This window comes from Mycobacterium sp. SM1, assembly GCF_018361265.1.
Classification (GTDB): Bacteria; Actinomycetota; Actinomycetes; order Mycobacteriales; family Mycobacteriaceae; genus Mycobacterium.
Genome location: NZ_JAFLNH010000001.1, coordinates 805,056 through 862,726, shown reverse-complemented (window position 1 = coordinate 862,726; position 57,671 = coordinate 805,056). Strand labels below are relative to the sequence as shown.

At 65.2% G+C, this 57,671-nt stretch carries 49 protein-coding genes, 1 tRNA gene and 8 pseudogenes (1 of these 58 only partly in view); 32 read left to right on the top strand and 26 right to left on the bottom strand.

Annotation, left to right across the window (positions count from 1 at the left end):
* Positions 1–14: 14 nt before the first annotated feature.
* Both MSM1_RS03925 and MSM1_RS03920 read right to left on the bottom strand, forming a co-directional pair.
* Positions 15–854: a GSU2403 family nucleotidyltransferase fold protein gene (locus tag MSM1_RS03925; RefSeq protein ID WP_213441377.1), complete on the bottom strand. Its 840-nt coding sequence runs from the start codon at positions 852–854 to the stop codon at positions 15–17.
* Positions 847–1,935 carry a helix-turn-helix domain-containing protein gene (locus MSM1_RS03920; RefSeq protein ID WP_213440254.1) on the bottom strand — a complete coding sequence of 363 codons (1,089 nt, stop codon included), beginning with the start codon at positions 1,933–1,935 and terminating at the stop codon, positions 847–849. The genes MSM1_RS03925 and MSM1_RS03920 overlap by 8 nt, the downstream gene beginning before the upstream one ends.
* 266 nt (positions 1,936–2,201) lie before the next feature.
* On the opposite strand from MSM1_RS03920, the gene MSM1_RS03915 reads away from it, so the two are divergent.
* Positions 2,202–2,903 (top strand): serine protease, encoded by a 702-nt coding sequence (locus MSM1_RS03915; protein WP_213440252.1) that lies wholly within the window; start codon positions 2,202–2,204, stop codon positions 2,901–2,903.
* A 783-nt stretch (positions 2,904–3,686) separates the two neighbouring features.
* Here the strand turns inward: MSM1_RS03915 and MSM1_RS03910 are convergent.
* Positions 3,687–5,094 (bottom strand): annotated as a pseudogene (locus MSM1_RS03910) (IS1380 family transposase).
* A gap of 221 nt (positions 5,095–5,315) precedes the next feature.
* Positions 5,316–5,684: pseudogene (locus MSM1_RS21510) on the bottom strand (hypothetical protein); the annotation flags it as partial.
* 340 nt (positions 5,685–6,024) lie between these two features.
* Here MSM1_RS21510 and MSM1_RS03905 point away from each other — a divergent pair.
* Positions 6,025–6,089, top strand: a tRNA-Phe gene (locus MSM1_RS03905).
* Here MSM1_RS03905 and MSM1_RS03900 read toward each other — a convergent pair.
* Both MSM1_RS03900 and MSM1_RS03895 read right to left on the bottom strand, forming a co-directional pair.
* Positions 6,078–6,734: pseudogene (locus MSM1_RS03900) on the bottom strand (tyrosine-type recombinase/integrase); the annotation flags it as partial. The gene MSM1_RS03905 and the pseudogene MSM1_RS03900 overlap by 12 nt on opposite strands.
* A 27-nt stretch (positions 6,735–6,761) precedes the next feature.
* Positions 6,762–7,541: a GntR family transcriptional regulator gene (locus MSM1_RS03895; RefSeq protein WP_213440251.1), complete on the bottom strand. Its 780-nt coding sequence runs from the start codon at positions 7,539–7,541 to the stop codon at positions 6,762–6,764.
* Between the two features lie 93 nt (positions 7,542–7,634).
* Between MSM1_RS03895 and MSM1_RS03890 the strand changes: the two genes are divergently transcribed.
* From MSM1_RS03890 to MSM1_RS03870, 5 genes are all read left to right on the top strand, one after another.
* The gene (locus MSM1_RS03890; protein WP_213440250.1) at positions 7,635–8,078 is read left to right on the top strand and encodes an NUDIX hydrolase; all 444 of its coding nucleotides are present in this window, start codon (positions 7,635–7,637) and stop codon (positions 8,076–8,078) included.
* A 506-nt stretch (positions 8,079–8,584) separates the two neighbouring features.
* On the top strand, positions 8,585–8,776 hold the full coding sequence (locus tag MSM1_RS03885; protein WP_213440249.1) for a hypothetical protein: 192 nt from the start codon (positions 8,585–8,587) through the stop codon (positions 8,774–8,776).
* Positions 8,776–10,473 (top strand): hypothetical protein, encoded by a 1,698-nt coding sequence (locus tag MSM1_RS03880; RefSeq protein ID WP_213440248.1) that lies wholly within the window; start codon positions 8,776–8,778, stop codon positions 10,471–10,473. Before MSM1_RS03885 ends, MSM1_RS03880 begins: the two co-directional genes overlap by 1 nt.
* A complete protein-coding gene (locus tag MSM1_RS03875) occupies positions 10,433–11,848 on the top strand; it encodes an IS110 family transposase (protein ID WP_213440246.1) in 1,416 nt (471 codons plus the stop codon). The genes MSM1_RS03880 and MSM1_RS03875 overlap by 41 nt, the downstream gene beginning before the upstream one ends.
* Positions 11,849–11,936: 88 nt before the next feature.
* On the top strand, positions 11,937–12,638 hold the full coding sequence (locus MSM1_RS03870) for a hypothetical protein (RefSeq protein WP_213440244.1): 702 nt from the start codon (positions 11,937–11,939) through the stop codon (positions 12,636–12,638).
* A gap of 5 nt (positions 12,639–12,643) precedes the next feature.
* On the opposite strand, the gene MSM1_RS03865 is transcribed toward MSM1_RS03870, so the two are convergent.
* Positions 12,644–13,219, bottom strand: a complete 576-nt coding sequence (locus MSM1_RS03865; RefSeq protein ID WP_213440243.1) for a hypothetical protein — start codon at positions 13,217–13,219, stop codon at positions 12,644–12,646.
* 232 nt (positions 13,220–13,451) lie between these two features.
* Here MSM1_RS03865 and MSM1_RS03860 point away from each other — a divergent pair.
* Positions 13,452–14,892, top strand: a pseudogene (locus MSM1_RS03860) (IS1380 family transposase).
* 635 nt (positions 14,893–15,527) lie between these two features.
* Here the strand turns inward: MSM1_RS03860 and MSM1_RS03855 are convergent.
* Positions 15,528–16,607 (bottom strand): annotated as a pseudogene (locus tag MSM1_RS03855) (IS110 family transposase).
* A 126-nt stretch (positions 16,608–16,733) separates the two neighbouring features.
* Positions 16,734–16,895: pseudogene (locus MSM1_RS03850) on the bottom strand (serine protease); the annotation flags it as partial.
* Between the two features lie 285 nt (positions 16,896–17,180).
* Between MSM1_RS03850 and MSM1_RS03845 the strand changes: the two are divergent.
* The 4 genes and pseudogenes from MSM1_RS03845 (at position 17,181) to MSM1_RS03830 (ending at position 21,719) form a co-directional block, all read left to right on the top strand.
* Complete coding sequence (locus MSM1_RS03845) at positions 17,181–17,804, top strand: type IV toxin-antitoxin system AbiEi family antitoxin domain-containing protein (protein ID WP_213441375.1); 624 nt, start codon at positions 17,181–17,183, stop codon at positions 17,802–17,804.
* Positions 17,801–18,683 (top strand): annotated as a pseudogene (locus MSM1_RS03840) (nucleotidyl transferase AbiEii/AbiGii toxin family protein). Before MSM1_RS03845 ends, MSM1_RS03840 begins: the two are co-directional and overlap by 4 nt.
* A 349-nt stretch (positions 18,684–19,032) precedes the next feature.
* Entirely contained in the window at positions 19,033–20,916 is a 1,884-nt protein-coding gene (locus tag MSM1_RS03835) for a hypothetical protein (RefSeq protein WP_236054736.1), read from the top strand.
* A gap of 464 nt (positions 20,917–21,380) precedes the next feature.
* Entirely contained in the window at positions 21,381–21,719 is a 339-nt protein-coding gene (locus tag MSM1_RS03830; protein WP_374101653.1) for a hypothetical protein, read from the top strand.
* Between the two features lie 31 nt (positions 21,720–21,750).
* Here MSM1_RS03830 and MSM1_RS03825 read toward each other — a convergent pair whose 3' ends face one another.
* Entirely contained in the window at positions 21,751–22,164 is a 414-nt protein-coding gene (locus tag MSM1_RS03825) for a hypothetical protein (protein WP_213440239.1), read from the bottom strand.
* A 334-nt stretch (positions 22,165–22,498) separates the two neighbouring features.
* Between MSM1_RS03825 and MSM1_RS03820 the strand changes: the two genes are divergently transcribed.
* The gene (locus MSM1_RS03820) at positions 22,499–23,821 is read left to right on the top strand and encodes an ISL3 family transposase (RefSeq protein ID WP_213440237.1); all 1,323 of its coding nucleotides are present in this window, start codon (positions 22,499–22,501) and stop codon (positions 23,819–23,821) included.
* Between the two features lie 588 nt (positions 23,822–24,409).
* Positions 24,410–25,093, top strand: a complete 684-nt coding sequence (locus MSM1_RS03815) for a M15 family metallopeptidase (RefSeq protein WP_213441373.1) — start codon at positions 24,410–24,412, stop codon at positions 25,091–25,093.
* 288 nt (positions 25,094–25,381) lie between these two features.
* Here the strand turns inward: MSM1_RS03815 and MSM1_RS03810 are convergent, their stop codons facing one another.
* Complete coding sequence (locus MSM1_RS03810) at positions 25,382–26,929, bottom strand: amidase (RefSeq protein WP_213440236.1); 1,548 nt, start codon at positions 26,927–26,929, stop codon at positions 25,382–25,384.
* Positions 26,930–26,969: 40 nt separating this feature from the next.
* On the opposite strand from MSM1_RS03810, the pseudogene MSM1_RS21505 reads away from it, so the two are divergent.
* A pseudogene (locus tag MSM1_RS21505) lies at positions 26,970–27,056 on the top strand (methylmalonyl-CoA mutase); the annotation flags it as partial.
* Positions 27,057–27,202: 146 nt separating this feature from the next.
* Positions 27,203–28,252, top strand: coding sequence for a CaiB/BaiF CoA-transferase family protein (locus MSM1_RS03805; protein WP_213440235.1), 1,050 nt, complete (start codon positions 27,203–27,205; stop codon positions 28,250–28,252).
* A 45-nt stretch (positions 28,253–28,297) separates the two neighbouring features.
* Here MSM1_RS03805 and MSM1_RS03800 read toward each other — a convergent pair whose 3' ends face one another.
* The 6 genes from MSM1_RS03800 to MSM1_RS03775 form a co-directional block, all read right to left on the bottom strand.
* Entirely contained in the window at positions 28,298–29,659 is a 1,362-nt protein-coding gene (locus tag MSM1_RS03800) for a hypothetical protein (protein ID WP_213440234.1), read from the bottom strand.
* Positions 29,614–30,003 carry a hypothetical protein gene (locus tag MSM1_RS03795; protein ID WP_213440233.1) on the bottom strand — a complete coding sequence of 130 codons (390 nt, stop codon included), beginning with the start codon at positions 30,001–30,003 and terminating at the stop codon, positions 29,614–29,616. The genes MSM1_RS03800 and MSM1_RS03795 overlap by 46 nt, the downstream gene beginning before the upstream one ends.
* Positions 30,000–30,629 (bottom strand): IS607 family transposase, encoded by a 630-nt coding sequence (locus MSM1_RS03790; RefSeq protein WP_213440232.1) that lies wholly within the window; start codon positions 30,627–30,629, stop codon positions 30,000–30,002. Before MSM1_RS03790 ends, MSM1_RS03795 begins: the two co-directional genes overlap by 4 nt.
* A 1-nt stretch (position 30,630) precedes the next feature.
* Positions 30,631–31,002, bottom strand: coding sequence for a hypothetical protein (locus MSM1_RS03785; RefSeq protein WP_213440231.1), 372 nt, complete (start codon positions 31,000–31,002; stop codon positions 30,631–30,633).
* A 258-nt stretch (positions 31,003–31,260) separates the two neighbouring features.
* Positions 31,261–31,707: a TIGR03618 family F420-dependent PPOX class oxidoreductase gene (locus tag MSM1_RS03780; protein ID WP_213440230.1), complete on the bottom strand. Its 447-nt coding sequence runs from the start codon at positions 31,705–31,707 to the stop codon at positions 31,261–31,263.
* Between the two features lie 71 nt (positions 31,708–31,778).
* Positions 31,779–31,967, bottom strand: coding sequence for a hypothetical protein (locus MSM1_RS03775; protein WP_213440229.1), 189 nt, complete (start codon positions 31,965–31,967; stop codon positions 31,779–31,781).
* Positions 31,968–32,221: 254 nt separating this feature from the next.
* On the opposite strand from MSM1_RS03775, the gene pstS (MSM1_RS03770) reads away from it, so the two are divergent.
* Both pstS (MSM1_RS03770) and MSM1_RS22390 read left to right on the top strand, forming a co-directional pair.
* Positions 32,222–33,322: a phosphate ABC transporter substrate-binding protein PstS gene (gene pstS, locus MSM1_RS03770; protein WP_213441371.1), complete on the top strand. Its 1,101-nt coding sequence runs from the start codon at positions 32,222–32,224 to the stop codon at positions 33,320–33,322.
* 18 nt (positions 33,323–33,340) lie between these two features.
* Positions 33,341–35,272, top strand: a complete 1,932-nt coding sequence (locus MSM1_RS22390) for a serine/threonine-protein kinase PknD (protein ID WP_213440228.1) — start codon at positions 33,341–33,343, stop codon at positions 35,270–35,272.
* An 86-nt stretch (positions 35,273–35,358) separates the two neighbouring features.
* Here MSM1_RS22390 and pstA read toward each other — a convergent pair whose 3' ends face one another.
* From pstA to pstB, 4 genes are all read right to left on the bottom strand, one after another.
* Positions 35,359–36,264, bottom strand: coding sequence for a phosphate ABC transporter permease PstA (gene pstA / locus MSM1_RS03760; protein WP_213440227.1), 906 nt, complete (start codon positions 36,262–36,264; stop codon positions 35,359–35,361).
* Positions 36,265–36,266: 2 nt separating this feature from the next.
* Positions 36,267–37,328: a phosphate ABC transporter permease subunit PstC gene (gene pstC / locus MSM1_RS03755; protein ID WP_213440226.1), complete on the bottom strand. Its 1,062-nt coding sequence runs from the start codon at positions 37,326–37,328 to the stop codon at positions 36,267–36,269.
* Positions 37,329–37,342: 14 nt separating this feature from the next.
* A complete protein-coding gene (pstS, locus tag MSM1_RS03750) occupies positions 37,343–38,467 on the bottom strand; it encodes a phosphate ABC transporter substrate-binding protein PstS (protein WP_213441369.1) in 1,125 nt (374 codons plus the stop codon).
* 63 nt (positions 38,468–38,530) lie between these two features.
* Positions 38,531–39,337 (bottom strand): phosphate ABC transporter ATP-binding protein PstB, encoded by an 807-nt coding sequence (gene pstB / locus MSM1_RS03745; RefSeq protein WP_213440225.1) that lies wholly within the window; start codon positions 39,335–39,337, stop codon positions 38,531–38,533.
* Positions 39,338–39,657: 320 nt separating this feature from the next.
* On the opposite strand from pstB, the gene MSM1_RS03740 reads away from it, so the two are divergent.
* The 11 genes from MSM1_RS03740 (at position 39,658) to MSM1_RS03690 (ending at position 52,826) form a co-directional block, all read left to right on the top strand.
* Entirely contained in the window at positions 39,658–41,595 is a 1,938-nt protein-coding gene (locus MSM1_RS03740) for a serine/threonine-protein kinase PknD (protein WP_213440224.1), read from the top strand.
* Between the two features lie 68 nt (positions 41,596–41,663).
* Positions 41,664–42,809, top strand: coding sequence for a thiolase family protein (locus MSM1_RS03735; RefSeq protein WP_213440223.1), 1,146 nt, complete (start codon positions 41,664–41,666; stop codon positions 42,807–42,809).
* A 162-nt stretch (positions 42,810–42,971) separates the two neighbouring features.
* Positions 42,972–43,187: a hypothetical protein gene (locus tag MSM1_RS03730; RefSeq protein ID WP_213440222.1), complete on the top strand. Its 216-nt coding sequence runs from the start codon at positions 42,972–42,974 to the stop codon at positions 43,185–43,187.
* A gap of 185 nt (positions 43,188–43,372) precedes the next feature.
* Entirely contained in the window at positions 43,373–44,182 is an 810-nt protein-coding gene (locus MSM1_RS03725; RefSeq protein ID WP_213440221.1) for an ABC transporter permease, read from the top strand.
* Positions 44,183–44,186: 4 nt separating this feature from the next.
* Complete coding sequence (locus MSM1_RS03720) at positions 44,187–45,044, top strand: ABC transporter permease (protein ID WP_213440220.1); 858 nt, start codon at positions 44,187–44,189, stop codon at positions 45,042–45,044.
* A 133-nt stretch (positions 45,045–45,177) separates the two neighbouring features.
* On the top strand, positions 45,178–46,341 hold the full coding sequence (locus MSM1_RS03715) for an MCE family protein (protein ID WP_213441367.1): 1,164 nt from the start codon (positions 45,178–45,180) through the stop codon (positions 46,339–46,341).
* Positions 46,342–46,349: 8 nt separating this feature from the next.
* Complete coding sequence (locus tag MSM1_RS03710; RefSeq protein ID WP_213440219.1) at positions 46,350–47,366, top strand: MCE family protein; 1,017 nt, start codon at positions 46,350–46,352, stop codon at positions 47,364–47,366.
* Positions 47,366–48,484 carry an MCE family protein gene (locus MSM1_RS03705; RefSeq protein ID WP_213440218.1) on the top strand — a complete coding sequence of 373 codons (1,119 nt, stop codon included), beginning with the start codon at positions 47,366–47,368 and terminating at the stop codon, positions 48,482–48,484. Before MSM1_RS03710 ends, MSM1_RS03705 begins: the two co-directional genes overlap by 1 nt.
* Positions 48,481–49,887 (top strand): MCE family protein, encoded by a 1,407-nt coding sequence (locus tag MSM1_RS03700; protein WP_213440217.1) that lies wholly within the window; start codon positions 48,481–48,483, stop codon positions 49,885–49,887. The genes MSM1_RS03705 and MSM1_RS03700 overlap by 4 nt, the downstream gene beginning before the upstream one ends.
* An 8-nt stretch (positions 49,888–49,895) precedes the next feature.
* The gene (locus MSM1_RS03695) at positions 49,896–51,083 is read left to right on the top strand and encodes an MCE family protein (protein ID WP_374101688.1); all 1,188 of its coding nucleotides are present in this window, start codon (positions 49,896–49,898) and stop codon (positions 51,081–51,083) included.
* Positions 51,084–52,826, top strand: a complete 1,743-nt coding sequence (locus MSM1_RS03690) for an MCE family protein (RefSeq protein ID WP_213440215.1) — start codon at positions 51,084–51,086, stop codon at positions 52,824–52,826.
* Between the two features lie 57 nt (positions 52,827–52,883).
* Here MSM1_RS03690 and MSM1_RS03685 read toward each other — a convergent pair whose 3' ends face one another.
* The 3 genes from MSM1_RS03685 to MSM1_RS03675 form a co-directional block, all read right to left on the bottom strand.
* Complete coding sequence (locus MSM1_RS03685; protein WP_213441365.1) at positions 52,884–53,399, bottom strand: hypothetical protein; 516 nt, start codon at positions 53,397–53,399, stop codon at positions 52,884–52,886.
* A gap of 143 nt (positions 53,400–53,542) precedes the next feature.
* A complete protein-coding gene (locus MSM1_RS03680; protein ID WP_213440214.1) occupies positions 53,543–54,130 on the bottom strand; it encodes a hypothetical protein in 588 nt (195 codons plus the stop codon).
* Complete coding sequence (locus MSM1_RS03675; protein ID WP_236054734.1) at positions 54,127–54,930, bottom strand: hypothetical protein; 804 nt, start codon at positions 54,928–54,930, stop codon at positions 54,127–54,129. The genes MSM1_RS03680 and MSM1_RS03675 overlap by 4 nt, the downstream gene beginning before the upstream one ends.
* 227 nt (positions 54,931–55,157) lie before the next feature.
* Here MSM1_RS03675 and MSM1_RS03670 point away from each other — a divergent pair, with 227 nt between their 5' ends.
* On the top strand, positions 55,158–55,565 hold the full coding sequence (locus MSM1_RS03670) for a hypothetical protein (protein WP_307857272.1): 408 nt from the start codon (positions 55,158–55,160) through the stop codon (positions 55,563–55,565).
* Between the two features lie 18 nt (positions 55,566–55,583).
* On the opposite strand, the gene MSM1_RS03665 is transcribed toward MSM1_RS03670, so the two are convergent.
* Complete coding sequence (locus MSM1_RS03665; RefSeq protein ID WP_236055258.1) at positions 55,584–55,937, bottom strand: hypothetical protein; 354 nt, start codon at positions 55,935–55,937, stop codon at positions 55,584–55,586.
* A gap of 107 nt (positions 55,938–56,044) precedes the next feature.
* Here MSM1_RS03665 and MSM1_RS03660 point away from each other — a divergent pair, with 107 nt between their 5' ends.
* Positions 56,045–56,209 carry a hypothetical protein gene (locus tag MSM1_RS03660; protein ID WP_213440213.1) on the top strand — a complete coding sequence of 55 codons (165 nt, stop codon included), beginning with the start codon at positions 56,045–56,047 and terminating at the stop codon, positions 56,207–56,209.
* 132 nt (positions 56,210–56,341) lie between these two features.
* A complete protein-coding gene (locus MSM1_RS03655) occupies positions 56,342–56,944 on the top strand; it encodes a fatty-acid--CoA ligase (protein WP_236055255.1) in 603 nt (200 codons plus the stop codon).
* Between the two features lie 60 nt (positions 56,945–57,004).
* On the opposite strand, the gene MSM1_RS03650 is transcribed toward MSM1_RS03655, so the two are convergent.
* On the bottom strand, positions 57,005–57,671 hold the final stretch of the coding sequence (locus MSM1_RS03650) for an alpha-keto acid decarboxylase family protein (protein WP_213440212.1). It continues 1,016 nt past the right edge of the window; the window shows 667 of its 1,683 coding nt (coding positions 1,017–1,683); its start codon lies off the right edge, out of view; it ends in the stop codon at positions 57,005–57,007.

Below are 57,671 nucleotides of genomic sequence, written 5' to 3'. Positions count from 1 at the left end.
GACACCAAATCCGGTCAAACCGGCGAATCATCGTCGGATGCGTCTGCGACGGCTGCGAGCACATCGGCTGCAAGTGCGGCGACGGAGGCGGCCACCAGGTCGGGGTCTCCGATTCCTTCTTCTGTGCGACCTGCCATGACTGATCCGAGTGCATCGGGGCCGTCCGCGAATAGCGCGGGCAACCAATCAAGAGCCTGCTGCGTCACGGACTTGGAGATGGGGTCGGATAGTAGGCGCTGAAAACTTGAGCCGAGTCCAGCCGTGTCGGTCGTGGCCACGAGCAGGCGATAGACGTCGTGAGCGTCCTTATCGTTGAGTCGGTCGGGTTGGTCGCGCCGTTCATGGATTTTGTGGACTTTCGCAATCAGGAGTGCCGCCGGTCCAGCAACTCGAGCTTCGAAAGTCCTTGTGTCATCTGGGTCGAGCGCAGATATCGTACGGACCTCATTGTCGACCACGGCGGCTTCCAATCCGACGGTCCGCCTTGTTGCTTGGTTGGAGTGGGGTGGGATTCGGGCGCCGCGATGAGACCTACCGCCTTGCGACAACGCATCAGGAACCATCAAATCGACCGGGATGCCTGCTGGGTTTAGCCATGCACCAGGCTGCCGGTTGACGTTCGGGTAGAAGCCTGCTCTTTTCATCGCTTCCTCTAATAGTGGTTCGTCGGGCAGTTCCCGAGGATCCACCGCCAAGTCGCTATCCTTCGTTGCCTCGGCGATTGCAACGTCTGCGTGGCCACTGTGCAGATAGATGGCTTGCGCGCCGACCACGACGATCGAGTCATGTAGTTCATTCAGGGCTTCGAGGGCATCCAGTAGGGCTGAACGGGCTTTGATGAGGAGGTCATCCACGGCGCCACTCACTTTCATGGCGCTCCATCCAGTTGATGAGTTCCTCTCCCTCGGAAGGGTTTCGGCCTGGACCCGTGAGGAGATCTACCGCTGCCTGTTCGACCGCGACGATGCGCGCGCCGTTACGATTAGTGCTCGCACCACTGAACACAACGTCGTACTTCGGTTCGGCAAGAATCACGTTCGCACTTTTGTCCGTCGGCCGTAGCCCCCATTCCTTCGCCGCGCGCGCCGCATCGTCGACGTAGACCATCGCCGCGCGGGCGGGAGCGTATGGTGCCCACTGCGCTGCCGCGATCGTTCCGGTTATCGCGTATTGCGAGTACTGGGAGTTGGCAGCCTTGCTCTGCAGCGCTTCTAGGCCGCGAGGCTCTATGTAGCTTGATGTTCGGTTGTTGCGGAAGAAGCTGTAGTCACGGCTCCATCGGCGTAGGAGCTTGGGCCAGTCCTTCAGGACGTAGTCTGTGCCCGTTTTTTGCACCAGCCCCTCTTCTTGAAGGAACTCCAACACCCGGTACGTTGCGCCGGTAGATGCCCCGGATGCGCTGACCAGATCGCGTGCCGACCACGGACCCCGCCCTCCTATGAGCGCCCGAACCACACGAGCGGCCGGCTCACCCGCCAGTGACCCACGTGGCCGACCCGGGCTTCGCCAGGGATCCTTGTCGGCGCCCCGGTCGCGAACGTACAGCGCGGGACGCGATGACTGGACCAGAATGTTGCCGGTGGCGTCGATAAAAGACATGTCGCCTTCCGACAGCCGCTCGCGAATTGGGGGAGCGAGGTATCGCGACATGACCATGGTCTCGGTGTCGATGAGCTCGCGATCTGCCGCCCACCGCAACTGCTCAGAGACCCTGGGAATGTCCCGGCCGACGAGCAGCCGCTTCGCCTCCACGAGGTAACGAACCTGCTCGCCTGAAGGTGCGGTAAGTGCAAGTATTGCGTCAATCGCAGCATCCATCGGCGGTCTCTGAACGTCGACGCGCCAGTTATCAGGCAGGCGATTGCGCAGCAGCTCGGTGCACTGGGTCAGGATCTCTGCTTCCGAGCTCGGCGGTGTGGTGGTTGGTTTGGTCATAGAGTCTCCTGTTCGGAAAATATACATGTTCCGGTGGCTCCGGAACAAGCTATTTACCCGAACGTCGTTTGCGTCGTTGCATGTAGACCGGCAGCTGGACGGCCACCCCATGGCTATGTTCGGAATATGGGATTGTTCCGCTGGCGGCGGAACGGACATTTAACCCGAACGATCTGCTGTGGTGGTTTGCTCTGCCGACGATGCCGCCGCAAGCTGTGCGCAACGGTGAATCGGGGCTTGTCAGAGCGAGGTGCTACGCTCTGCCCATGTCAGTGGTTCCGGTCCAGTGTTGGATGCGTACGTTCAAGGTCGGGTTCACCGGCGGGTCCGCCTCCGGTTTCGTTGTGACGCATCGTGATCGGCAGTGGCTGATCACCGCGAAGCACGTGGTCGACGCCGCGGTGAAGAACGGTGCCGACACTCTCGAACTCACCGGCGAGAACGGGCTGAGCGTGGACCTCAAGACGCCGATGGAATTCGTTCCCCTGGCCGATGACGGACCGGACATCGCGGTGTTCAGCATCGGTGATCACAAGATCGTCCGCGACGACTTGCCGCTGGTGCCGTCCGCAGACAGCTTGGCGCTCAGCCAGGAGGTGTTCTTTCTCGGGTACCCGATGCCGGGCACCCTCCCGTTGTCTGGCCGTCTGCCGGCAGTGAGGAGGGGCATCGTGTCACAGCGGGCCGTCTCCAATGGTGTCGTAGCCTGGATCATCGACGGCCACAACCTGCCGGGCTTCTCTGGAGGTCCCCTCGTCTTCGCCAGCCACGGCGGGGTTGGATCGAACTGGCATGTGCTCGGAGTCGTTAGCGCTTACGTACAGCACAGGATCGCCGTCGAGATCGCGGGCGGCGCGGTCCAGGGCAACACCGGGCTGACAGTTCCGAGCAACGCGGGGCTGGTGGTCGTCTACGACATCAAGCACGCCATCACTGCGATCGACGCGTTCATCGACGCAGGCAACTGAGACCGAGCGGCCATATAGGCTGCTCTACACAAGGCCAGAGTCGCATCCCAAAGGATGTTCTGGTTGAGATCTCAGAAGAGCCCGGTATTCGACCCTCGCGGCCGACCCGGGTTCTTTGCTATTTGATCGGACGTTTGGTCAGCGCTGTCAGGGGACTGGCGCGCATGGACATCCTCGACGCGTTGCCGTCGTGTCGTTTGCCAAGGTGATGGATGCCTGTCTCTAATCAGCATCAGTAATGCGTTCGGCGCCGGCGGCTTTCAGAAGCTCATCTCGCGCTTCGTGAAGTCTGTCGAGAGCGCTCCTCAGGTCGAGGGCGGCGTCGGCCAATTGAGAGCGAGCTGCAGGATCGCCATGTGACGCAAGGCTCGCGGTCGCCGATGTGAGCGCCCTAACGTGGCCCAAGACATCAACGGTGTAACGAGCGGTCCGCATCGGGGTGGCACCGCCGGGTCGCTGGAGATGGTCTCTCATGAGACCCAGCCAGTCTTCGATCGTGTATCGATCGAAGTTGTACATCGCGTTGAGCACCCAGCGTTGCCACGCCGGTGGGCGTCCCGATGACGTCCGGAGCGCGAGAGGAGGGGTAACCATGGTCGCAACTCTAAGCCTGAATCCGTGGATGGGTGATTTCGTGTTGCTGTTGATGCGGTTGTTCTGAAATGCGGCCGCGTGTGACGCGGTGGGCATGTGTGATCCGCTGGCCTGTACCAGCTTTTCCTTGTTGCGGGTTCCTCGGTTCGGGCCTCGGATGGCGGGGTGAACAGGGCCTGGTCGGTGGGGTCAGGCGGCGCGGGGTTGGGCGGTCGGGTAGCAGGAGCCGATGACGTTGTCCCACAGGGTTTCCATCTGGTTTGCCAGGGCCAGTGGGCGGGCAGGTGCAGCATCGGTTTGCGGGCCGGGGCGGCGAAGCGGGCGGGCACGTTGATCAGGTCGCGGCGCAGGGTGGCGCCGCGGGCCACGCCGTGGTGACCGCCGGCGAGAGTCCCCGCTGCGCGCAGCAGGTTATGGGTGATCACCGCGCAGCCCAGCCAGGCACAATTGGCTGCAAAAAGTCCTGACGGGATATGAGCCAGCGGGCCGTCGATCAGATCGGCGAAGGTGGTTTCGATGATGGCGTGGCGGCGGTGGGTGATATCGGCCTGGTCGACCGGCAGCGCGGAGTTGGTCACAAACGGGTGATAGCGCCACACCGGAAACAACGCATCCGGGTAGCGGGCGTCTTTGACCCGGCGCACCACCAACCGCACGGTCAGTGTTCGCCCGGGCTCAGGCGCAGGGTGTAGGGGGTTTCGGCGACCTGGGCATCGGAGATCAGCATCCCGGTATCGGGGTCTTCGACCGCGCCCGGGTAGTGCACCGGGGTGAAGGCGGCCTCGTCGATGCTCTGGATCGCCGCGGTGATGCGCTTGTTGCGGCTCACCGACAAGGAGAACTCCACGCCGTCGGCCACGCAGGCGCTGATCACCTTTTTCGTGCCGAACATCGAGTCGCCGCGCACCATGATCGGCGCGTGCGGGTTGATCGCTTTCGCGGTGGTGATGGCCTGCTTGACTTGGCGGGCGCCACCGCGTCCGGAGGCAGCCCGCCCGCTGCGCAGCTGCGCCTCGGCGATCACCGGCGGGGCACTGGCCGTGGAGATGGTGGTGATCTGCGGGGATAGGCCCAGGCGCAGCAGCGCGCGGCTGGCGATCTTGGCATGCCCGAACGAGGCGCCCTGCTTGGCCTTGCCGTAGACTGGGCGCAGCAGCGAGTCGATGTCCAAGAACATCCGCTCTTGTGCCCGGGCCAGCAGCGGGGTGCGCGCCGCCAGCGCAACCAGATGCGCCCGGGCCACCGCGGCGAGTTGTTTACTGTGCCCAAAAGTGAACTCACGCAAGAAGATCCCCAACGTCGACGGGGCATACACCTCGTCAAACACCCGGGGTGTGCCACCCACGCGTAGCACGCCCGCATCATCGATGCTGTCCGCCCCACAGGCCATCGCGGCCACGATTGCAGTCAGCTTGCCGGCCGGGTTGGCCGCTCCGGATTTCACCCGGGTCGACGGCAGCTGCACATGCTCGTCGATCAGTCGCGAAAGACCGGACTGCTCAGCCAGTTCCAGCACCGGCACCAACCCGGCGGCCGACACCAAATTCTGCTCGTCAAACACCGCCGACCCGATGGTGAACGTGTAGGATGAGTGCATCGAAAGTGCCTTCTTGGACCGTGGACAAATACGACCTAAGCACTCGTATTATCCCAGGCCAGAAGGCATTTTCGCTGTTCACACGCCGATCAAATCACCGGCCCATCCACGGATTCAGGCTAAGGCCCGAAACCGGCGACTTCGACGGCCGAACGAAAAAACTTTCCGGCGACCAACCCGACTTGCGCATAGTGGGCAATGGTGAGGTCGGCTGGCTTCACTTACGGACCGGCCGCCGACAATGCCGCGGCAAGATTAGATGCAAAAGCCGGACCGTCATTCACAAGCGCGTACCCGCCGGCCAGGCCACCTTGGTTGCAGAAGGCTCGCCGTCGTCGCATCCTCCGATGAGTCACGACACCGGTGTTCTGATCAACACGGGGGACCAGCCGAGAGGCCGTGCGTGGCACGACGGCAGTCGGGAAGCTGCTGGCGGGATCGCCGTAGATCGCCTGGCTACGTGACCAGCGTCGCACGATCCGCCGGGCAGCCAGGTATGTGCCCTGAGCGACCTCCACAACCGCAATAGCCTTTTTGAGGCCATAGACACCCCAGAATCGGCCAGGTCCACAGCCAGGTCGCTGCCACAATACTGTCGCTCTCGCGCCCTGCGGCCGGGGCGGCCTCGGGCGCTCGCGACCTCCCGTCAACCGAGGCACCGGCAGAACCGTGCAGTGACGACGTTTGTTGTCTTGCCGAGTCCGGGCCGTGTGTCGACGGCGTCGGTCCGGTGCCTGATGATTCGATGCTGGGCATCGGGGTGCCTGCTCCCCGGAGGCCCCGACGCCGCCCACAACGCACGCGGCAGCGCCGAAGCTCCCTGTCGGGAGTGCAGTCACCGTGTCCGGTTTATGTCCGTTCGCCGGACAGCCTGAAAACGTCAGCCCAGCTCAATGTGGCGCATAGGACGCACAGAATGAAATAAACCGCAGGTCAGTGGCTATCCGGTCCGCCTGAAAAGCGGAAGGTCGGCGGTTCGATCCCGCCCCTGGCCACCCTATCTGACCTGCATAGGTGTGTCGTAGGTCGTGGATCGTCAGCGGTTCCAGATCGGTTTCCTTAAGGGCTTTGTTCCAGTGGGTACGTCTCCGCCAGTTGTTGGATCTCAATAGCTTTCCGTTGGGTGAGGTGACGGCGGGCTCGTCGGGATTTCGGCCATTGATGCGCCGTTCGAGGATGTCGACCACGACCTGGGGGAGCGGGATGGTTCGGATGCCGGCCCGGGTTTTCGGCGGTCCGACGACGATGCGGCCCTCCACTTCTGGCGCCGCCCGCCGGACGTAGAGGCGGCGAGCATCAAGGTCGACGTCCTTGACGCGCAGGCCGACGAGTTCGGACCAGCGCAGGCCGGTATAGGCGAGGATGGTCACGACGTCGCCTTGGTCGCCGCACGCGACGGCAAGGGTCTGGACTTCCTGGGCGGTCAGGTAGCGGTGCCGTTCCCCCTCGGGAATGCGACCCGCTGAAACACCAACGGCGGGGTTGCGGTGGATTCGGCCGTCCTGATGGGCGACGTCGAGAATCGATCGCAGCAGACGCAGCGTGGATACCTTCGCCCACGGGCCAACCGTCAGGCCGTCAACGAACGCCTGGATGTTGGCGCGGGTGATCTCGTCGACGGGCACATGACCGAACCGGGGCGGCCGATTATCTGTGTCGTTAAGGGTTCAGCGTGCCGAGAACTCGTATTCAAGCAGGTAGGCGGACGCCACCTTGACCGTGTCACACAGTTCGACGGCGACGTCGTTCGTGTCGTAGGCCGTCCGAACCACGGTCAGGACGGGCACTCCGGCTGGAAGTTGTAACGTGCGGCGCTCTTCAGGGGTGGGCATCCGTGCACTGACTTCTTCGGTGAATCGGGCGAGTGTGTGGCCAGCCTCTTCGAGACGCGCGTAAATGCCACCAGGCCCGGTGTCGACTTGCTCGATTTTGGTGCCCTGCGCAAACGCGGCAGGAATGTAGGAGGTCGCGGTCTCGACTGGTCGGCCATCGGCGAGGTAGCGCCGTGACCGCACGATCACGTCGTCGTCGGAGGTCAAGCGAAGACGTTCGGCAACCGCCGAATCTGGCTTCTCCCGCGTTACGGTGATGTTGTCTACCTGTGGTGTGTAGCCAGACTGCTCCGCTTCCACAGTAAACGCCGCTTTCCCGCCGGCACGATGTTGCCGTGCAAACCGATCAGAGGCGAGCCGCCGGATCGGCGGTGCGGGGCGAACAAACACTCCACGACCATGCTCGGAGACCACCAGACCTTCCGAGCGCAAATCCTGCACGGCCTGGCGTACTGTCATCCGCGCGACCCCGCAGTGTTCACTCAACGCCGCTTCGGACGGGACGCGTTGTCCCGCGCCGAGTTGGCCAGACCTGATGGCCTCGCGCAGCATGCCGGCGATCTGCCGATACGGCGGCTTGTCATTCGACCGGTCGATCTGACCAAGTTGCAGCACCTGAGAGCCTTCCCATGCACGTCTAGACGACTAGTCCATGAGAAAGACACGCCGATGTCACGACCGGAGTCGGGCGCCGAGGAGGAGTCTCGCATGGCAGCTACACCGAAGCACTCGGTCAGCGTCGCCGGCATCGTGGTCCGCGACGATGGCCGCGTCCTGGTCATCAGGCGCGACGACAACGGCCACTGGGAAGCGCCGGGCGGCATCCTGGAACTTGACGAGTCGTTTGAGGCTGGCGTTCAGCGGGAGGTGCTGGAAGAGACAGGACTTGAGGTAACTGTCGAGCGCCTTACGGGTGTCTACAAGAACCTGACTCAAGGCATCGTCGCGTTGGCTTACCGCTGCCGGCCGGCTAGTGGTGAACCGCATGCGACAGAGGAAACTCGTGAAATCCGTTGGATGACAAAGGAAGAAGTACAGTCTGCGATGACGCCCACGTTCGGCGTGCGTGTCTTGGATGCGTTCGAGGACGCGCCCCAGTCTCGGGCGCATGATGGCGTCAATCTAGTTTCGAAGGCGTTACAGCTCTTATGAAGGCGTTACAGGTGAGGGTCTCGAAGGCCCCGCCTAACGGACATCTTCTGGACCGCGGTGACCGAAGGAAAATCCACGCCTGGACCAGGAATGCTCGTACCTTGCGCGGAGTCCGCATTCACACTACCGGGGTGCGTACGTCACGTGCTAGCTGCGGCAAGGTGCTCGTGGCGTTACCTGAGATGTGGTCGCACCAGTCGGCGACGTGCCATAGGTCACCACGTGGCCCGCGTGCACGATTCGGCATGTGCCAGCACGCTTTCGGCGCACGGGCGGTGATGCCCGCAGACCGACGCTGAAAGCGGCCTGCGCGCCTGGTGCCTGGGGAATTCGTCGCATTGTCGCCTGCTCCGCCAGCCTTTCCCCTCCGATAATTACGACGGCTAGAATCCGGGCATGCTCACCGTGAGCTCACTGAAGGTCGACCCCGCCGGGCTGCGCGTGGAGGCCGCCCAATCCGAGGGGAGAGCAGCCGCGCTGCGGTCACACCCCCGCTGAACCCGGCGGTGTCGCCCTGGCAGTCCGCCGCCGGGCGGTCCAACCGGTACCGTGCCGCCACCGCCAAAGCCCTGACAGCGGGAAGTACCCGCCAGCGCTCCACCGCCGACGGGCTCACCAACACGGCGGAGAGCTTCGAAAACAACGAAGCCGTCTCGGCGGCCAAGCTGCGCGCGGTGGGCGAGTCCGAGCGGCGCTGATGCTCGCGGAGCCACCCGAGCTGCCGTCGCTGCCGGAGGTCGAGTCTGCCAGCTTCCAGCACTACTTGGACTCCACAGACTATTTCCGCCGTGCCGCCGACTGGCTTGAGCACACCTTCACCGCAGCCCGCGACGCCGCGCAGCACCCCGGCGGCACCGAGTGGCAGGGCCAGGCGCAGCACGCCGACCTGGAAACCCGCCAGCGCGACTTGCAGTGGGTGAGCGTCGGAGCGATCAACCCCTTGCGTGCGGGTGAGAAGGTGTGCGTGGCCGCCTTCGACCACATGACCGCCAGCCGCAAGACGGTGCTGGACGCGGTGCAGCAGGTGCGCGAGGCGGGGTTTTCGGTCGGGCCGGACTACACCGTCGCCTACACCGGCACGGTCGCGAGCGAAGCCGAGTACGAGAAACGCCTGGAGGAAGCTAAACAGCACCGCAACTACATCCGGCACCGGGTCGCGGCAATGGTCGCCCATGACCGCGACAACGCCCAGAAGATGGACGAGGCGCTCTCTGCGCTGGAGACCTTCACCTTCGACGAGCCGAAAGCCGGGCCGGACGACAAAGTTGTTGGCGAAGACGACCGCAAGAACGTGCACCCCGTCGACAGAACCTGGAAGAGAGACCCGGCGCCCGGACCCGACGATCCAGGCCGGCATCCGAAGTATCCGGACCGCAAACCCAACGGGGAGTGGGCTCCGGGCAATAGCGGTGTAGACGGGGACCTAGAGGCCCAGCGGGCGTTCGACGACCTTGAACAACAAACGGGTATCCCGGTGGACCGGCAGAAGATTCGAGTGACCCTGACCGACCCGAACACCGGCGAAACACTCACGCGCTATTACGATGGCCTTCAACCAATTCCCGGGCAGCCCGGCAAATACTTAGGGCTGGAACACAAACTGGGAGCTGCGCGTCTTACTCCTAATCAGTCCCGGTTCGACGACCTGGTGAAGGCCGGTATCCCAGCGCAGGGCACGTTGAACGGTGACCCTATTGAGGTCCTCAAGACACGAGTAATGAGCACGCCGAATCCTTTGCCGCCGCCCGCAGCGGGGCCGCCGGGGGCTGCGCCGGCAGGTCCAGGGTCGACCCCGATGATCAGCGCACCGCGGAACCTGCCGCCGGCGTTGGAGCATCCTCCGATTGCGCCTCAGCTGGTGCAGCCTGGCCATCACCCGTCATCACCGATACCGCCGACTGTGCTTGACCATCCGCCGCTGCCGCCGTGGCTGCAGAACCCGTCACCGCCGGGTTTTGATGTTCACCCCAGCGAGCCTCCGCTATTCGCCCCGCTCGACCAGCCAGACTTGCCCGCTGCGGCCGGTCCGACGTATACGCCACCACCCAGCGGGCCAATCATCAGTTTGCCGCCGATCTCACATGAGTTCCCTATCCCTTCCGGGGGACGCCTTGCGGGCGTGAAAATGGGGTCGGGTCGCCTGCCGACGCCGATGTTTCCTTGGGCGTGTGAGCCCGCATGTGAGTTTGGTGCCGGGGCCCGACCTGGAAGGGTCACGCACTGTTGCTTCGAGCACGCCGGTCAGAATTTCGGTTCCCTTGACCGAGGCCCCAGGCGACCCACCCGATATGGATGGATTCGATGGGAGGGTAACAGAAGTGGCGGCACGACGCAGGAGCAAGCAGAAGCAGGTAGTGACAGCCACGCCGCAGGAGATTCCCGACGGCGACCATGAGGTGGTGATCGAGCGGGCCGCGGCGGTCGACGTGGCCAAGGTGACCGGCACAGTGTGTGTGCGGCTGCCCGGCAAGTCCGGGAGGCGGTTTTCTCGGGTGTGGGAGGTGTCTGCACGCACCGGCGCGATCGGAGAATTGGCCCAGCAGCTGAGGCAGCAGGGTATCGAGAAGGTGACTGTCGAATCGACTTCGGACTATTGGCGGATCTGGTATTACCTGCTCGAAGACCAGGGTTTGGATGTGCAGCTGGTCAACGCCCGCGATGTCAAGAACGTGCCCGGCCGGCCTAAAACCGACAAACTCGACGCTGTCTGGCTGGCTAAGCTGACCGAGAAAGGCCTGCTGCGGCCAAGTTTCGTGCCGCCGGCGCCGATCCGGCGGCTGCGGGACTACACCCGGCTACGCGAAGACCTGACCCGGGAACGCTCGCGCTACTGGCAGCGGCTGGAAAAGCTGCTCGAGGACGCCGCGATCAAGGTGTCGGCGGTGGCCTCCACGCTGGACACCCTGTCCACTCGGGACATGATCGAGGCGCTCATCGCCGGGCAGCGCGACCCGCGCCGGCTGGCCGACCTGGCGCGGGGGCGGATGAAAACCAAGCGATCGGAGCTGATCGCCGCGCTCGACGGCCGTTTTGATGACCATCACGCCGAACTGGCGCGGATGCTGCTGGGCCAAATCGATGCACTGTGCGCCCAGATCGACACCCTGACCGCGCGCATCGAGGAGCTGATCGCCGAACTGCCCGACGATGCTGTGGCCATCGATTCCTCCGGCAGCGGCGATGGGCCCGGCACCAGCGCGGGTGCGGGCACCGACGCCGATCCTGACGCCGGCGGCAGCGATTCGGCCCCGCTCGATCCCGCCCCGGCGGCCGATGACCTGCCAGGTGTCATCGGCCGCCTTGATGAGATCCCGGGCATCGGCCAACGCGCCGCGCAGGCGATCATCGCCGAGATCGGACTGGATATGAGCAGATTTCCCACACCTGAGCATCTGGTGTCGTGGGCGCGGCTGTGCCCACGCACCATCCAGTCCGGGCCAATCACCCGCGGCGGCAAGACCGGCAAAGGCAACCCCTACCTCAAAGGCGCGCTCGGTGAGGCCGCGGTCGCGGCCGCCAAAACCGACACCTTCTTGGGCGAACGCTACCGGCGCATCGTTAAACGCCGCGGCAAACTCAAAGCCCTGGTCGCGGTCGCCCGCTCCATCCTGGTCGTCATCTGGCATCTGCTTTCCAACCCGGCCGCCCGCTTCTGCGACCTCGGCTCCGACTACCACACCAACCGCGTCGCCGTCGAACGCCGGGTACGCAACCACATCGCACAACTGACCGCGATGGGCTACCGAGTCACCCTGCAGGCCGCCGCCTAACCTAAACCGAGACCCTCAATCACATACCGCAGCAGCCGATCTCGCCTCTTAACAGCGGCGTGTCGCCCAATACCGCACTCACCAACTTGTGGTCACCTTGAGTGTTTTCCGGTCAGGACGCCGCGAAGGCGGGCGGAGCGGTTGGGGTAACCGGGGTCGCGAGTCTGCTGCCTTGGCTTACCTTGGTCTTCCAACAGAATTGATACCAACCGACCCACCCGCCGACAGCCACCGCCCGGCGGTGGAATCAGTTGTTGACGCGATCGGCCGTTACGTCACCGACCTGACACTGATCAGCCCAGACCACCCGCCCGGGTGGCTGGCCGCACTACCTATTCCTGCCGGCTGGCAGATCGGCCGCGCCGAAAACAGCCCCGTTCAACCCACCCGCACCGCGGTTTACCGCCACGATCCCCTCGCAGGCTGGGACGCGTGCGAGACGATCAGCGTCTTCGAATTCACCGGTGAACCGCCGGAGGAAGTCCTGCGGCACAACGCTGATTGCACGTTGCGCGCCCTTGGCGCTGATGACATCGTCGTCTCCACGCCGATAGCCTCGCTGATCCCTGGAGTCACGGCGGTGCGGTGCAGCGGACACATCACCCTCGGCGACCAACAACGTATCTGGGCCCAATACAGCACCTACATGACTGGCGGTGGCATGAAGGGGCTGCTTGTTGAGCACGGCATCTTCGTCAAGATCGATCACCAAGCAACTTTGACTGAGGACATCGCCCAGCTCAGCAACACTGTTCAGGGGGCGTTCTTGAACAGCACCGACAGACGATGAGCGCGTTAATGCTTCTTGCCCGCGTATACCATTCGCGGTGTGCCGTCACGCAGGTCAAAGATCGCGCCGTCAGTCGTGTAGCCTTCGATGGGCCGCAGGCTGTAGTCGTCGGGGATGTCGCCGGTTTTGTAGTAGGTCCAAAATAGCTCGGTGGCCTCGTCGGCGTCGAATACCTCGTGGCAGGGGATGGTGTAGGTGCCGACCGGTAGTTTGACCGCCACTGCAGCGGGCTCCTTGTCGCCCTGGTGGGGGTGACCCACGGCGTAGCGCACCCACTCCACGGCCCACTGCTGGCCGCCCGGTTTGCGGATCTCAACCATGATCGTCTTTGGATCGCTGCCGGCGGCCTGCAAATATTCCGTCGAGTCAATGCCGGCTTCCACCATGTCGGCGTAATCCATGCCGGGTGGCAGGGGTGCTAGCCCAAGAGCCCATGGTTTGACGCCGTTAAACCTATGCAGTGGATTTGCGAACTCGTAGCGATCGGCGTTTGATAACTGAGAGACAAGTACGCCGCCGTCGTACTTGAGCAGGTGGGTGTCCCGCCTACTCGACAGAGTCTGGTCGATTGGCCCAGGCATATACGCGCTCACCTCTCCCCACCGCGGCACGCCATGAGAGACAGCTTATCGGGTTGGACCATCCCGGGTTTCGTGTACACCTTCTTTTTTGGGTCAAACCCGGAGGCGTGGTGTAAGAGTTCTCTCGATCGCGTGACCCTTCGGCTGGCAGTTTAGTTTTAGCCTCAATTCGTGGATGGGCCGGTGATTTCATCGGCGTGTGAACAGCGAAAATGCCTTCTGAACTGGGACAATGGGATTGCTAAAGTCCTGTCCCCGGAAGGCATTTTCGGCGCACTCATCGCATACGTTCAGCGTCGAGTCTGCGGTGTTTGACGAGCAGAATCTGGTGTCGTCGGCCGGGTTGGTTCCGGTGTTGGAACTGGCTGAGCAGGCTGGTCTTTCGCGGTTGATCGATCAGCATGTGGATCTGCCATCGACCCGGGGGGCCTCCGGGGCGGTCAACCCGGCCGGCAAACTGACCACGATTATCGCCGCCATGATGTGCGGGGCGGACAGCATCGATGATGCGGGCGTGCTGCGCGCCGGCGGCACACCCCGGGTGTTTCACGAGGTGTATGCGCCCTCCACGTTGGGGATCTTTCTGCGCGAGTTCACCTTCGGGCACGCCAACCAGCTCGCCGCGGTAGCCCGCGAGCATTTGATCGCGCTCGCGGCCCGCACACCGCTTTTGCCCGGCAGCCACGAGCGGATGTTTGTCGACATCGACTCGCTGCCGCGCCCGGTCTACGGCCACCACAAACAAGGCGCCTCGTTCGGCCACGCCAAGATCGCCGGGCACGCGCTGCTGCGCAGAGGACTCTCGCCCCTGGTGACAACGTTGTGCACATCGACCGCGGCGGCGGTGATCGCCCAGGCGTGGCTGCGCGGCGGCAAGACCGGCTCCAGCCGTGGCGCGGCCCGCCAGCTCAAACAAGCGATCGCCACCGCTCGTGTGATCGACCCGCACGCAAAGATCATGGCCCGCGGCGATGCGGCGTTTGGCACCAAGAAGGTGATTGGGGCCTGCCTTGATGAGCAAGTCGAATTCTCGCTGACCCTCAGCCGCAACCGCCGAGTCAGCGCCGCGACCGAAACCATCGACGAGGCCGCGTTCACCCCGGTGCACTACCCAGGCGCCGTCGTTGACCCCGACACCGGCGCGCTGATCTCCGATGCCCAGGTCGCCGAAACGCCGTACACCTTGACCGTGCGGGGCCATGGCCGGGTGACCGCGCGGCTGGTGGTGCGCCGCGTCAAAGACGCCCGCTACCCCGACGCGCTGTTCCCGGTGTGGCGCTATCACCCGTTTCTGACCAACTCCACCCTGCCCACCGACCAGGCCGACCTCACCCACCGCAAACACGCCATCATCGAGACCACCTTCGCCGACCTGATCGACGGGCCGCTAGCTCATCCCCTCGGGCCTGTTCGCCGCCAACTGCGCCTGGCTGGCCTGCGCGGTCATCGCGCACAACCTGCTGCGCGCCGCCGGGACCATCGCCGGCGGTCAGCACGCCGTCGCGCGCGAAGCGACCCTGCGCCGCGACCTGGTCACCGCGCCGGCCCGCTTCGCCGCGCCCGCCCGCAAACCGATGCTGCACCTACCTGCGCACTGGCCACGCAAGTTTGAATGGACAACGCTGTGGGACAACGTCACCGGCTACCCCACCGCCCAACCCCGCGCCGCCTGACCCGTCCAGCCAGCCCCTATCCGCTCCCCCTTACCAGGCCCGACCCAAGAAACCCCAAGGAAAGCTGGTCCAGGCCAGCAGATCACACCTGCCCACACCATTCCAACCACCTCAACCATGCCGAAAACCAGGCCCCCGACGACACCAAATCACTGGTCCACGGATTGAGGCTGATATGTAGGGACCGTTTGTCAAGCGGACACGCTGATTCGGCCCTGATTTCGTTGCAGGGCAGGAATTTCCTGTTTCCCCCGTAGCTGCTGTCGTGGACGTCGGCCGTAGCCGAGGTCAAGGCTGGGGCCGTCAAGGCCCCACCCCGGAGGGGCTTGGCCTTGACGCCGGCGTAGGACGACGTCATTGTGTTGCGGCTATGGGGGAATAAGGAATTGGGGAGGGCCGTGGGGGGATCGAGGGTCGAGGTCAGCGTGTCGTTTCGCGACGCGTGGTCGAGGCTGATATGCGCGGGTTGATTACCGCAGGACCGGTGTTCGGCTGGGAGCGTAGCGCGGGTCTAAGGACGAGCGTGGCCAAGGGCACGGGGCCACCGGTTGCTCATAGCCTCGGGACGCGTTGCTCCTCGCGTTGTGACCTGGATGATTCGATCCCTCCACGGTCGGCTCGGGGGCTGGTGGGTTTCAGTCGGGCAACACCGCCAGCGACCAGCACCAGCCGGCAAGTTCACGGGCGACAGCGACGTTGGCGACCACCGCTCGTTTCCTGCGTAGGCTCAAGTCAACCCAGCGGGCATGCAAGCGCTGGTTGCCGGCGTGAGCACGGGCGCGGGCCGCAGCCGAAGCCTGATCCCAGCGACGCCTGAGTGCCACTCCAGGCCGGTAGGCGCTGCGGTGGTGCCAGGCAGATTCAACCAGCAGCCGCCGCACGTGGGTGTTACCGGTCTTGGTGATCGCGCCCTGCGCCCGGCTGGTCCCGGACGAATACTCGCTCGGAACCAGGCCGAGATAGGCGCCGATGCTCGCGCCGGTGAAGCGGTCCCAGTCGCCGATCTCAACCGCCAGCGCGAACCCAGTCAACGTCGAGATGCCGCGCAGACATGCCAGCCGTCGCGTCATCGGGCCGAACTCGCTGTCAGCGGCCAGCGCGGTGATCTTCTCATCGAGTCGGGCACGCCGCGCCGTAGCCAGCACCACCGCCTCGTAGGCATCCTCGAACGCCGAGTGTGTGGGGGCGGCGTCGAATCGCTGGTGGTGCAGCCACCGGTCGCGCCGTTCGGTCCACGCCTTGCCGTCGTAGTAGACGACCCCGTGACGCAGCAACAATTTCGACAACCGATGTCGGACCCGCATCAAATCCGCTCGGGCGGCTTCCCGGGCGCGGACCAGATCCCGGGCAGCCTCCTCGGCTGAACTCGGAATCCGCACCGGCACAACCTCGTCCAACCGCAACAACCGCGCCAAATTAAGCGCGTCGCGCGCATGGTTTTCACCCGATCACCAGCAGGGCGAAACAGCTTGGATGACGCCGCGACCTCGCATCGCAACCCCGCCGCCGACAACGCCCGCGCCAACCCGAAACCCGTCGGACCGGCTTCATAGACCACCGCGCACGGACCCGGCAGCTTGGCCACCCACTCGATGACCTCCGCATGCGACGACGTCAACCGCGCCCGAAACACCTCGCCGCTTCGCCCATCGATCGCCGCCGCGACAACCGAACGCGTGCACATCCAAACCAACACTCGTATGCTCACAGAACACCGGGGCCTCCTTCACACCTGTCGGAAAGGCCGAGCACGGAACCGCGCTCGGTAACCCACGAGATTGCGTGAGCGAGGCCCCGGCCAGCAACTACTCCACTCCGCGAGCAGTCACCACATACGGTCTAAGGATGCGGTGGAGGGTCACCGCATCGCCCGCGGCGGGCAGGCTTAGGGTGCTCAGGTATCGGGAGAAATCTGCGACCGACCACGGGTCGAAGGGCACGGTCTTGGGTGGCCCGCCAGCCGGATCGGCTGGAGGTTCGGGCTTTCCGAGCGCCGCCGCCATCGCGGGGTTGTGGATCAGCCCAAAGAAACTGGTGGGCTCACATCGCCACGTTCACACGCCACGCAGGGGTCCCGGGCTTCAGCTCGGCCACCGTGGGCCGTGGCGGCGACGTATTTTCCGCGCCGTCCGCCGTCACTCCTGTCATGGTCCATCCACGCTATCTGCGACAAGGGCAGCCGTGGTGCCTCGAGATGCTGAGGCGGTGTTCGCTTGGCGCGAACTAGGCGCACCTAATCTGGACGAGCCCAGTGCCCGCATTCGTCGAAGCTTGACCTCCGGACCAAGCTGTGTGCAGAAGCGTATCTTTTTGATACGATTGCGCACATGACGATCTGGGATCGGCTCGTCGCAGTTGCGGCCGAACAGCATGGCTACGTCACGACCCGCGATGCGCGAGACATAGGCGTGGACCCGACGCAGCTCCGGCTCCTTGCCGCGCGCGGACGCCTTGAGCGTGCCGGCCGCGGTGTGTACCGAGTACCAGTCCTGCCCCGCGGTGAGCACGACGATCTCGCTGCCGCTGTCTCGTGGACATTGGGCCGTGGTGTGATCTCGCATGGGTCGGCCTTGGCCCTTCATGCCCTCGCGGACGTCAACCCGTCGCGCATCCATCTCACCGTCCCGCGCGACAACCATCCACGCGCAGCCGGGGGCGGACTGTATCGGCTGCACCGCCGCGAGCTCAAGGCAACCGAAGTCACAACGGTCGACGGCATACCCGTCACGACGGTTGCGCGCACCATCAAAGACTGCCTGAAGACGGGCACCGATCCTTATCAGCTTCGGGCCGCGATCGAGCGGGCCGAAGCCGAGGGCGCGCTCCGCCGTGGGCCAGCAGCCGAGTTACGCGCCGCACTCGATAAGCCCACCAGCGCATTTCGCGTTCGGACGAAGCGAGCATCGGCGTGACCAAGCCCTATTCGTCGCCGCCAACAAATCTGCGCTCACTACGAGATCGGCTCACCCAAGTAGCAGAACGGCAGGGCGTCGTGTTCGGTCGCCTCCAGCGGCACGTCGCGATGATCGTCGTAGCACAGTTCGCAGCCATGCTCACCGACGACAACGGTGCTCCGCTGCTGCTCGTGAAAGGCGGATCGTCGCTGGAATTGCGGAGGGGAATACCGAATTCACGGACCTCCAAAGACTTTGACACGGTCGCGCGCCGCAACATCGAATCGATCCATGAACAGCTTGCTGAGGCAGGTGAGACGGGGTGGGAAGGATTCGCTGCGACCTTCACTGCCCCCGAAGAGATCGATGTACCTGGCATGCCCATCAAGCCGCGCCGATTCACCGCCAAGCTGAGCTACCGAGGCCGGGCTTTCGCAACTGTTCCGATCGAGGTCTCCGCCGTCGAAGCCGGCAATGCCGACCAGTTCGACACCCTTACCTCCGATGCGCTCGGCCTCGTTGGCGTGCCCGCAGCAGTCGCGGTGCCGTGTATGACACTTCCGTGGCAAATCGCGCAGAAGTTGCACGCGGTAACTGCGGTGCTCGAAGAACCGAAGGTCAACGACCGCGCTCACGACCTGGTGGACTTGCAGCTTCTCGAAGCACTGCTGCCCGATGCCGACCTCGTGCCGACGCGCAGCGCGTGCATCGCGATATTCGAAGCGCGCGCCCAGCATACGTGGCCACCGAGAGTCGCCACGTTGCCGCCACTGGCCGCCGATCTACGCAGGCGCGCTGGAGGGACTGGACCACCTCGAACTTTCCCCGACGGTCGAGCAAGCCGCCGCGGCCGTGCAGAGGTTCATCGAGCGGATTGATAGGGCGACGGAATTGTGACAGTTCAGCAGAAGTCGCCTGACCGTCGACCATGTCTGAAACCGAACTGACCAGACCTCGACTGTATCGATCTTGCGCCTATTCGGCGACTACAACAATCCTTTCAGCTCGAAAACATCCTGCTCGCACTGCTATTTTCTCGTCCTGGCAGTGCGGTGACGATCGCCGCGGGCCGCGCTCAACTGTCGGATGTCATCTTTACGATCACGTCATGTCCCGACTTGGTGGATTCCCGCAGAATCGGCCGTTCGATCTCGATGCCTTGTACCACTGCACGACACGCTCTGGGTCCGGACTAGTGCGGATGTCGCTGCCGCCGGGGCCTGAACGTGACGCAGTCATCAACGAGATGATTGAGGCGCTCCAGACTCGGGCGGGCGGGCTGCCCGCGCTGATCGAGGAGCTCCGCAACCTGGTGGCCGGTCGGGATCTCACTCAGCTCATCAACTCAGTAGTGGTGCCCGCCATGACCGCCCCGTTCAGCTGTGCGGAGAGCCTCGCCGATGGGGATGCCACATCGACGTGGGCGGCCAAGGTCGAGTACCTGGTGGGTGTCGCACTGTCCGTGGATCCTGCCGGCGACGCGGCCACCCCGCACGAGGTAACGCAACGCGTGAGCCAACTGATCAGCGACATCTTCGATGCCGACCAAGCACGCATGATCACCGCGTCCTACGCGAACGCCGACGCCAAGGACGGGGACCGCGAGCTGCTGCTGCAGCTGAGGTTGGAGGACCAGGCAGACCGGATGCCCGGCTACGCGGTACATCTCGAACAGGTCGACGCCGAGGTGTTCGGACGACACCGCGACTACTACATAACCGGACTCGGCTTCGATCCCGCGGACGTGATTCGAGCCACTCGGCGGCACAACCGTTCAGTGAACCAGACGTTCAGGTCGGCGCTCGACGCAGTGACCGCCGCACTGAACAGCGGCGCGCGCAACCCCGCGGTCGGGGAAGCGATGCGGAAGGCGTTCGACGGGATAACGCTGTGGGACCCCAAGGAAGTAGCGGCCAGCAGCGGCATTGCCGTTGAGCAGATCACCGCGATGCTCGACTTCTTCTCAACGGAGTACGGCTGCCAACCGGAGTTCCGCGAGCTCGGAGACCAGAACCGGGCGCGCACCCATCCCTGCATCAAGCTCGACGACGGGACGTATTTCGTTCCGGACCCGTGGTCGTTGTCGGCTGTCATCCACCAGCGCCTCACGGTGGAACCCAAGCGCAACGGCTTCGACCCGCAGAAGTACTACAAGCACCGCCAGGACGCGCATCAACGCTTGGTCGCCGGCGCATTGAAGAAGGTGTTCGGGACCGCGAACGTCTACTCGACGCAGCATTACGCGCTCGCTTCCGGAGACCGGGGAGAGATCGACTCCCTTGTCTCCGCGGAGTGGCCGCTGGTCGTCGAGGCCAAGGCAATCGCACTGACCGAATCTGGTCGACGCGGGGCGCCGCGCAGGGTCGACACGAAGGTCAAGGAGATCCTCGGCAAGGCGGTCGACCAGACCGATCGCGCCCTTACCTACATTCTCGATGAAGGTGGGCGGTCGTTTGCGCCCACTTCGAGCGGGCCGCCGGTCGAGCTTCTTCCTCGCGACGTCCCTGGTGGCACCGCAATTGTCGTGACGTTCGAGCGGATAGACCCACTGGCTTCGGCCGACCTGGCGGTGGTCGGCAATGTCAACCGTCCGACCTGGGTCGTGTCGCTCACCGACCTGCTGATGGTCGCTGACATCCTCGCGGACCCTGTGGCGTTTCACTACTACGCGCGGACACGGGCAGCCATGCACTCGATGAGGGCCTTGGTGGTCGCCGAGGCCGATGCCCTCGGCGCCTACCTCCGCGATCGCCTCAGCATCGTGCACAGCACGACGGCTAGGAAAGACACACGCATCCTCATCGGATATTCCTGCGAAGCGCTCAACGGCTTCTACACCCGGGAAGAAGCCGGGTTGGATGCGCACAAGCCCACGACGGGTGTGCCAGAGGAGGTTATCAGAGCATTGGCGAACGCCCTTACGCAGCCGGGGTGGGTGAAATGCGTCGATGCGGTGATGTCGGCGCACTCCTCAGTCTGGCCCAAGTGGCGGCGGTTCCGCCGCAAACACCGGCGCGGTGGGACATTCGCCCTTAACGGTCAGGTATCTCTCATCTCCACCACAAGCACGGACTCATCTCTTGAGCAGGCCAACGACTCGATTAGCCTCAACATCCCCCCTCCTTGCTGAGGTCTACTGCGCCACAGTTTGACTCAGACATTGGGGTAGCGCTGTCAGGGGACACGCAAGCATCGCCATCCTAGACGCGTTGCCGCGATATCGTTCGGCGGGTTGGCGGCTTCCGTCCTCAATCATCCTCGGTAATAGGTTCGGCTCCAGCGGATTTCAGTAGCTCATCTCGAGCTTCCTGACGTTTGTCGAGAGCGCTCTTAAGGTCGATGGTGGCGTCGGCCAATTGTGAGCGGGCCGCGGGATCGCCGTGTGAAACAAGGCTCGCGGTCGCCGATATCAGCGTTCTAACGTGCCCTAAAACATCAACGGTTGTCGTGGACGAGATCCTGCTTCGGATGGGCAAAGGCATGGCAGCCGTCCGCCACGACACCGCCCGCTGGCGCGCGGAACCCCCGGACGCGCTACTTCCTGAGCGCATCGACGATCTGGACTGAATCCCCGTTGTCGGGGAGCGCGGCTGGGTGGTGATCACTAATGACAAACGCATTCGGACGCGCCCCGTCGAGGCGCAGAAGGCGATCGACCACAACCTGAAGGTGGTGCATTTGCAGGGCGGTGTCGGACACGCCGCAGCGTCGCTGCAGCTGGAACGTCTCGCCAAGCGCTGGGAGGCGATCGAGGATCACGTGATTCGCTCGCCGATCGGTCCGTGGTGGCTCTCGGTGAGAAAGTCCCGGACCCTCCCGTGCGATACGAGCCCGGAAAGGTGGAACGCTAGGTTCAGGTCCCCTGCTAGTAGCCCAGCACCACCGGCACTACCAAGCACCGAAATACCTTGCACACCATTGCGACTCACGTAGTCACGGTACATACGCACCGCCAGACTGGCGGTCAATTTTTCCGGTTCATCCACGCCAAATAATCGGCTTTGGTGAAGCTTTCACCCAACGCCCGGCGGTGCTCGGATTCCTCGAAGACCTCTTGCAGAGCGTCCTGGTCGTACCCCGTTTCTCGCGCCACATAGCGGTACAGCTCGTTGTCCATGGCGTAAACCCCAGGGACGGGTTCTTGCAAGTGCCTACGGTAGACGGCCTCCTGGAAGGCCTTCGGGTCTTCGCCGGCTTCACGGCGCCGATTGACCTCGGCTACCAACTTCTGTCGCGCTTCCTCCGCACTCGGCGCAGTCACCGACCAGTCCGAACCCGGGTACCATGCACGCCACCCATCGCTGGTGTGCTCGACCTGGGGCTTCATCCTGAATGCGAACCGTTGCTGTGCAATGGGATCGTCCGCTGGCGTTGTCATCGATTGCTCCCGCAACCGATGGTGGTCGAGTATGCCGGAATCGTCATAGGTGGCCGCTTGACTCGTGCTCGTCGGTGTAAGACATGTCAGTGGTATCGTCCGGGCAGCGAATTTCGCAATGAAAAGCGCGATGAAAAGCCCGGGGCCCACTCGACTCCGCGCAGCAGGTACGCATCAGACAAATTTACCTTGCAGGAACGCCCTTCAAGAATGCCGGGAAATCCGGCTCTTCTGACGCTTCCGTGGGCCGGTTGTTGATGTAAGGGGCGCACGTCGTTGTGGCTTAAGGTTTCTGGCTTGTGAAAGGTCAGGAACCAAAGGAGCCAACAACGACGTGCGCAATGTGAGGCTATGGCGTGCGCTGCTGGGTGTCGACCAGCGCACCGTGATCGAAGACATCGAGTTCGAGGAGTTCGGGGAGGAAGACGCCGACGGCGACACGCTGGTGGTGGCGCGGGTGCGGCCGCGAAGTGGTGTTTCGCGCCGTTGTGGCCGCTGCGGTCGCAGGGCGCCCTGGTATGACCGGGGTGAGGGTCGGCGCCGGTGGCGGGGCCTGGATTGGGGCACGATGCAGGTGGTGCTGGAGGCCGATGCGCCGCGGGTGAACTGCCCCGCCCATGGGCCTACGGTGGTGGCGGTGCCATGGGCGCGCCACCATGCCGGGCACACTTTGGCCTTTGATGACACGGTGGCCTGGCTGGCGGTGGCGTGCTCGAAAACCGCGGTGTGCGAGTTGATGCGGGTCGCCTGGCGCACCGTAGGGGCGATCGTGGCGAGGGTGTGGGCCGACACGGAGAAGAGGATCGACCGGTTTGCGGGTCTGCGTCGGATCGGCATCGATGAGATCTCCTATAAGCGTCACCACAAGTACCTCACGGTGGTGGTTGACCACGACAGCGGCCGGCTGGTGTGGGCCGCCCCGGGCCGCGACACCAAGACGCTGCGGCGGTTTTTCGACGCTCTGGGCGCCCAGCGGTGCGCGCTGATCACCCATGTGTCCGCCGATGCGGCGGAGTGGATTGCCGATGTGGTCGCCGAGCGCTGCCCGGGCGCGATCCGCTGCGCAGATCCGTTTCATGTGGTGGCCTGGGCCACCGAGGCGCTGGATGCCGAGCGGCGCCGGGCCTGGAACGACGCGCGAGCGATCGCGCGCGGCGAGGCCAAATGGGGCCGTGGTCGGCCCAGCAGGAACACCGCGCCGCGGCCGGGTCATGAACGAGCACGGCGGCTCAAAGCCGCCCGCTACGCGCTGTGGAAAAACCCCGAGGACCTCACCGAACGCCAAACCGCCAAGCTGGCCTGGATCGCCAAGACCGACACCCGGCTCTACCGCGCGTACCTGCTCAAAGAGGGCCTGCGGCATGTGTTTTCGGTCAAAGGCCAGGACGGCAAAGACGCCCTCGACAAGTGGATCTCCTGGGCGCGGCGCTGCCGCATCCCGGTCTTCGTCGAGCTGGCCCGCCGCATCAAACGCCACCGCGAGGCCATCGACGCCGCCCTCGACCACGGCCTGTCCCAAGGATTGATCGAATCCACCAACACCAAGATCCGCCTGCTCACCCGCATCGCATTCGGATTCCACAACCCCGCCGCGCTGATCGCCCTGGCCATGCTCGCCCTCGGCGGGCACCGCCCCACCCTGCCCGGCCGCGGCTAACACCCCTCCACCAGGGCACCCCTCGGGTTTCCCCTCTCAGACGTCGCCGATTCTGCGCTACCCGCTCGTCGGTGTCCATGTCGTTCCGCCTCGCTGCGCTCGGGGGCTCCACATGGACACCTCCCACCCGGGCAGCGCTACAGGCAACTATCGCGGAAGGGAGCACAAACGAATTCAACCATCAGATCACGGCCCCGAATCGGCCCCATCCACCCACGGATACGTCAGGAGGGCCGGAAATCCTTAGCGGAATTCCGCCTGCGTCGCTTGTCTCTCACACGGCGACAGGAAGTGTCGTGGATAGCGGGACCGTAACGACCGCGCGCGACCCTCTGTGAAAGCGCCGGGCTACGATCAGTGCGCCGTTGACGAAAGTGGGTGTCCCGATGGCGCGCGAAGACCCGACTCATCCCGCGCATCGAGCAATCAAGTCACCGGCCGAGACGGCCGCAGCATCGGCGATGCGCACCGCGAGTCCCGCAAGAGGGGCTGTGACAATCCCCTGAAACCGTGGAGACTGCGTACCCACGGCGGACCCACATCCAATTCGGGTTTTGCACCGGCTCGGGCACCGGCGACAATACGGAGATGCGGCTTCTTCGGGTGTTGCTGGCCGCGCTCGTCGTCGCGACGGCGGGCACCGGCCGCAGTGCACGCGCCGATGCCGACGTGCCGCCGCTCGGCCCGCAGGCGCAGGCGGCGGGATTTGTCGACGTCCGAAGCGTTGTTGCGGATGCGATCATTGCCCTGCGCTATGCGACGCCGCACAACGTCGTCGGCACGCAGCTTTATCCCGGCAACGCGCGGTGCCTTGTGCATGAATCCATGGCGCCGGGGTTGGTTGCCGCCGCGACGGCGCTTCGCCAGCGCGGCGACGTGTTGGTTTTCTGGGACTGTTACCGACCCCATGACGTTCAGGTCAGGATGTTTCAGGCCGTGCCGAACCCTGCCTGGGTGGCGCGCCCGGGTCCGTTTGCGCGCAGCCACGAGGCCGGTCGCTCGGTTGACGTGACGGTAGCCCGTGCACGGTGCCCCGTTGAGCAGGCCGGTGCGCGCTGCCTCCTGGACATGGGAACCGACTTCGACGACTTTTCACCCCGCGCTTTGGCTTTCGCCACCGACGGTGTGAGCGCGGATGCTCAGGCAAACCGGGCCCTGCTGCGCGACGCCATGGGTGTCGGTGGGTTAACCGGGTACTCGGGGGAGTGGTGGCATTTCGACGGCCCCGGAGCCGCCGTCGAGCGCCCGATTCTCGACGTGCCCGTCGACTAAGTGGTCGTCGACTGCATCACGGTGACGCGCCCGGGCCCGCCCCAGCCGATCAACTCAAAGGACGACGCCCCCCGAGTTTCCCAGTTTCCCCGACCGCATGATCGCGGCCCACCCGGCCCCGACATCGCCACCGACGCCGCCGGTGTGCCCGACCGCGGTACGCCTGCCGATTCGAGGCGGCACCGGGCGCGGCCTCATGGGTGCGTGTGCGGTGGGCCGCACAGCGGCGACGCGTCGGCGAGAATTCCCGCAGGAATCGGCTAACAGGCATCGGCTGACAGGCATTGGCTAGGGCATAGATGCCGGTGTTCCCGGGGCCGCCGGGAAACCCCCGCACAGCTTCTCGAAGGCATGGGCGGCCCGCAGCACGGTGACGTCGTCAAATCGTTTGCCCATGATCATCATTCCGACGGGCAATCCGTCCAGAAGGCCCGCCGGCACCGAGATCGCGGGATGACCGGTGATGTCCATGGGCGCGGTGTTGATCGCCTTGTTGTGTGCGTTGGCGAGCACGCTGACATCCTGCGGGCCGCCGGCCGGAAGGGTATCCGCTGTGCCAGGAACCGTGGGCATTACCAGCACGTCATACTGCTTTAACGCGTCGTCATAGGCGGCACGCACATGCGGCAGCAGATTGCGCGCCTTGGCATAGCTGGCGCCCCCAAGTGCCTTCAGGCTGTAATGGCCACACAACGCCGTTGCCTTGATGGTGCTGGAGAACTGATCCGCCAGGACGACCCGCTGGGTTGCGAAGTACGCCATCAGCTCTGGGTCGTAAAGTCCCTCTACCCCGAGTCCGTAACCGTTGCCGTCAAGCATCTGATAGCAGGCCCCGTCGGTGAAGATGACGGTGAAAAGATGAACCGCCTTCCGGTGCCAGGGCACGCTGATTTCACCTACGGTGCAACCAATCTCGGTGAACCGCTGCGCCGCTGACCGCACCAGCTCGTCGACCTCGGGTCGCGAGCCCGGCTGCCCGAAGCCCTCCCTGAGGACACCCACCCGCAGGCCGGAGACATCGCCGGTGAGCGCGGCCCGGTAGTCGATCACCGGTACGTCCTTCGGCTGGCGTGGATCCTGCCCGTCGGTTCCAGCCAGCACCGTGAGCATGAGCGCCGCGTCGCCGACGGTGCGTGTTATAGGACCGAGGTGATCGAGCGTTCGCTCGATGGGGAAAGCCCCGGTGTAGGGCACCAGGCCGTAAGTCGGCTTGTGCCCGACGACGCCACACAGCGACGCCGGGATGCGCACCGACCCCCCTTGATCGCCGCCGAGCGCCAGCGCCACCTCACCGGCGGCGACGAGCGCCGCACTGCCGCTGGACGATCCACCCGCTTCACGGGTCAGGTCCCACGGGTTATGCACCGGACCGCACGCCGAGGTGAAGCTGGAACCCGAGCAGCACAGATCCTCGCAGACGCTCTTGCCGGCGACGATCGCGCCCGCGTCGAGCAACCGCTGCACGACGGTGGCATCACGGCTCGGGAGGAAACCCTCCAGGGCACGCGATCCGTTCATCATGGGAACGCCCGCCACGGCGACGTTGTCCTTGACCGCCACCGCCCTGCCGGACAGCGGCCCTTGGGCGCCGGACGTGATCTCGGTGGTGACATACCAGGCGCCCAGCGGGTTGGCTGCGGGCGGCGGGAATCGGTAGGCCCGTTCGGGGACCCGCGGACGCGCAACCTCGTCGTAGAGTGCGTCGAGCGCGTCGTAGGAGGCCAACATGGCCTCGACAGCCCCGAGATAGTCCCGCTGGGCATCGGCGTCGAGGTGAAAGCCGAAATGCCGGGCCGCAGAGTCGATATCCGCTCTTGACGGCTTCGAAATCGCCATGCCGACCTCCGTCATCGTCGCGGCGGGCCGGTGATGCCCCGACATCGCCGTTCTCGTCGGTGGGACAATACCCCAGGCCGGCAATCCCAAGCTGCCGGCTGCCGGTGCTGCCGCGGTGTCTCCCACGAGACACCACCAGGTGTCCTTCCGCGTGAGATCCCAGGCCCACCGGCACCCTCGAACCGACCCTGGAGGAACCGTGCGTCTGGAAGTGCTGGCCGGGGCAGAGCGCGGCGGCCTGGTGGGAATCGCCGCGACCGGTGCCGAAGTGCGATGACCGGGCCGCTGACGGGGATACGGATCCTCGAGGTCGGCACCATGCTGGCGGGGCCGTACGCCACCATGCTGCTGGCCGACCTCGGGGCGGAGGTCATCAAACTCGAGCCACCCGGCGGGGAGATCTCGAGACAGGTTTCAGACAGCTACTTCGCCAGCCTCAATCGCAACAAGGGCAGTGTCTGCCTTGATCTAAACTCGCTGGAGGGCCAGACGAGGCTGGGTGATCTTGTTGCGGAATCCCATGCGCTGCTGGTGAACCTGAAACCATCGGCGATCCGCCGGCTGGGACTGACCTACGATTCGCTGCGGCGGTTCAACGAGCGAATAGTTTGTGTCGCCATCACCGGTTACGGGCTGGATGGCGGGGATGACCCGGCCTTCGACTACATCATTCAGGCGGCCACGGGGGTGGCGGCCCTCACCGGCGAGCCCGGCGGCCCGCCGACGCTGCCCGGCTACTCCTCGGTGGATAACTCGACCGGAATTAGTGCGGCGCTTGGGTTATTGGCGCAGATCGTTTCGGGACGCGGTGGTCAGGTGGACGTGTCGCTGCGCGACGTGATGTTCTCGCAGCTCAACTATCACGCATCCGCCTACCTCAACGACGGCATCGAACCGCGGCGCCGGCCCTTCGGGGCCCACTCGTATTACGTTCCGGCGCAGCTATTCCCGACGGCTGACGGCTATCTGGCGCTGTTCATCACCCACGACGGGTTCTGGAAGTCCTTTGCCGCCGAGGCAGGCATCGGTGGCTTCGAGACGATGGCCGAGCGGGTTGCGCACCGCGAGCAGGTGCTTGCAGCGGTCACATCCGCGCTCGCGAACGACACCGCGGCCGGCTGGGAACAGCGGCTTCGTCCGCTGGGGGTGCCCGCAGCGGCCGTTCGAACGCTGCCCGAAGCGCTGACCGCGACCCCGGAGGTGGTTGTCACGGCAGGTGATTTCCGCCTCGTCGGCAATCCGATCCGGGTCGCCGGTTATCGGTGCGATTACCGTCGACCGCCGAAGCTGAACGAGAGCGCCGAGGATCCGGGCGAGCAATGAGTCGTTGCCGGCTCAAACGGGCGTTACGCGATGTCTCCCGAACCGTTACAAACGTAGTTGGCCGTTGTTGGCCAACTGTGCCGGGGTAACGGTTGCCCGGTCCGGATCACCGCGTACGTTCCGGCAAGGTGGGCGAGATTCGGTTCCTCGCGTCCTTGGTCGGTGGCGGCTACCGGTGGTCACCTGTCGGCTGTCGGGCCCGGCCTGGTTGGTAGCTCTCACCACATGATCCTCTGGTCGCTGTGGTGTCACACCTTCCCGCCGCCGGGCTGAAAAGCCTTGGGCGCGACGCCCGATCACGGTGGCTGCTGCCTGGTGTCGGGTGACGTTGGGGTAGGGGCGCTGCCAGTGTTGGGCGCCCCAAATGCTGCTGTAAGCGGGATTGACTGCCAGCAGTTGGATGCCGGCGACCGCGGCCATACCGGTCAGCCGGGTACGGAAGACCGCGGTCGGGATGCGTGATATCACGGTGCGGCGGAACCGTTTCCCGCGTGCGCCGCGGCCCATAGTTTCCCGCCCGCTCATCCTGGCGTCGGCGAAGTCGAGGTCCTCCACCGCGATCGTCGCAACACCGCGGCGGCGCGTGTACTTGATCAGCGCGGTGATGGCGTGGCGGACCTGGGCGTCACGCCGCGACGCCGACCCGGTGAGGTCGATGTCGATCCGCCTGGGCGCACCCACGGGGTTGCCGTGGGCGTCCAGCCGGCGCACCGCCAGGTGCCCATCGTTGAGATCCACTCCCACCACCGACCCGATGGCGTAGACGCCGTCGCCGACTGCGCAATTGTCGCGGCCTACCCAGTACGGCACAGACGGGATCGCCCACGCCGCGGTTAGATACACCCCAGCCCTGCCGGGTTTGCGGCTGATCGCGTAGGACACCGAGTTAGCGCCGATGATCCGCTGGACCCATTCACCGCCGCGGTGCGCGAACACCGCACTGCCGGAGAGGACGTAACGGCCTCGTGGGGCGTTCGCGAAGTGTTCCAACGGTTTCGGCAACCGAATACTGACCTGCCCGGCCGGGGTCACTGTGATCGTGAGATTCCCGAACGGTTCATCGGGCGAGCCGTTCGCCCTGATTCGCCACCGGGATGCCTGCCACCGCCGGCGCCACTGCGCTTCGGTCAGACCGGCCTTGTCGAGGTGATGGCGCGTCGCAGCCAGGCGTTTACCGCCCTCCAACACATGCACCACACCGGCGGCCTGATCCCGTTGCGCCCGGGCCAGCTCGCCCCGTAGATGCTGCAGCCGACGTTGCTTCTGGAAACGTTCCGCTTGGTTGGCATACCCTCTGGCGGCCTTGGCTTTTGGGCGGGCCTTACGCTCAGCGGCGGACAGCATGTCCGCGGTCGGCGCCGCTAGACGCGCCTCGATGGTGGCGATCGCCGCCCGTAACCCCGCCACATGACGGTACTGGGCATCACGGGCCAGGCGGACCCGATCATCATTGGCGGCGATGATCGCATTAGCCCACCGCGCCGACGAAGCGCCGTCAACCCTTTCTTGCGGGTATTCAACCGATCCCGACGCACCTGTCGCCGCTCATCGGCGTTCAGCGCCGCGTCGACCGGACCGGGCCGAGACACCACAGCCAGATCAGCGCGCCGCAACCGGCCCAAATGCTCAGCAACACGCTCTAACACCTGATCGTCCTGCGATGTCGTGCGCACCCGGGTGCTGATCGCCACGCCCACCGGTGCAGCGACCGGCTTCACCCCGCGCCACGCGCGCAACTCACGATCGGTCATGCCGCATCACCGGATTCGGTTTCAGCTGACACCGCGGCCCGTAGCCGCTTCGTCTTCGCTGAGCGCTGCCCGTACAGTCGGCCGGCGAAGCTGGTCACGATAGCCAGCATGTCGCGCGCCAGCTCTGATTCAGCCGACTCATTCTCAGGCCGGCCGATGTAGACCACCGACACCCCATAGCCGGCCAACAAGTGTTCGATCACCCCGACCCCGAACCGCGCCAACCGATCAGGATGCTCCACCACCAGCCGATCCACACCAGGTTTCATGCACTCACTCAACGCTTTACCCAGCCCCGCCCGGCGGTCCGCCAACCCGGACGCGACATCGGCAAACACGATCAAATCGATGCCATGTTCCAGTAGCCGCGCGACCTGCCGATCAAGGCCACCTTCGGCCTGCTGCCGTCGCGACGACACCCGCGCGTACCCAACAGCCGTGCCTGTTCGAGGTTTACGCGTGAGCGCATCGAGGTCGCCGACCCGGAAGATCCGTCGCCCACCAGCACTGCGGGCATCGGGCAACCGGCCCTGTTGGGTGTAGCGGCGCAACGTACGCGTCGACACCCCCAACCGGTAGGCCGCCGCGGTCGCCGACACATAATCATCAGGGCCACGATGAGCCATGTCACCAATGCCTCATCAGGTCTTCGACCGGAAAAGGCAATTCGAGGCCATCTTCGGCCAGCATCGCCCGCACATCCGCTGCGGTGACGTTCTCGCCGTCCTTGATCGCGTAGAACGCCGCCTGTTCGAGGTGCTGCACGAATTCTGAGTGCTGCCCACACCAACGCTGCACACGTCGTTTCGCCGCGGCGCGCTCGCGCTTCTTCTTCGCCGACATCGACTTAAAGGCGTGTGCGCGGTGCGCGTTTTGCGCGGTCTTGTATCCGTAGCCCTGAGCATCATCGAGCACCTCACCGGTCGCCTCGTCGACGACGACATACCGCTTGTCATAGCTGCTGGACAGCGAGGCGCTGACGACAACCTTCGCGCTCATCGCATTTCCTCCATCACGCATCGAACGTACCACCAACGTGGCCAATAATGACCAACAAAACCATCCGAACCCAGACCGGCGAGAGTCCAGCAGTCACATACTCTCAAACAAGTCCGACAACAACCGGCCGACCGCTACCGGCCAACAAAATCACCAGCTGTTCTCAACCCGCTTGGCGCGCGCTTGAGTCATCCAACCCGACGTTGTTCCAACAGCGCATGCAGCTGCGCCGGCCGGGCGATACGAGGGCAACATGCCTCATGCGGGGTTGGAGTACACCCGGGTCGGGGTGATGAGGACGGCGGCTCGGCGCTCGTCGCGCATGACCCGGTCATAGGTGTCCCAGTCGTCGTGGGTTCCCCCGGCCGCGGTGAAGATGTCACGAAGCAGGAGCCGGAGCCGTTCGCTATCCACATCGGGATGGGGATCGTCGGGCCCGATCAGCTGCGCCGGACCTTCGACGGCCGCCCACTGCCAGCCGGCTCGGGCGACGATCGTGGTTTGGGGACGGGCGCGGAGGTTGCGCAGCTTGCGGGCCCCGCCGTAGGCCACGAGCCCAACGACGCGGACGCCCGTCAGCGGGTGTCGCAGGATGCCCGCGTTGACCACCGACGACTGAATAGTGCCGTCGTCGCGCAAGGTGCTCACCACGCACAGCCCCTGATCGGCGGCCGCGAGCTCGCCGAAGCGGGAAAGATCAGTCATTGTTGGGGATTTCCTTCCGGTGTCGGCCAAGATGCTTTCGGTACGGCGTTTCCGCACACGCTGCGGTGGACTTAGTTTCCGGCATGCCCGGCCTGGCCGACATAACGCGGGGTTGCGCCGGCGCGCCGGGCAGCGCCGCGTCGTCGCACGGACCGCCCAGCGCCGTGATCGTCGGCAAAGCGCAGACGGCCGGTTAGCGACCCGGCAACGGACACCGGCATCGCGGCGCCGGAGCCGGCGGCGAGCCGTTCAGAATCCATTAGCACAGTTTACTTTCCTGGTGTTCGCGTCGAGTTCGACGGAGCACCTGGCCCCACCGGCATCGGTACGAGCTAAATAGCCCCACATGCGCGGCAATGCACGGTCATTCAGCTACCGTAATCGCCGTGTGCGCCATCACCGCCAACACCGTGGTTTGGCGGTTTTGACAGCTTGGCTCGCCCAGGTGGCAGAGTGGGCACATGTTCGTCGCCCTGCTTTTTCGGAGAGCCCTGATTTTTCGGAGAGAGGTGTTGTGAAGTCTAACCGAGCCGCTGCCGTACTGAGCCTGCTGGCCGTCGGCGCGCTGGTGTTATCGGGATGCGGTGGCGGCCCGAAGACCTCGCCGGGCTCGTCGGTGACAGTGAACTGCGGGGGCAAAAAGCAACTCAAGGCCAGCGGGGCCACCGCCCAGGAGAACGCGATAGAGCAATTCGTCTACGCCTACGTCCATGCCTGCCCGGGATACACGCTGGACTACAATGCAAACGGCTCTGCCGCCGGGGTGAACGACTTTATCAATAGCAAAACCGATTTAGCGGGTTCCGGAGTGCCGTTGGACCCGTCGAAGGGTGAGCCCGACAGAGCGGCGGAGCGATGCGGTTCACCGGCGTGGAATTTGCCGGTGGTATTTCAACCGATCGCCGTCACTTACAACATCAACGGCGTGAGTTCGCTGAAGCTGGACGCGCCCACGACCGCAAAGATATTCAACGGCACCATCACCAGGTGGGATGATCCCGCGATCAAGGCGCTCAACGCGGACAGCAACCTGCCTCCAACGCCTATCCACGTGATTTTCCGTAGCGACAAATCCGCTAATTCTGCCAATTTTCAGCAATACCTCGAGGCCGCATCCGACGGGGCGTGGGGTAAAGGCGACGGCGAAACGTTCCACGGCGCCGTCGGTGACGGCGCCGTCGGGGATAACGGCAACTCGGCGCTGCTGCAGCAAACCGACGGGGCGATCACCTACAATCAGTGGTCGTTCGCGGTGGGCAAACAGTTGAACATGGCCCAGATCATCACGTCGGCGGGCCCGGACCCCGTGCCGATCACCACCGAGTCGGTTGACAAGACGATTGCTGGGGCCCGGTTCACGGGCCAGGGCAACGACCTGGTGCTGGACACGTCATCGTTCTACAAGCCGTCGCAGCCCGGCGCCTACCCGATCGTGGAGCCGACATATGAGATCGTCTGCTCGAAATATCCGGACGCCGCGACCGGCACAGCGGTACGGGCGTTTATGCAGGCAGCGATCGGTCCGGGCCAAGAGGGCCTGGCGCAGTACGGATCCATTCCGCTGCCGGGCTCATTTCAATCGAGGCTGGTCGCGGCGGTGAATGCTATCTCTTGATCGGGTGAAGGGGGTTCGATGGTAGGCGGCGGTGAGCCGGGATCGCGGGTGGGGTCTCAGTTGGGGCCCTATCGGCTGAGGCGGCTGCTGGGCCGTGGCGGGATGGGCGAGGTCTATGAGGCCGAGGACGTTCGCAAGCACCGGTTGGTGGCGGTGAAGCTGATCTCGGAGCAGTTCTCGGCTGACCCGGTGTTTCGCGCGCGGCTGCGACGCGAGGCCGAGGCGGCGGGGCGGTTAAGCGAGCCGCATGTGGTGCCGATCCATGATTACGGGGAGATCAATGGCCACCTGTATTTGGAGATGCGGCTGGTCGAGGGCACCGACTTGGCCACGCTGCTTAACCATTCCGGGGCGTTGAGCCCGCCGCGGGCGGTGGCCATCGTGCGTCAGGTCGCCGCGGCGCTGGATGCCGCGCACGCCGTGGGGGTGACCCACCGCGATATTAAACCGGCGAACATCTTGATCAGCCGCGATGATTTCGCCTATCTCCTGGATTTCGGCATCGCCCGCGCCGCCGCCGATCCCGGGTTGACCCAGACGGGGATGGCGATGGGCACCTATTACTACATGGCCCCGGAGCGGTTCACCGGCGATGAGGTCACCTATCGCGCCGATATCTATTCGCTGGCCTGTGTGTTGAGCGAGTGTGTGACCGGCTCGCCACCGTTCGGGGCCGCCAGCATCGAGCGGCTGATCGCCGCGCATCTGACGGCGCCCGCCCCGCGGCCCAGCCAGCTGCTGCCCGGGACGGTCCCGGCGGCCTTGGATGAGGTGATCGCCAGGGGCATGGCGAAAAACCCCGAGGAGCGTTACCGCAGCGCCGGTGAGCTGGCCGCCGCTGCCCACCAGGCGCTGACCGTCCCCGAGCAGGACGAGGCCACCGCGATTCTGCGGCACGGGGCGGAAGCAACCGTGCGCGCTGGCACGGAGACGATGGCTGGGCCGGTGTCACCGGGAGCCGGCGGTGGCAGTTGGCGCAGCGCGCCAGGACCGTCGTCGTCAGTCGGGCCCGTGGGTGCACCGACGTTTGGTCAGCCGCCTCACCCCCACGGACCCGACTTCACGCCCGGCGCGCCCCGGCCCCGGATTCGGCGCGGCCTGGCGATCGTCGGCGCGGTCACGCTCTTGGTTGTTGCCGCCGTCGTCACCCTGCTGGTGACGCGGCCGTCGCACCCAACGACGCCGGCATCGCCGCAAACCGTGTTGCCGTTTACCGGCATCGACTTCCGCCTGTCCCCGGGCGGGGTGGCGCTGGACGGCACCGGCAATGTGTATATCGCCAGCGAAGGCATGCGTGGGCGGGTGGTGAAGCTGGCGGCGGGGTCGGGGGTGCCGACGGTGCTGCCGTTCGCGGGGCTTTACCAGCCCCAGGGGGTGGCGGTGGACAGCAACGGCGCGGTGTATGTCGCCGACTTCAACAACCGGGTGGTGAAGCTGGCGGCGGGGTCGAACAACCAGGCCGTGCTGCCCTTCAGCGGCCTCAACTACCCCGAAGGGGTTGCGGTGGACAGCGCCGGGACCGTGTATGTCGCCGACCGCGGCAACAACCGGGTGGTGCGGCTGGCGGCCGGGTCGGCCAGTCCCACCGATGTGCCGTTCACTGGCCTTAATCACCCCGATGGGGTGGCGGTGGGCACCGACGGCAGTGTCTATGTCACCGACACCGACAACGACCGGGTGCTGAAGCTGGCGGCGGGGTCGAGCACCCCGGCTGTGCTGCCGTTCACCGGTGTCAGCGTGCCCTGGGGCATCGCGGTGGACACCGCCGATAACGTCTATGTCACCGAACACGACAACAATCGGGTGCTGAAGCTGGCGGCGGGGTCGAGCATCCCGAGTGCGCTGCCGTTCACCGGACTCAACACCCCGTTGGCGGTGGCGGTGGACCGCGCCGGGGCCGTGTATGTCGCCGACCGCGGCAACGACCGGGTGGTCAAGCTGGTGGGTTGAGAGGTGCCCCGCGGTGTGCGCCGAGCGGCCCTGCGATCGGCTCATCCGGTGGGGTTACCGGCGCAGCAGCGATCACCCGTCGTTGCTCAAGATTCCGAATGCCGCCGCGCGAGCCACGTGATCACCCGTCCGAGGGTGATCAACAGCAGCAAGAACACGATCAGCAAGAAGGCCGCGTTATAGGACAGGTTTTGGGCTGCTTTCGACGGCTGGTCGTAGAAGGTCCAGATCGGGTAGGTCAGGTAACCGACCGCGGAGTGAGTGAGTTGGCCAGTTGGGAGGAAATCCGACCAGCCCGCCGTGTACAGCATCGGCGCCGTCTCGCCGGCGGCTACCGCGAGCGCCACCAGCATGCCGGTGACGATTCCGGGCATTGCGGACTTCAGCACGATTCTGCGCAGCGTCCAGCCGACCGGCAGCCCGAGTGCCTCCGCCCCTTCCCGATACGAGGTTGGCACCTGACGAAGCGACGCCTCGGTGGCCTTGGCGATATACGGAATGCTGATGACCGACAGCGTCAGCACCCCGGCCGCCAGGGAAAACCCCCACTGGAATGTGACCACGAGCGCCACATAGCCGACGTAGCCGAGCACAATGGACGGGATGCCGGAGAGCACCTCGTAGGCGCCCCGCAGCACCGACTGCGTGCGGCCGGTGGCGAATTCGGACAAATAGATGCCGGTCAGCACGCTCACGGTGCCGCCCACCAGCAGGACTCCCAGACCCAGGACCGCGGTGCCGACGATGGCGTTGCGCAGACCGCCGGCGGCACCCCGGGTGTCCTGCACCAGCACGCTCCAGTGAAACACCGGCACAGCACGGCCCACGACGCCGATGAGCATCCACAAGGTCGGGCCGACCACCAGCGCCAAACAGCAGTAGCAGGCGGTCCACCACAGCGTGTTGATGACCTTGCGCCGAGTGGACACCGACCATAGCCGCCTACCCGCGATCCATCCCCGACCGGTTCGTTGCGCGCCGGTTTCGCTCATTGTTAGATTCCTCGTCCCACGGGCAGGGCGGTGCCCGACGCCCGGCGCACCAGCGCGCGGGCGGCGACGTTGGTCAGCAGGGTGATCACCATGAGCACCAGGCTGACTTCGGCGAGGGTTTTCACCGCGAAGTTGGTGGAGTCGGTCAGCGCGGAGTCCAGTTGGGAGACCACGGTGGCGGCGATGGTGGTCATGGTGGCATAGATGTTGGTGGGCAGCGCGCCCAGCACCGCGCCGGAGACCATGGCCACCGCCATGGTCTCCCCCAGGGCCCGCCCGAGCCCGAGCACCACCGCGCCGATGATGCCGCTGGACACCCAGGGCAGGGTGACCCGCCGGGCGCACTCCCACTCGGACATGCCCAGCGCGATGGCGCCCTCGCGGGGCAGCAGCGGCACCTGGCGGATCAGGTCCCGGCTGGTGCTGGCGATGATGGGAATGACCATCACCGCTAGCACCAGACCCGAGACCAGCAGGCCCTCCCCGTTTCCGGTGTCGCCGCGAAAGTAGTTCAGCACCGGCACGTCGGGGGTGTGGCGCGCGATCAGCGGGGCGATGTGGTGGGCGATCACCGGCCCGAAGGTCATCGCTCCCCACAGCCCGACGATCACGCTGGGGATGCCGGCCAGCAGCTCCAGGGTCATGCCCACCGCGCCGGCCAGCCGTTTGGGGAGGCGCTCCACGATCACCAGCGCCGCCCCGATCGACACCGGCACCGCGATGATCAAGGCGATCGCCGAGGTCGCCAGGGTGCCCACGATCAGCGGCAGCGCCCCGTAGTAGGCGCCCACCGGGTGGGCCACCCCGTGGGTGGTGTCACTGGCGCCGTAGGTGTTGCCCGGATCCCAGGCGGTGGCGGTGAAAAAATGCAGCCCGTTGACCCGGATCGCCGGCAGCGCCTCGATGAGCAGCGTCGCCAGCACAAACACCAGCGCCAAAAGCGGGACCACCGCGCCTAGCCCGCCGGCCCACCGCAGCAGCACCCCACCGCGGCGCACCCCACGAGCCCGGCCCGCCAGCGCAGCCGCGTCGGCCACCGCATCGGCGGTTAGGTGATGGGCCATCGCACGCGCCCCCTTTAGCCGGTGATCTTGGCGATCTGGGCGTCAGATAGCTTCACCACCGGGGCCGGCAGCGGCTGAAAATGCACCCGGTCCAAAAACGCGGGGCTGTTCCCGTCGGTGATCACCCAGTGCAGAAACGCCTGCAGCGTCTGGGCGGTGGCGGCATCTTTTTGCTTGCTGTTGACGATGGCGTACTCGTAGTTGACGATCGGGTACCCGTCGGGGGCGGGCCCGTTGATCAGCGAGATCGCCTCGTTTTCGGGGGTTTGGGAGACAAAGCCGGCGGCCTCGGCCTGAATGCTTTTGGCGTCGGGCAGCAGATACTTCCCGGAGGCGTTGCCCAACTGGGCCTCACCGAGCCCCTTCTGGGTGGCCTGGTCCAAGAAGCTGATGCCGATGTAGGCCACACAGCCGGGGGTGTTGGCGCAGCGGGTCACCATGCCGGCGTTGCCGTGCTCACCCAACGCGCCCGGAACCGCGGGGAAGGCGACGGTGGTGCCGAAACCCGGTGACTTCCCCCAGCCGTCGGGATCCTGCTTGGACAGGTACTGGGTGAACAGAAAAGTCGCACCGGAGCCGTCGGAGCGGTGCAGCGGAATCACCGGGGTGGCCGGCAGGTTCACCCCCGGGTTAAGCGCGGTGATCTGCGGGTCGTTCCAGGCTTTGATGCTGCCCTCATACATGGCGGCCAGCACCTTGCCGTTGAGCTTGAGGTGCTCGGTGACGCCGGGCAGGTTGTAGTTGACCTGCCAGGCGTCAACGGCCAGCGCGATGTTCATCAGCCCCGGGTGTTGTGCTACGTCACCCGCGGACAGGTAGGCGCCGGAGGCGCCGATGGTGACCGCCCCGGCAGCGGCCTGGGAAATCCCGGCACCGGACCCGCTGTTTTCGGTGGTGATCGTGACGTTCGGGAATTTCGAGTGATAGGCGTCGCGCCACTGATTCATCAGCGGATACAGCTCGGAGGCACCGGTTTCCGATAACGCCACCGGCGAGGTCGCCGGTGTGGTGGCGATCTTGCCGGCGGGGGCGGCCGCGGGGGCCGACGGCGGGTTGGCCGGCTTCGACCCGCAGGCCGCGGCCACAACCAGCGAAGCCGCGGCCGAGACCGCCAGCATCGCGCGCAAACGAATGCTCACCATTGCTTACCTTTCTTATCCGCCACACCTGGTGGCCTCGACACCGCCGGCACGCGGTTGGGGTCAGCCGAAACGCCCGGAGACATAGCGGATGGTCTCCTCCCGCTTGGGTGAGAGAAACACCTGCTCGGTGGGCCCTTCCTCGATGAGCCTGCCGTCAAAGAAAAACGCCGTGCGATCGGCGATGCGGGAGGCCTGCGCCAAGTTGTGGGTCACGATGATCACACTGAGCCGCCCGGTGAGCGACCGGATCAACTCTTCGATCTTTTCGGTCGCGGTCGGATCCAGCGACGAGGTGGGCTCATCAAGCAGCAGCACCTCGGGGTTGACCGCCAGCGCCCGGGCCAAACACAGCAGCTGCTGCTGGCCCCCGGAAAGCCGAAACGGGGAATCCCCCAACCGATCCTTGACCGCCTCCCACAACCCGACCTCGCGCAGGCGATCCTCGGCGATCAGCGCGAATTCCTTGCGCGCCGCCATCTTGTGCGCACGCACCCCGGCGACCACATTGTCAAGGATCGACATCGGAAACGGGTTGGGGCGCTGAAACAGCATCCCCACCCGCCGGCGCAGCTCCATCGGGTCGTGCTGCTCACCATAGATGCTGCGCCCACCCAGCAACACATCACCGCGGCGGCGATACCCCGAAACCTTGTCATTCATCCGGTTTAGGGTCCGCAAAAACGTCGTCTTGCCCGACCCGGTGGGCCCCAGCAACGCCGTCACCGCGTGCGCCGGAAAATCCAGGCTCACCTGATCCAGCACCGTTTTCGCGCCAAAACCCAGGGTGAGGCTCACCGCCTGCATGACCCCCGCAGCGACCCCGGCATCGGCGGCACCCGCGCGGGCGTCGAGCTGTTCAGAATCCATCAACACCCGATGCTACTTCCTCCCGCCACACCCGCGGTCAGCTGCTCTGATGCCTCCAATTTTCGGCCAACGGTTTTGTATATTCGCGACTGGGCTCACGGATTTGCTATTCAGGACGAAGTTCCGGCGTTTGCCGACCGGCCGACGTATGGATGTGACGGAGCCCGGTTTCGCGGCGTGGGCCGATTCGGCATCGCCGGGGGCGTTCGTCGCGCTGACTCCCGTGATTTGTGAGAAGAGTTCTGGGGGAAGTCGCGAAGTTCCGACGAAGGCTGGTCGCGGCGGTGAATGCTATCTCTTGATCGGGTGAAGGGGGTTCGATGGTAGGCGGCGGCGAGCCGGGATCGCGGGTGGGGTCTCAGTTGGGGCCCTATCGGCTGAGGCGGCTGCTGGGCCGTGGCGGGATGGGCGAGGTCTATGAGGCCGAGGACGTTCGCAAGCACCGGTTGGTGGCGGTGAAGCTGATCTCGGAGCAGTTCTCGGCTGACCCGGTGTTTCGCGCGCGGCTGCGACGCGAGGCCGAGGCGGCGGGGCGGTTAAGCGAGCCGCATGTGGTGCCGATCCATGATTACGGGGAGATCAATGGCCACCTGTATTTGGAGATGCGGCTGGTCGAGGGCACCGACTTGGCCACGCTGCTTAACCATTCCGGGGCGTTGAGCCCGCCGCGGGCGGTGGCCATCGTGCGTCAGGTCGCCGCGGCGCTGGATGCCGCGCACGCCGTGGGGGTGACCCACCGCGATATTAAACCGGCGAACATCTTGATCAGCCGCGATGATTTCGCCTATCTCCTGGATTTCGGCATCGCCCGCGCCGCCGCCGATCCCGGGTTGACCCAGACGGGGATGGCGATGGGCACCTATTACTACATGGCCCCGGAGCGGTTCACCGGCGATGAGGTCACCTATCGCGCCGATATCTATTCGCTGGCCTGTGTGTTGAGCGAGTGTGTGACCGGCTCGCCACCGTTTGGGGCCGCCAGCATCGAGCGGCTGATCGCCGCGCATCTGACGGCGCCCCCACCGCGGCCCAGCCAGCTGCTGCCCGGGACGGTCCCGGCGGCCTTGGATCAGGTGATCGCCAAGGGCATGGCGAAAAACCCCGAGGAGCGTTACCGCAGCGCCGGTGAGCTGGCCGCCGCTGCCCACCAGGCGCTGACCGTCCCCGAGCAGGACGAGGCCACCGCGATTCTGCGGCACGGCGCGGAAGCAACCGTGCGCGCCTCCGCCGATACCGGCCTGGCCGGTGCCTGGGCGGATGCCACGATGCCGGGGGCTCCCGAGACGGCACGGGGGTGGCGGTCAATGTCAGCCCGACCGGTACGCCCGGCAACGCCCCCCGACTTTGCCGGGTATCGCGGCTCTGCGGGGGCACGCGGTGCCCATCCCAAACGCAAGTGGATTCCCATTGGCGCTGCCGCCCTCGTGCTCATCGCCGTCATCGGTGCCACCGGCTACCTGGTTACCCACCACCCGGGCTCAACGAGGCCGGCATCGCCGCAAACCGTGTTGCCGTTTACCGGCATCGACTTCCGCCTGTCCCCGGGCGGGGTGGCGCTGGACGGCACCGGCAATGTGTATGTCGCCAGCGAGACCATGTACGGGCGGGTGGTGAAGCTGGCGGCGGGGTCGGGTGTGCCGACGGTGCTGCCGTTCGCGGGGCTTTACCAGCCCCAGGGGGTGGCGGTGGACAGCAACGGCGCGGTGTATGTCGCCGACTTCAACAACCGGGTGGTGAAGCTGGCGGCGGGGTCGAACAACCAGACCGTGCTGCCCTTCAGCGGCCTCAACTACCCCGAAGGGGTTGCGGTGGACGCCCAGGGCAACGTGTATGTCGCCGACCGCGGCAACAACCGGGTGGTGCGGCTGGCGGCCGGGTCGGCCAGTCCCACCGATGTGCCGTTCACCGGCCTTAATCACCCCGATGGGGTGGCGGTGGGCACCGACGGCAGTGTCTATGTCACCGACACCGACAACAATCGGGTGCTGAAGCTGGCGGCGGGGTCGAGCACCCCGGCTGTGCTGCCGTTCACCGGTGTCAGCGAGCCCTGGGGCATCGCGGTGGACACCGCCGATAACGTCTATGTCACCGAACACGACAACAATCGGGTGCTGAAGCTGGCGGCGGGGTCGAGCACCCCGAGTGCGCTGCCGTTCACCGGACTCAACACCCCGTTGGCGGTGGCGGTGGACCGCGCCGGGGCCGTGTATGTCGCCGACCGCGGCAACGACCGGGTGGTCAAGCTGACGGCGGGCTGACCGGGTGGCCGTCGTGCCGGTGAGCATTTTACCTGGCCGAGGGGCGTCATCGAGATCGGAGCGGACGGATGCGTGAAACGGTCATTGTGGAGGCGCTGCGCACTCCGATCGGCAAGCCTAACGGGGCGCTCTCAGCCGTTCACCCCGCCGACCTGTCGGCGATCGTCCTGAACGAGTTGGTGGAACGCACCGGTGTCGATCCAAGGATCATCGACGACGTGATCTGGGGCTGTGTCTCCCAGGTCGGTGACCAGTCGAGCAACATTGGGCGCTTCTCGGTGCTCGCCGCCGGATGGCCCGAGGCTGTTCCCGCCGCTACCGTCAACCGGGCGGGCGGCTCCAGCCAGCAGGCTATCGATTTCGCGGTGCACGCGGTCATGTCGGGACAGCAGGATCTCGTCGTCGCCGGAGGTGTCGAGGTGATGAGCCGGGTTCCGCTCGGCGCAGCCAGCACCACCGGAATGCCCTATGGCCCGAGAGTCCTTGCCCGCTATGGTGATTTCTCTTTCAATCAAGGTGTATCGGCTGAGCTGATCGCCAAGAAGTGGGGATTCTCGCGCACCCGGCTCGACGAATACGCGGCGCGGTCACACCAACGTGCCGCCGCCGCGCAAGACGGCGGCGCCTTCGACGCCCAGATCGTACCGGTGTGGGTTGACGATCGGTGCGTCACCGCCGATGAGACGGTGCGCCGTGGAACCACCGTCGAGCAACTGGCCACACTCCGGCCCGCGTTCGTCGACAACGGCGTAATCCACGCCGGCAACTCCTGCCAGATCGCCGACGCCGCCGCGGCCGTGCTGGTGACGACCACCGCCATGGCAGTTGAGCTGGGGTTGACACCGATCGTGCGCTACCGCGCTGGTGTGGCAACCGGCGCGGACCCGGTGCTCATGCTCACCGGGCCGATCCCGGCCACCGCGAAGGTGCTCGCCAAGGCCGGGGTCTCGTTGGCGGAGGTGGGCGTCTTCGAGGTGCATGAGGCCTTCGCGCCGGTACCGCTCGCGTGGTTGGCCGAAACCGGCGCCGACCCCGAGCGGCTCAACCCGCTGGGCGGAGCGATCGCACTCGGCCATCCCCTGGGCGCATCGGGGGCGGTGTCGATGACCCGCATGGTACATCACATGCGCGACAACGCAATTCGCTATGGCCTGCAAACAATGTGCGAGGACGGGGGCACCGCCAATGCCACCCTGGTCGAGCTGGTCAGCTAGCGAGACCGTGGATTGTGCTCGGTATTGATTTTTCATTGCGGTGTGGCTGACACGGCTCGGGCGGGGGTGTTTTGGCCGCCGGAGTGGCCGGGTCCCGATTTCGGTGACATGCATCACTGTCGTTTGCCGGTTCTCCGTGCTGCGGAAGCTGCTGCAGCCCCTGTGCCAGCGCAGACACACCGGCAGCCATCGATCTGGGCAACGAGAGACCCCGGCTCGACCGGTTTGACCGCGCGGTGGATTCCGCATCACGACGGCATCAAGACCCTCCCGCCCGGCCGCCACGGCACGCCCGGCAGCACCGCACCGGCCGCCGCTGATCGCGGGTCGGCAGCGGGTGGCCGGATCGCCTCCATCGGCTCGGCGGCGCCGGGGTAGAGCGCAGAGCTGCTGCGCGACCGGCGACGACGTGGCGCTCGATTCGAGACTTGGTGTCTCATAAGGTGCATTCGGTTTCGTTGCGGTAGTCGATGCGGTTAAGCTGCGCGAAGCCGGAGTGAAAAAATCCGCTGCGGGGTGGGAGGCGATGGCCGCCGTCACGAATCTGGGGAGGCTTGGTAGCGATGGCGAGTAGTGGGGCCGACCGCTGGTCTGCGGGCGTCACGGTCGGGCGGGATCTCGCCGGCTCGATGCAGGCTATTGGGGGGCTATTCGCCATGTCGTTTGACGCGGTGCGGTTCGTGTTCCGCCGGCCGTTTTATTGGCGAGAGCTGCTTGAGCAGGCCTGGTTTGTCGCTCGCGTTTCGCTGGCACCGACATTGTTGGTGGCGATTCCATTTACCGTGCTGGTCAGCTTTACGCTCAACATCTTGTTGCGCGAACTGGGTGCCGCTGATTTGTCCGGCGCCGGCGCCGCATTCGGTGCGGTCACCCAGGTCGGCCCGTTGGTGACTGTGCTGATTGTGGCGGGCGCCGGCGCGACCGCGATGTGCGCGGACCTGGGTGCGCGCACGATCCGCGAAGAAATCGACGCCATGGAGGTGCTGGGCATCAACCCGGTGCAGCGGCTGGTGACGCCACGAATGCTGGCTTCCGGCCTGGTGGCCTTGCTGTTGAACAGCTTGGTGGTGATCGTCGGTATCGTCGGTGGCTATACCTTTTCGGTGTTCATCCAGGATGTCAACCCCGGCGCGTTCGCGGCGAGCACCACCTTGCTGACCGGCGTGCCCGAGGTGATTATTTCCTGTGTTAAGGCAGCGCTTTTCGGACTGATCGCCGGCTTGGTGGCTTGTTATCGCGGCCTGATCATCAGCGGCGGGGGTGCCAAAGCCGTCGGAAATGCGGTGAACGAAACAGTGGTATACGCGTTCATGTCGCTGTTCGTCGTCAACGTGGTGGTCACCGCCATCGGTATTCAGTTGACGGTCAAGTAGGGCTGTGACGTTGCGAGCTACGTGTCTGCAGTTATCGCGTGAACTCGCGAAGCCGGTCACCGCCATGGTGACCGTGTTGAGCCGGATAGGTGATCATAGCCTGTTTTACGGGAAGGCGCTTGGCTTGACGCCCTTCGCGACCACCCACTACCGGCACGAGGTCGTGCGCCTGGTTGCTGAAATAAGCATGGGCGCAGGGACTTTAGCGATGATCGGCGGTACGGTAGTGATCGTCGGATTTCTCACGTTCGCAGCCGGCGGCACGCTTGCGGTACAGGGATACAGCTCGCTGGGCAACATTGGCATCGAAGCGTTGACCGGGTTTTTGGCGGCCTTCATCAACGTGCGTATCTCGGCTCCGGTGGTCGCCGGGATCGGCCTGGCCGCTACTTTCGGCGCGGGCGTCACCGCACAGCTGGGCGCGATGCGGATCAACGAAGAAATCGATGCGCTGGAATCCATGGCGATCCAGCCGATTTCGTATCTAGTGTCGACCCGGCTGGTCGCCGGCATGATCGCGATCACCCCCTTGTACTCGATCGCGGTGATCCTGTCGTTCATCGCCAGCCGAGGGGTCACGGTGTTCCTATTCGGGCAGTCAAGCGGACTCTACGATCACTACTTCACCACATTTTTGAACCCGATCGATCTGCTGTGGTCATTTCTGCAAGCGGTTCTGACGGCGCTGACAATCTTGTTGATTCACACCTACTACGGCTATTTCGCCTCCGGTGGGCCGGCCGGCGTGGGCACGGCGGTCGGCAATGCGGTGCGCACGTCACTGGTGGTGGTGGTGTCGGTGACGTTGCTGGTGTCGCTATCCATCTACGGCTCCAACGGTAACTTCAACCTGTCCGGGTGAGGGAGGGCTGGTGACAAGGAGTATCGCGGGCGCCGCCGGTGGCCCGCTGCGGGGCGAATCCCCCGGCTCGACACGCCAACGTCACCGACGGCGGGCGGGAAGGCAGCGCCGAGGGCACGGGTATGCGCGCCCGTTGGCGGGCCTGGCGACCGTTACGGCGGTCTCCGGGTCCTTCGTGTTGGCGGCCGCGCTGTATCAGGGTGAATTCACCCGCACGGTACCGGTGACCGTGGTGGCGCCGCGCGCCGGCCTGGTGATGAACCCGGACGCGAAGGTGAAGATGCGTGGCGTGCAGGTGGGTAAAGTCGCGGCGATCGAATCTCTGCCCGACGGCCAGGCGGCCCTGCGGCTGGCGATGTATCCCGCACAGCTGCGCTTCATCCCGGCCAATGTGCTCGTTGAGATCACCTCATCGACGGTGTTCGGTGCCAAGTTCGTCGAACTGGTGCCGCCTGCGGAGCCCGCGCCACGACACCTGCGGGCCGGGGAGGTGCTTGACGCGAAACACGTCATGGTCGAAATCAACACGGTATTCCAGCAACTGACTGCCGTGCTCTCGAAGATCGAGCCGGCCAAGCTGAATGAGACCCTAGGTGCTTTGGCGCAGGCGCTCAGCGGCCGGGGCGCCAAGCTCGGCCAGGCCCTTGGCGACCTCGATGCGTTTCTGGCCAAGCTAGCTCCGAGCCTTCCGGCGTTAAGCCATGACATCGAGGTCGCCCCCGCGGTGCTCAACGCATACGCCGATGCGGCACCGGCACTGGTGAGAACGGCAGACAACGCGACCAAGATCAGCCAGACCATCATCGACGAGCAACGGAATTTAGACGCCTTGCTGGTCAGTGCGATCGGCTTGGCCGACATCGGCGAAAGCGTTCTTAATGCCAACCGCAAGGCACTCGCCGACGTCGTGCATTCACTGGTGCCGACAACCGATCTGACCAACCAGTACCACAAGGCTCTCACCTGCGGATTCAGCGGCCTCGTGCCGATCGCGCATTTTCCGCCGTTGCCGGAACCGGGCGTCGTGTTATCGGCCAGCTTGACATGGGGTGTCGAGCGTTACCGGTATCCGACGCACCTGCCCAAAGTGGCGGCGACGGGCGGACCGCAGTGCCTGGATCTTCCGAAGGTGCCCTTCAACACCAATGAGCCGTTCCTCGTCACCGATATCGGCGCCAACCCCTGGGAGTACGGAAACCAGCAGCTGCTGATCAACTCCGATTTGCTCAAACAACTTCTGTATGGGCCGATCGCCGGACCGCCACGGAACTCCGCGCAGATCGGCCAACCTGGGTGAGGGATTAAATGCGCACGACACTCATCAAATTCGGCGTCTTCGCCGTCGTGATGACGGTGCTGACCGCATTTTTGTTTCTTATCTTCGGTCAGTACCGCAGCGGCGCGACGACCGGGTATTCGGCAGTATTCACCGACGCATCACGTCTTAAAGCGGGACAATCGGTGCGGGTTGCGGGCATTCGGGTGGGGACGGTCAGCAGTGTGTCGTTGCGTGCCGACAAAAAAGTAGTGGTGAAATTCGACGCCGACCGCGACATCGTGCTCACCGAGGGCACCAGGGCAGCGGTTCGCTACCTCAACCTGGTCGGTGATCGCTACCTCGAGCTTACGGAAGGCCCGGGATCGACCAAGCGGCTGGCGCCCGGGGCGCAGATCCCGGTTGACCACACCTCACCGGCACTTGACCTTGATCTGCTCCTTGGCGGCCTGAAACCCGTTATCCAGGGCCTTAATGCGCATGATGTCAACGCGCTGTCATCGGCCTTGCTAGAGGTCTTTCAAGGCCAGGGCGGCACCCTCGAGTCGCTGCTCTCCAAGACGACGTCATTCGCGAGTGCGCTGGCCGACAACGATAAAACGGTTCAGCAACTGATCGACAACCTGAATACCGTGGTGGCCTATCTCTCCCGGGACGGGGATAAATTCTCCGCCGCGATCGATCGCCTCGAACGACTTGTCAGCGGCCTGTCGGACGACCGCAACACTATCGGCGCCGCTATCGACTCGCTGACCAAAGGAACCGCGTCATTGGCGGATCTGCTGACCCGGGCTAGGCCACCGCTGGCCGGCACGGTTGAGCAGCTGAGCCGGTTGGCGCCGGCGCTCGATCAGGATAAGGACCGCCTGGATGTCGCGATCCAGAAGGCGCCGAAGAACTACCGCAAGCTGGCCAGGCTCGGGACCATGGGCAGCACCATCCCGTTTTATGTCTGCGGCTTGTGGATTCGTGGTACCGACCTTCAGGGTCACACGGTAGTTGCCCCGTGGTTCAGATCGGACGCCGGGAGGTGCACAGAACCCTGATGCTCAAGTATCGAGGAGCGAGCCTCATCCGGTTCGGGTTCATCGGCGCCGCGCTGATGGTGCTGGTTGTCCTGGTCGGATTATCGCCGCAGCAGCTGATCTCGCTGGCCACGGAGGTTCGGTACCGGGCGTTGTTTGCCGAAGCCGGTGGAATCACGGTCGGCAACGATGTCACGGTGTCGGGAATCAAGGTCGGTACCGTGTCGGAGGTATCGCTGCGCAACGGTGATGCCTTGGTGACGTTCACCATGAAAGGCAGCGTCCCGCTGGGATCGGACACGACCGCGCACATCCGCACCGGGACGCTATTGGGTGAGCGGGTGCTGACCTTGGAGTCGGCCGGCGGCGGGACGATGCATCCGATGGATGTCATCCCGGTTTCGCGCACCTCCTCGCCGTATTCATTGACCGAGGCGGTCAGCGACTTTACCTCCAACGCCGCCGCAACCCGCACCGAGACGCTGAATCAATCGCTGGATGCGCTGTCGGAAACGCTGAACCAGATCGCGCCGCAATTAGGCCCGTCTTTTGACGCGCTGACCCGCTTATCGCGAACTCTCAACGGTCGCGACAAAGCTCTCGGCGATTTATTCAAGAGTGCCGCCGACCTCACGGGGGTGCTATCAGAGCGCAGTCAGCAGGTCAACACGCTTATCCTCAATGCCGACGATCTGCTGGAAGTCTTGGTTGCCCGACGACAGGAGATCGTCGAGCTGCTTGCCAACACGTCGGCGGTGGCCAAACAGCTGTCGGGCTTGGTGCACGACAACGAAAGCGCGTTGGCGCCGGCGTTGCAGAAGCTGAATTCGGTGACCGCGATGCTGGAGAAAAACCGCGACAATATCAGCGAAGCGCTGCCTCGCCTCGCGAAATACCAGATCACCCTCGGCGAGGCCGTCTCCAGCATGTTTGCTTACTCAGCCTTCGTGCCGAACATCTTTCTCGGGCAGTTCTTCCAGCCGTTCCTCGATTACCTATGGGGATTCCGCACCTTCGATACGGCCCGCGGTCCCGGCTTTCCTTCGCCCATACCGCGATCGCTGGTGCCCTGGCCGTACAACGGCATCCCACCGTGCCCCGGCTGCACCTTGGGAACACGGATCGGAGGATCCCAATGATCCCGCGCACCAGGCTGGTGGCCATGACGGCGATTGTCCTGACTGGGCTCATCGTTGCCAGCGCAGCATTGATCCTGCGGGACACGTTGTCTCGCCCTAAGACCATAACCGCTTACTTCGCCTCCGCCACCGCGATCTACCCGGGCGATGAGGTACGGGTGTCCGGCGTCAAAGTCGGAAAGGTCAAGGACATTCAACCGGAGGGCACCCGAGCCAAGATCATTATGAGTGTCGATCGCGGCGTGCCGATTCCTGCTGACGCGAAAGCCGTCATTGTCGCCCAGAATCTGGTTGCTGCCCGCTATGTGCAGCTCACTCCCGCCTACCGAACCAGCGGGCCGGTCATGGCTGACGGCGCCGTGATACCTGAGGAACGCACGGCCGTACCCGTCGAGTGGGACGAAGTCAAGGCGCAATTGATGCGGTTGGCCACGGATTTGGGTCCTAACAGCCGGGTAGCCACGCCGTCGGTAGCGCGGTTCATCGACAGCGCCGCCGATGCGCTGCAGGGCAACGGCGACAAGCTGCGGCAGGCGCTGAACCAGCTGTCCGGGGTGGGGCGCATCCTCGCCAACGGCAGCGGGAACATCGCCGACATCGTCAAAAATCTGCAAACCTTCGTTGCCGCGTTGCGTGACAGCAATGTTCAGCTCGTGCGGTTCAACAATCGCCTGGCCACGCTCACCAGCGTGGTCAATGACAGCAGGTCCGAGCTGGACGCGGCGCTGAGCGATCTGTCTACGGCGGTCGGGGAGGTGCAGCGATTCATCGCCGGAACCCGGGACCGGGCCAGCGAGCAGATCACCCGGCTGGCCGATCTCACCCAGATTCTCGTCGATAAGCGCATGGCGCTGGAGAACGTGCTGCATGTCGCGCCGAACGCGCTAGGCAACTTTTTCAATAACTACAACCCCGACACCGGAACCATCGTCGGTGGGTTCGGGTTCATCAACGAAGCGAATCCGGTGTTTTCGGGTAGCGTCTTTCCTCCGGTGCCGGGCTGCACGATAACCGGCAGCATCGAGAACGTCACCGCGGTGGAATCGGCCAAACTCTGTTCGCTGTTCATTGGCCCCGGGTTGCGGTTGCTGAACTACAACAACCTGCCGGTTCCCATCAACCCGTTCCTGCAGCCGTCGGCGCGCCCGGAAAACATCATCTACAGCGAGCCGCGACTGGCGCCCGGTGGCGAGGGCCCCAAACCCGGACCGCCGGACATCCCCCCCGCGGTCTCCGCGTATAGCGGCCTGCCGGGTGATCCGGTGGGGCCGCCGGGCTCGGTGCCGCCGGCACGAATCCCGGGAGCGGCGATGCCCCTGCCGCCGGCGCCAACCACCCCCGCGCAGCCGCCGCCACCGGGCTTGCCGGGCATGCTGCTGCCCGCGGAAGGGCCACAACCATGATGAGCCCGCTGCGCCGCGTGCTGGCGATCGGTGTCTGCGTCATCCTGACGGTGACCGGCTGCAGCTTCCACGGCCTGAACTCGTTACCGTTGCCCGGCGCGGTTGGACGGGGGCCGGGAGCCGTCAGCTATCACGTCGAGATCCCGAACGTCGGTACGATGGAGCCGAATTCGCCGGTGATGATCGACGATGTCGTGGTCGGCAGTGTCCGCGCGATGCGGGTGCAGGGCTGGCACGCCGACGTCGAGATTTCGGTCAAGCGTGATGTCGTCATCCCCGCCAATGTGGTCGCCAGGGTCGGTCAGACCAGCCTGCTGGGCTCCATGCATTTGCAGCTCGATCCGCCGCCCGGCCAGCCGGGCACCGGACGGCTGCAACCCGGAGCCACTATCCCGCTGACCCGGGCGTCGACCTACCCGTCGACGGAGCAAACGCTGTCGTCGCTGGCGGCGGTCGTCAACGGTGGGGGGCTGGGACAGATCGCCGAGATCGTCCACGACTTCACCGCGGCCCTGTCCGGGCGCGAGGGCACCGTTCGCGATCTGCTTACCCGCGTGGATACGTTCGTGGGCACACTGGATCGACAGCGCGGCACCATCGTCGCGTCCATCCAGGCGCTGAACCGGCTGTCGGCAACCTTCGCCGGACAGCGCGACGTCCTCGCCCGGGCGCTGCGCACGCTACCGCCGGCGTTAGACGTGCTGCTCCAGGAACGCCCGCGGCTGATAACGGCCCTGGACAAACTGCGCACCTTCAGCGACACCGCCACCACGCTGGTCAACGACACCCAGGCGGACCTGGTCAGAAACCTGCGGAACCTGGAGCCAACGATCCGCGCGCTCGCCGACGTGGGACCCGAGATCGACACCGCCCTCGCCATGGCGCTGAGTTTCCCGTTCCCGCAGAACCTGATTGACCGAGGTGTCCGTGGCGACTACTTCAACCTATGGGCCCACCTGGATCTGACGATTCCGCGGCTGAAGCGCGGACTGCTGCTGGGAACCCACTGGGGGCAGATCCACGCCGAGGAACCACCTGCTCCCGGGGACCCGTATTACCTGAATTACACGCTCGATCCGCTTCGGGCCGGGGTGACGCCCCCGCCGCCGGACGCGGGTCCGGCCGGCACGGTCGTGGCTCCAACGGGCCCTTCGCCCACCGCCCCGGAGGTTACCCCACCGAAGGAGGGCGGATAGATGTTGTCGCGGTTCGTCCGGACTCAGCTGGCGATTTTCGCGGTCGTCGGGATCGTCGGGGTGATCGCGATGATCCTCTTCTACATCCAAGCGCCGACCCTGCTAGGCATCGGCCGGATAACGGTCACGCTGGAGTTGCCGGCCGCCGGTGGCCTCTATCGGTTTGCCAACGTGACCTACCGCGGTGTGCAAGTCGGTAAGGTCACCTCGGTCGGGTTGACGCCCAATGGCGTGAAAGCAACATTGTCGCTGGGCACCTCGCCCAAAATCCCGGCCGATCTGAAAGCGGAGGTGCGCAGCATCTCGGCTGTCGGTGAGCAGTACGTGGACCTGCGGCCCCGAGCCGACTCGCCGCCCTACTTGCACAACGGCTCGGTGATCGCCAGGCGCGACACCACCATCCCCCAAGCGGTCGCCCCGATGCTCGATCAGGTCAGCGCGTTGATCGACAGCATTCCCAAAAACAAGCTCGGACAATTGCTCGATGAGGCTTTCCGGGGCTTGAACGGATCCGGCTACGATCTGGGCTCGCTGTTCGACTCGTCAGCGCTGCTGTCCCACGACGCGAACGGTGTCGCCGACCGCGCCCGGACCCTCACCGAAGATGTTGGGCCGCTCTTGGATTCACAAGCGAGCACGGCCGATGCGATCAGAGCGTGGGCGCGCAGCCTCGCCGGGATCTCCGATGCGCTGGTAGCCGACGATTCCCGGTCGAGGACCCTGCTACGCAATGGGCCCGAGGCCGCCAACGAGGCGTCTCGCCTGCTCACCCAGATCAAACCGACGCTGCCGATATTGCTGGCCAACCTGAGTACCGTCGGCCAGGTCGCCATCACCTACCACCCCTCACTGGAGCAACTTCTGGTGCTGCTGCCGCCGGCGGTTGCCATCATTCAAACGGTCGGGAACACAAATCATCCCGACGGTCTGCCCGTCGGCGACTTCTCAATTACCATCGACGACCCGCCTATTTGCACGGTCGGCTTCATCCCCCCCAGCCAATGGCGCTCCCCGGCCGACACCAGTGACGCCGACGCTCCGGACGGGGTGTATTGCAAACTGCCGCAGGATTCACCGCTCGCGGTCCGCGGCGCCCGTAACTATCCCTGCATGGGACACCCCGGCAAGCGGGCGCCGACGGTCGAAATCTGCAACAGCGACAAACCGTATGAGCCGTTGGCGATGCGCCAGCACGTTCTCGGCCCCTATCCGCTGGATCCGAACCTGCTCTCCCAAGGCATCCCACCCGATGACCGGGTCACCTTTAACGACAGGATCTATGCCCCGATCCAGGGCACACCGCTGCCGCCGGGAGCGGTTCCGCGGGGCACCCCCCCGGGACCGCGGGGTGAGCCCCCACCACCGGGCACGCTTGGGGCCGCCATACCACCGGTGGCCTCGTCGGCGCCTCCCCCGGCGGGTACCCCAGCGCCCGCGGCTGATCTTGCCCCGATAGCGCCACTTGACGTTCCCTCGCCGGGTGAGATTCCCTCAGCGCCATCGCTGTCCTCGCCCCCCGCGGTTCCCCCGCCCGCCGCGTCCTCCTCCGGCGCGGCCCGCGATGCCCGACCGCACGGCGCTACCAGCTCATTCCCGGCCAAGTCGGCTCGACCATCGGTCGCGATCGCCCGATATGATCCGCGTACCGGGCGCTATGTCGGTCCGGACGGCCGGCTCTACCGGCAGTCAGATCTGGTCAATCCAGCCACACCCAAGACATGGCAGGACTTGTTTCCCACCTGAAGCCGAGCGGGGCTCGCGCGCAGCTGAGCCGGCTTCGCGGGGCGTGCGAATGGCTCGTCAGGATATCTTGTCCAGCCGGAACGGCATCTCGACGGCAAGTGCGGTGTTTTGCCCGCAGGCACCGCTCGGGCCGACCGTGCGGTCCTTGCCGGCCAGTGTCGGCGAGCCGGCCTGCTCAAGACCGTCGGCGTTGACCGGATAGAAATAAAATGTCTGCCGGCCTGGGTAACTGGTGCCGTCGGGGCATGTTTCCCAATTGGGCACATCGCGTTTGACGTACCACATCGCCCCGTCGTGCATGGTCAGTGGCGCACTCCAGCCCTGGTCGCTGATTACCGTGCCAGTGCAATCTTGAGATGTCGTACAGCTAGAGCTGATCGTCCATATGCTGGTGGTCGTCACCTCGTCGTGATACTGCTCATTTGTCTTGGCCCAGTCGCCGATCGACGTGGCACGGTATGTCCCGCTGATGGCGATATCGTCCTTGGATGCGCGGGCCGGCGTTCCGCCCGATGCGCCGAACACGGTGAGGGCCACCAGTATTGCGGTGCCCGTCGGTCGAAGCGAATGCATCGGATTGTCCTTGGGGTGCATCGGCCTCAGGATACCGATAGCGTCATCGGGTATCGGCGAGGTATTGGCCGGCGCGGAAAACCACGCCGGCCGCGGGCGGCCGGGCACCGATTCGGGCCCAAGATTCGGTGTGACAACTGTGCTCACCCGACAGGGTCGAACTGCGCGATCAACCAAAACCCCCTGACCTTGGTCAGCGCTACCCGGACACCGCTGGCCGTGACAACCGGCGCGGGATTTTCCTTGCTGGTGGTGGTCTGATCGAGAAACACCAGCACGACGGCTGAGTCCGGGTGCAACTCCGACACGGCGGCCCGCACCACCCTGGCGGTGGTAGCGATATGCTTTTCCCGCGCCGCCGGCGCAACGACTTGTTCGCTGAACTTGTTGTAGTAGGCCAAAAAATCGCCGGTGAGGTGTGATTTGGCGGTGGCGAAGTCACGGTCCAGATTCTCGGGGGAGTACGACAGCAGCGCCACGGCACCATCTGACGCCGCCCGGATCGCCTGGCGGGCCGCCGCCTCCCCAAGCTGCTGATCCGCACGGAACTGAAAGAGAAACAGCCCGACGGCAACTGCGATGGCGCCAACGGTCAGCGCCACCATCGAGATTGCACGCCACCTCGCCAGGCATCGACGAATGCGGCCTTCCAGGGCGGTGAAATGCCCGGATCTCGCGCCAGCGGACGGTGTGTCCGCGCGGTTGCTTGGCGACTGCTGTCCGAGTGTCACGGCACGAACTCGACTTTCGACATTTTGAGCTGACCGCCGTCGCGCGTGACATTGATACTGAGCCGCCACAAGGCCGGCGGCCGTTTGGTGTTATCGGGATCGGTGGTGTCGGATCTGGCGGCGACCAGCACTACCGCCGAGTCATCGGTCATCGACTCGACCGCCACCGCCTCGACGGTGGCCTTGGTGCTGACCCTAGAATCCGCAACACCTTTGGCCAAGTAGGCCGCGGTGACTTCCAGCTGGTTTTTCAGCTGGCCCGTGGAGCTGTCAATGATCCGCTGGAAGTCCTCTTTGGCATGTGCGGCGTCAATTGACATCAGTGTCAGCGCGCCGGCGCGGGCCGCGGCGGCGAATTGCGCGGCAAGCTGCCGGTTGTGCACCAGGCTGCGATGCTGCCACACCATGGCGGCGCTTGCCCCGAGTGAGGCGCAGATCAGCGTCAGGGCGACGCCGGCGGCCGCCGCTTTGCGCCCCGGCAACCGAAGCCTCGATCGCCCCGCCCGCAACTGTGGCGGTCGCGACTCGTCGACGGTGGCCTCGGGGGTTTCCGTGGCCGCACCCGTGACCCCTACCCCCCGCCGGTCCCGCACGGCCGCCTCGGCTTGCTCGCGCAGCCGGATTGCACGTGCCCGGGCTTGCGCGGCACGCGCTTCGGCGCGGGCCGCCTCTTGCTCTGCTTGCGCTATCGCACTGACCTCATCGCCGTGGGGGTGCCCGGGGTGGGCATCGGCCGCCGCTTCCGGGGTATCACCACTCTCGGCGCCACGCGCCTGCAGTGGACGCTGCCGCGGCGGCATGGTGGCCTCCTGGTCGCTGCGGGTGGTGCGCGAAGCACCACATTATCACTCGGGCCTGGGAGACCGGGCTCTCCTCCCGGTGCTGCCCCGGTAGGCCCTACACTGGGTGCGCACTTTGTCGGTGGCGACACCGTGGGGATCGTGATCCGTTGTGTGTCGAGTGTCTGTGAGTGGGCGATAGGGTCGCTCGGGTGGTGTGCGCAGTTGGGTGCGGGCAAGGCAGTGCAGTGCGGTTGAGGCGCCGGCACCGGCGTCAAGCGGGCCGCGCTGCGCTACTTCTGGCCGCGCTGATCGGCGCCGGTATCTCATCGGCACCAGTCGCCGGGGCCGGGCCGACCGTCTGCGACTACCCGGACTGCACGCCGGGTATCGCCCCGGGTGTCGTGCTCGGCGCGCCGTGCGAGAACACCACCTATTACGTCTTCGGGGTCACGGACTGGGGGCGGCTGGTGTTTTGCGGCTCGCCGCGCAGGTATCAGCCCAGATGGTTCCGGTCACCGCCAATGGCGGGCATCAAGGAGGAAAACGCTGACTGCACCGGGTGGTCGAATTACGTCGCGCAGGCGCCGGATGGGCTGTTCCTCACCTGCATAGCGCAGAATGGCCGCACCTTCTGGACGCGTGCGGACACTTAATTTGGGATTTGGGGCCGCTCACCAGTGGCGTATCGAGCAGAGCACACCTTTGGGGCCGTCCTTGGCCACGACGACTTTGCCGTCCACCGTGAGATCGCAGTGCAGCATCGGCGCGCCCGGCTCGGTCCCGGTGCTGGCCGTGACCAGTGCCCACTGATCGGGGTTCACCAGGTCCAACTCGTAGGTCCACGGTTTGCCCGGGGCGATGTCGGCTTTCACGTTGGGGACGAACTGGTACGGGTTGTGGCTGTAATCGGAGAACATCGCCGGCTCTTGAGCCAGGTAGTAGATGTCCGCGTAGACCGGGTTCTGTGCGCTAACGCTGTACTTGACGCGATGAGTGAGCGGGTCATCGGCGTGCGCGCTTGCCATGACACTAGACGTCGCCGCCAGCGCTAGCGCCGCACCCACTACGAGCCGCCGGGTGCTCATCACCGCGCTCCTCCGCTCGCTATCGGGGACTGAGATTGTGATTCATCATGCCGTCGGCCGCGCGTCGGCGCCCCGACGCCGGTCACAACCGCGCCACCGGCACCGCCGCTGCGGGAGGCGCCGCGGTGACGCAGGCACACGCATGGTGGCATTTCCGCCAGACGGCGTCGGCATTCTCGGATATTCTTGATTATCTCGATTATGAAGGCTAACAGCGCCAACGCGCGCCTTGCTGAGGCAGCCCGATACGGGGGATTTCTCGATGGGGTGCCGTTGCCGGGCGCAGGCACAGCCGCCACGGTGGTGACGGGCCGACTGCGGTGATCACCACCGGCTTGCGTTCGATGGTGATTGCCTCGGACTGCCGCGTCCCCGATCCGGAGCGGGTCTGCCCGCTGCTTCGACAGCGCGAGCCCGGTCTCGCCCGCATCGGCGCCCACCACGTACTGGTCTATCGGTCGACACACGACTACCGGCGGGTCCTGATGCTGATCGGCGTGCGCAGCCGGGAACCGGTCGTGCAATTGCTGCGATCGCGCGTTTTCTTCGACTGGTTCGACGCACTCGGCGTCGACGATATCCCCGCGGTCTTCGCCGGCGAGATCGCCGAAAGCTTCGATTCGGCGCCCTCTCTTGCGCCGACAGCGCACGGGTTCGCAGTGGCCGCGATCGCATCGGTTGACGACGTGGCCGCTTTGATCGCCGAGATCCGCGGCGCGCTGGGCAGATTCCAGGCTGCCGGTGTCCGAAGGACGTGGGTATTCCGGGCTTTCGATGACCGCCATGAGGTCTTGATCCTGCAGGACATCGGCGGCGAGGACGAGGCGCGACGCTGGATCGAACACCCGGACACGGTGGCACGGTGGATGATCCGGGCCGGCGGCGGGGGCGCGTATCCGCCACTGTTCGCCGGGAGATTCATGGACATGATGTCCGTCGGGCAGTGACCGGGTCGGCTGTCCGCATCACGGTAGCTCACATGTGCGCCAGGCGGGCGCAGCAGCTTTTCATCGGCGCGCGGTGCCGTCCGGCGACGTTGGTTGTGTCAGCTCGGTTAACAGGCCGGGAATATCGAGCCGCGGCACAACTGCCTCGACCAAAATCAGCCGGTCCTGATGCCGGCCGGCGGCGGTGAGCGCGTCGTCGAGTTGCCCGTAGGTCTGTGCCCGAAAAGCCATGTGCTTGGCAACTCCGAGCACGTCGGGGATCTCGACCCACTTCCAGCTGGCGATGTCGTTGTATGAGGCCGTTTCTCCGTGGATCATCCGCTCAATGGTGTAGCCCTCGTTGTTGACCACCACGATAACCGGTGCCAGCCCTTCGCGAGCGAACGTGCCGAGCTCCTGCACGGTCAGTTGCGCGGCCCCGTCCCCGATCAGCAGCACTATTCTGCGGTCCGGGTGGGCTAAAGCCGCCCCGAGCGCTGCCGGAAGCGTGTAACCGATTGATCCCCAAAGAGGTTGTCCAATAAAGGTCACACCGCGCGGAAGCCGATGGGCCGCCATGCCGTAGAACGAGGTTCCTTGATCGGCGAGTACCACGTTGCCGGGCGTCAACGCTTCGGCGAGCCGGTCCCAGAGGATCTGCTGGGTGAGCGGCTGCTCGCGCGCGGGCCGCGACGGACACGGGTCGTCTGATGTCGCCGCGACCGGTGGCGATGTCAGCCGGCGCTGC

What these genes read in the sequence shown, in the direction of transcription:
- MSM1_RS03920 (WP_213440254.1), bottom strand. Translation starts at nt 1,935, where the DNA reads ATGACCAAACCAACCACCACACCGCCGAGCTCGGAAGCAGAGATCCTG.
- MSM1_RS03915 (WP_213440252.1), top strand. Translation starts at nt 2,202, where the DNA reads ATGTCAGTGGTTCCGGTCCAGTGTTGGATGCGTACGTTCAAGGTCGGG.
- MSM1_RS03890 (WP_213440250.1), top strand. Translation starts at nt 7,635, where the DNA reads ATGGCAGCTACACCGAAGCACTCGGTCAGCGTCGCCGGCATCGTGGTC.
- MSM1_RS03880 (WP_213440248.1), top strand. Translation starts at nt 8,776, where the DNA reads ATGCTCGCGGAGCCACCCGAGCTGCCGTCGCTGCCGGAGGTCGAGTCT.
- MSM1_RS03865 (WP_213440243.1), bottom strand. Translation starts at nt 13,219, where the DNA reads ATGCCTGGGCCAATCGACCAGACTCTGTCGAGTAGGCGGGACACCCAC.
- MSM1_RS03835 (WP_236054736.1), top strand. Translation starts at nt 19,033, where the DNA reads ATGATTGAGGCGCTCCAGACTCGGGCGGGCGGGCTGCCCGCGCTGATC.
- MSM1_RS03825 (WP_213440239.1), bottom strand. Translation starts at nt 22,164, where the DNA reads ATGACAACGCCAGCGGACGATCCCATTGCACAGCAACGGTTCGCATTC.
- MSM1_RS03815 (WP_213441373.1), top strand. Translation starts at nt 24,410, where the DNA reads ATGCGGCTTCTTCGGGTGTTGCTGGCCGCGCTCGTCGTCGCGACGGCG.
- MSM1_RS03810 (WP_213440236.1), bottom strand. Translation starts at nt 26,929, where the DNA reads ATGGCGATTTCGAAGCCGTCAAGAGCGGATATCGACTCTGCGGCCCGG.
- MSM1_RS03805 (WP_213440235.1), top strand. Translation starts at nt 27,203, where the DNA reads ATGACCGGGCCGCTGACGGGGATACGGATCCTCGAGGTCGGCACCATG.
- MSM1_RS03795 (WP_213440233.1), bottom strand. Translation starts at nt 30,003, where the DNA reads ATGACCGATCGTGAGTTGCGCGCGTGGCGCGGGGTGAAGCCGGTCGCT.
- MSM1_RS03790 (WP_213440232.1), bottom strand. Translation starts at nt 30,629, where the DNA reads ATGGCTCATCGTGGCCCTGATGATTATGTGTCGGCGACCGCGGCGGCC.
- MSM1_RS03785 (WP_213440231.1), bottom strand. Translation starts at nt 31,002, where the DNA reads ATGAGCGCGAAGGTTGTCGTCAGCGCCTCGCTGTCCAGCAGCTATGAC.
- MSM1_RS03780 (WP_213440230.1), bottom strand. Translation starts at nt 31,707, where the DNA reads ATGACTGATCTTTCCCGCTTCGGCGAGCTCGCGGCCGCCGATCAGGGG.
- MSM1_RS03775 (WP_213440229.1), bottom strand. Translation starts at nt 31,967, where the DNA reads ATGGATTCTGAACGGCTCGCCGCCGGCTCCGGCGCCGCGATGCCGGTG.
- MSM1_RS22390 (WP_213440228.1), top strand. Translation starts at nt 33,341, where the DNA reads ATGGTAGGCGGCGGTGAGCCGGGATCGCGGGTGGGGTCTCAGTTGGGG.
- pstA (WP_213440227.1), bottom strand. Translation starts at nt 36,264, where the DNA reads ATGAGCGAAACCGGCGCGCAACGAACCGGTCGGGGATGGATCGCGGGT.
- pstC (WP_213440226.1), bottom strand. Translation starts at nt 37,328, where the DNA reads ATGGCCCATCACCTAACCGCCGATGCGGTGGCCGACGCGGCTGCGCTG.
- pstB (WP_213440225.1), bottom strand. Translation starts at nt 39,337, where the DNA reads ATGGATTCTGAACAGCTCGACGCCCGCGCGGGTGCCGCCGATGCCGGG.
- MSM1_RS03740 (WP_213440224.1), top strand. Translation starts at nt 39,658, where the DNA reads ATGGTAGGCGGCGGCGAGCCGGGATCGCGGGTGGGGTCTCAGTTGGGG.
- MSM1_RS03735 (WP_213440223.1), top strand. Translation starts at nt 41,664, where the DNA reads ATGCGTGAAACGGTCATTGTGGAGGCGCTGCGCACTCCGATCGGCAAG.
- MSM1_RS03725 (WP_213440221.1), top strand. Translation starts at nt 43,373, where the DNA reads ATGGCGAGTAGTGGGGCCGACCGCTGGTCTGCGGGCGTCACGGTCGGG.
- MSM1_RS03710 (WP_213440219.1), top strand. Translation starts at nt 46,350, where the DNA reads ATGCGCACGACACTCATCAAATTCGGCGTCTTCGCCGTCGTGATGACG.
- MSM1_RS03705 (WP_213440218.1), top strand. Translation starts at nt 47,366, where the DNA reads ATGCTCAAGTATCGAGGAGCGAGCCTCATCCGGTTCGGGTTCATCGGC.
- MSM1_RS03700 (WP_213440217.1), top strand. Translation starts at nt 48,481, where the DNA reads ATGATCCCGCGCACCAGGCTGGTGGCCATGACGGCGATTGTCCTGACT.
- MSM1_RS03690 (WP_213440215.1), top strand. Translation starts at nt 51,084, where the DNA reads ATGTTGTCGCGGTTCGTCCGGACTCAGCTGGCGATTTTCGCGGTCGTC.
- MSM1_RS03685 (WP_213441365.1), bottom strand. Translation starts at nt 53,399, where the DNA reads ATGCATTCGCTTCGACCGACGGGCACCGCAATACTGGTGGCCCTCACC.
- MSM1_RS03675 (WP_236054734.1), bottom strand. Translation starts at nt 54,930, where the DNA reads ATGCCGCCGCGGCAGCGTCCACTGCAGGCGCGTGGCGCCGAGAGTGGT.
- MSM1_RS03665 (WP_236055258.1), bottom strand. Translation starts at nt 55,937, where the DNA reads ATGGCAAGCGCGCACGCCGATGACCCGCTCACTCATCGCGTCAAGTAC.
- MSM1_RS03660 (WP_213440213.1), top strand. Translation starts at nt 56,045, where the DNA reads ATGCCGTCGGCCGCGCGTCGGCGCCCCGACGCCGGTCACAACCGCGCC.
- MSM1_RS03655 (WP_236055255.1), top strand. Translation starts at nt 56,342, where the DNA reads ATGGTGATTGCCTCGGACTGCCGCGTCCCCGATCCGGAGCGGGTCTGC.